Origin of the sequence: Gracilibacillus oryzae, from assembly GCF_009498735.1 — a bacterium.
Lineage (GTDB): Bacteria > Bacillota > Bacilli > Bacillales > Amphibacillaceae > Gracilibacillus > Gracilibacillus oryzae.
In genome coordinates this window covers 150,290-207,960 of sequence record NZ_ML762424.1, presented here as the reverse complement: position 1 = coordinate 207,960, position 57,671 = coordinate 150,290, and the positions used below count along the sequence as shown (strand labels likewise).

Sequence of the window (57,671 nt, the reverse complement as noted above, 5' to 3'; positions counted from 1 at the left end):
GGCAGCTATTATTCACTTCATTGGCGGAATTCATGAGATTTATTTCCCATATGTATTAATGCGTCCATTACTAATAGTGGCGGTTATCTTAGGTGGTATGAGTGGCGTCTTTACTCTATCGATACTAGGTGGAGGATTAACAGGTGTAGCTTCACCAGGTAGTATTTTAGCTATTGCTGCGATGACACCAGGTGACTTAAGTGTGTATATCGCTAACTTTGCAGCAATATTGGTAGCTACGATTGTTTCATTTGCAGTGGCAGCAATTGTCCTGAAATCAAGTAAACAAAGTGATGAAAATATTGAAGAAGCAACAGCAAAAATGCAGGAAATGAAAGGCAAGAAAAGTTCAGTTGCAGGTAACCTTTCAGCCAATTCTGGTACGGTTCCAGAAAATGTAGAGAAAATTGTTTTCGCATGTGATGCCGGAATGGGATCAAGTGCAATGGGGGCTTCTCTTCTCAAGAAAAAGGTGAAAGAAGCTGGTTTAAATGATATTTCTGTTACGAATACAGCCATCAGTAATTTACCAAGTGATGCTCAAATTGTTATTACACAAGAAGAGTTAACACCACGTGCAAAAGGCAAATTGCCTAATGCTTATCATATTTCTGTTGATAACTTCCTATCAAGCCCAGAATATGACAAGCTGATTGATACATTACAAAATGGTGTCTCAGAAGAATTAAATGAAATGGTAGAAGAAACAGAAGCAGAAACAGATGTAACAGAGGAACCAAAAGAAGATGACGGCTTGTTACTGGAAGAAAATATTTTCCTTAACCAGGAGTTTGCTTCAAAAGAAGAAGCCATTCGGTTTGCAGGTGAAGTATTGGTAAAAGCAGGTTATGTTGAAGAAAGTTATATTGACGCGATGGTGGAACGTGATAATATGACATCAACATACATGGGGAATCATGTTGCCATTCCGCATGGAACAGAACAGGCGAAAAAAGCTGTATTACGATCAGGCTTTACTGTGCTGCAAGTCCCTAATGGGGTGGATTTTGATGGTCAGACAGCGAAATTAATCTTTGGTATTGCTGGAAAAGATGGTACCCACCTCGACATTCTTTCTGGAATAGCTGTCGTTTGTTCGGAAGAGGAAAATGTGGAACAAATGGTCCAGGCGAAATCAGCAAAAGAATTGCTTGAGCTTATTAACAGTAAATAAAGAGAGACTTTGAGTAGAAAGGCAGAAATCACTGTCTTTCTATTCTGTTATATTCGCTTTTTACAGCTGAAGCTGCCGTAAAAGTGGACCATAGGCGCAATTTACATATCTCCATAATGAAATGAGTGAATGGCATGTTTATTACGTCAAGGGAGAAATCCATTATTGATTCGATAATAAAAACTTCCGGCAAGCATACACCACAATCCCTGGCCAGCTATCTTCATGTAAGTGTAAGAACTGTTCAGCGAGATCTGAAGACTGTTGATAATATTCTCAAACCTTTTGAATTAAAGCTTGACCGTACACCGAATGACGGCTTAATCATAAATGGTACCAATGAACGGATATATAAACTAATCCAGCAGTTGGCACAAGTTCACCCAACAGATGAGACAGCTGAAGAAAAAAAGCTGCAATTGCTGATTATCTTATTAAGTGAAGGAAATTATTCAAAAACCCAGATACTAGCAAAAGAATTAGGAGTTAGTGTAACAACACTGGGAACTTACCTTGATGATCTGGCACATTGGCTGGAGAAATTCTCGATCCAATTAACTAGAAAAAGAGGTGTCGGTGTATGCTTAACCGGTGGAGAAGCAAATATCCGCCATGGATTTGCTGCATTTTTATTGTTTTATTTTCACGAAGAATTATTGGATAATCTATACAAAATCCAAGGTGGAAGAAATAACCGTGATTTGGTGCTGGGCTATTTTTTATCAGATAATCTTAAAATGATTGATAATAAAGTTCACCAATTAACTGAAAAAGGAAAAATCAAATTAGCGGATAATGATTATCTGGCACTTATTGTTCATATAGCGATTACATTGCAGCGTGTGCATTCGAACTTTCTTTTGGAAGATGAAGATGAACTATTTGATGATGATGCTACAAGTTCCTATCGTTTAATGGATCATTTATGTGAAGAGTTGACAGATGAACTATCCATTCCGCTTGGAAAAAAAGATATTTATCTTCTGACAGCTATTTTAAAAGGATCCAAATTAAAAAACACGGATGCGGTAGAATATGACAGCATCATGCTCTCACAAATAATGAAAAGTGTTATTCAGGATGTATCTAATCAAATCCATGTAGATCTAACTCATGATTTTTCACTATTTCAAGGTTTGCTTGCCCATATGGAACCGGCTATTTTTCGACTAAAACACAGAATGGGGTTATTTAATCCATTAACAGCCGAAATTAAGAAGAAATACCCTGTGTTATTTATGGCTGTCCGCAATAGTCTGGAAAGTGAGTTCGTAAAGGTAAATTTTCCTGATGATGAGGTTGCTTTTATTGTCCTGCATTTTGGATCTGCATTATTAGTAAATGAAGAAACAGCGGAAATTGAAGCCGTCATTGTCTGTCCAACAGGAATAGGAACATCCAAAATGCTGGCAAGCCGTATCCAGAAGGAATTTGTAGAGATTAATTCCATTACCATTAAGTCAATCAAAGAGTTGGAAAAATCGAATCTGGATCAGTTTGATCTTATCATTTCAACAGTAAGACTTCCATTTGATGATATCCATTATATTATTGTTTCGCCTTTATTGAATGATAAAGATATTCAAATGATCCGCAGCTTTTTGCAGCATAATATCGAAAAAATAATCGGCAAACATGTCTTTGGCTCAGGAAGAAGCAAAGGAGTTAGACAAGAACCTTCTGATCTTCACAATGTTTTAAAGGAAATAAAGGATGTACAGACTAGTATAGAATCAATTATGAATCATTTTCATTTATATCAAAAAACGAATTCAGATTATAAACAAGTGTTAAAAGAACTGGTCATCCAGCTGGAGAAAGAAACAGTCATAACAGATGCAGCGAGAGTATTGGATAAGCTGGAAGAAAGAGAAGCGTTGGGCGGATTAGGAATTCCGGATACTAATATCGGACTTTATCATTGCCGGGACTCCAGTGTGAAGCAGCTGATCTTTCAAATAGGACATCTCGAGCATCCTTCGTTGATTAAAGGAATGGATGGCAGGGAAATGAAAATGAAAAACCTGTTATTAATGCTGTCACCTGAGGAGCTTAGCGGAAAACAACAGGAAATCTTAAGTTTAATCAGTACAAGTATAATTGAAAATGAAATGACAATGATGATCTATTCATCTTCAAACGAGAGAATGGTAAAGCGGAAATTAGAAGAACTTTTTTCCGATTATCTAAAAAATAAATGGGTAAAGGAATGATGATAATGAAACAAACAGTTCACTTTGGTGCAGGTAATATAGGCAGAGGATTTATCGGTGCATTATTTTCAGAGTCTGGCTATCATGTCACATTTGTGGATATTGCGGAACAAATCATTAATAAACTAAATGAGCAAAAGTCTTATCACGTTAAATTAGCAACAGATAAGCAGGAAACTACTGCTATTCACAATGTTTCAGGACTGAATAATATGACACAGGAAAATGAAGTGATCGAAACAATTGGCAATGCCACATATTTGACTACTGCAATTGGACCGAACATTTTACCGCGAATTGCTCCGCTTATTGCAAGAGGAATATCAGAACGCGTATATCAAACAGATGAGAAGCTGTATGTAATCGCATGTGAAAATCAGATTGGTGCAACGGACATTTTAAAGAAACATATTCTGGAAAATATTGATGAAGACACAAAAGAAAGACTGGATGGGAGAGTATATTTCTTTAACTCAGCTGTTGACCGGATTGTGCCGATTCAGGAAGATCATGATTCACTTGATGTTTTAGTAGAGCCATATTATGAATGGGTTGTGGAAACAAATGAAGATATTCCGGCTGTAGAAGGTATGACAATTGTCGATGAATTGGCACCATTTATTGAAAGAAAGCTGTTTACCGTTAACACAGGGCATGCTGTCATTGCCTATCTTGGCTATCTTGATGGAAAGTCAACAATTGATAAAACATTAGCAGATGAAAATATTGCCAAACAAGTTGAAGATACATTAAAAGAAACAGGAAATTATTTAGTGAAGCAATATGACCTGGACAAAGAAGATCATTTTGAATATATTGAAAAAATTATTGGCCGATTTAAAAATCCATACTTAAATGATGGGGTGACAAGGGTAGGACGTGCGCCAATCCGTAAGCTAGGTTCTGAAGACAGATTGGTCCGCCCGGCAACAGAAGCACAGAAAGCTAGTCTGCCATTCACCAATTTGGCGAAAGCTATTGCTGCTGCATTATTGTTTGATTTTCAAGAGGACGAAGAAGCGGTCAAGCTTCAAACAATGGTTAAAGATACGGGGATTGCTAAAACGCTGCATGAAGTGAGCCAATTACCAGAAGACAGTGAGATAACGAAAGAAGTTATGAGACAATATGAAGAGTTAAAATAATGTTTAGAGACAGAGATGGTGTGAACAATACACTGTCTCTGTTTTTTTATTGAAGCGGGAAGTTGTATTGGCAGATGGGATAGGTAAAAGCAGTTATCCTATCAAAACTGTAAAAGGCAAGGGCAGATTTGATAGGTAGAAGCAGTTATCCTATCAAAACTGGTAAGAGTAGGGCAGATATGATAGGTAGAAGCGGTTATCCTATCAAAACTGTAAAAGGCAAGGGCAGATATGATAGGTAGAAGCGGTTATCCTATCAAAACTGTTAAAGAGTAGGGCAGATATGATAGGTAGAAGCGGTTATCCTATCAAAACTGTTAAAGAGTAGGGCAGATATGATAGGTAGAAGCAGTTATCCTATCAAAACTGTAAAAGGTAAAGGCAGATATGATAGGTAAAAGCAGTTATCCTATCAAAACTTTTAAAGACAAAGGCAGATATGATAGGTAAAAGCAGTTATCCTATCAAAACTGTAAAAGGCAAGGGCAGATATGATAGGTAGAAGCTGAAATCTCATCAGATCCTCCAAATAAATGGATGCAAGCAGTCAATTATACTTCATTCCCATTCTCCATTATAATGGAAGGGAGGAAGGTGATGGAATTGTCTCAGACAATGGAAGCACCAAAAGGAAAGAAACGCCTTGGTTTAGCAATCTTACTAGCTTTACTGGGCACATTAGGTCCATTTAATATTGATATGTACTTGCCGAGTTTTCCAATGATTGCTGAAGACTTTGGGGTACGGGCATCACTTGTTCAATTAAGTCTTACAGCTTGTTTGGTCGGGTTAGCTGTAGGGCAATTGATAATCGGGCCGATTAGTGATGCGAAAGGCAGACGAAAACCGCTCATTATATCGATTTCTTTTTTCGCAGTGGCATCCATAATCTGTGCGTTTGCACCAAATATTTATGTATTAATTATTGCGCGCTTTCTGCAAGGGTTTACGGGATCTGCAGGAATTGTCCTGTCACGGGCAGTTGTCAGAGATACATTCAGCGGTAAAGACTTAACTCAATTTTTCTCTTTATTAATGGTTATCAATGCAACAGCACCAATGATTGCTCCTATAAGTGGCGGGGCTGTTCTGTTATTACCTTTTGCAACATGGCATACGATTTTCCTTCTGTTAGCAGTATTTGGGATGTTTCTCGTCCTGATGGTTGTTTTTCGATTAAAGGAATCTCTTCCAGTTGAACACAGGCAACCAAGCTCGATTGGAAAAACTCTTAAGACAATGGGGAAAATACTTACTGACCGTTCCTTTATCGGTTATGCGATTGTGGTCTGTTTTGTCCAAGGGGGAACGTTTGCCTACGTTTCTGGGACACCCTTCGTCTACCAGGAGATTTATGATGTTTCACCACAAGTATTTAGTTTTCTGTTCGGAATAAATGGACTTGCGATTATATCCGGAAGCTTTTTAGTAGGTAAATTAAGCGGAAAGATCGAAGAACGGACAATGCTGCGTACAGGGGTCATCATTTCGTTATGTGCCAACACATTATTGCTTGTTATGACTATAATAAAAGGACCACTTGCCATGATTGTAATCCCAATTTTTATACATATGTTTACAATTGGAATTATATTAACAAGTTCTTTTTCTTTAGCGATGACGAAACAAGCGAAACGGGCTGGGAGTGCAAGTGCCATTCTGGGCATGTCACCTTTATTAATGGGCTCCATTATTGCTCCAATTGTTGGGATTGATGAGACGAGTGCCATTCCGATGGGAGCAGCATTATTTACCACTTCGTTAATTGGATTTATCGCATTTTTTACCTTAACGAAAAAGACAGATTGATAGAATTTAACTTAAAATTTGATAGACATGCTCGTAATCGAGGTTTACGAGCATGTCACATTTTTCCCCTCAACCTTCATATACTTTTATCCATTCTTCAACGGTTTGTTTCGAGACAAGCTCTCCTATCAATTGATACGGTATTTTTTTAGGGTTAGTAAAACGAATACAACTTTTTCCCATATTTAATTTTGTACTCATGTGATTTGGATACTCTGTTTGAAACCATTGCAGCAAGTTGCTGTCCGCATATAAGCCCATATGGTAAACAGCCAGATGATTTTTTTGTGCTGCTATACTAAGAAACGGTAAAGGGGTGTCCTTTTTGCAGTGATAACCATCTGGATAAGTCGATAATGGTACAACATAGGAAGGCATTCCATATTGCATTTCCTGTTCAAAACCCTCCGGTATCTTCTCGTCTATTACCTTTTTTAACTCAATAAATGATGACTGCCACTTTTCATCTATTTGATCAATATAATTTTCTATTGTCAGCATAATTACCCTCCTTGAATCCGTTTTCCTCTATCATATCACATTTTACCCTATCAAACTCAGTCAATCGCAGACCTCGTTAATGGCAACTTGTTCGTATGAGACAAAAACCTTGTTGTTATGCAGATATATAGATGAAACGCTTAAATATTAACAAAAAATATAAAGAAATCATTTGTAAATATTTCATTTACTATTATAATAGTTGTAAGTACATGTTTTATCATTTTTAATTTTATTTGTAAGTTGTACTTATATAATGGATAGAAATGAGGGGGAACTATGAGTAAAGAAGCAAGTAATACTTTTAAAGACAAAATTATTGCACATTATTATTTTGATGATGCTGACAATGTTGGAAAAGATTATTCGGATAACGGTAACGAAGCAATTGCGGAAGGGAACGACAAACCGGTAATAGAAACAATAGCCGGCAGAAAAGCTGTAACATTTGCAGGTGGAAAGAATGGTAATTCTTATATCAGACTTCCTTCAGGTTTATTGAATAATGTTACGGATCATACGGGAATTACTGTCAGCAGCTGGGTTTATTTAAGAAAAGGTGAAAATGTGTGGGAGCGCTTTTTTGATTTAGGTAAAGGACCAGAAGGACCATATATATTCTTAACACGAAATTTACGTGGTGTCTGTTTCTCGGAGTCAGAATTAATAGCAGATGCCGGGAAAACTTTTGGGTCTGGAGAATGGATCCATATTGCAATGTCTGTAAGCGGTACAGAAGGCGGTACATTAAGCAGCGCTGGCCCTGTTATTTATGCAAATGGAGAAGTAGTGGCAGACGGTTCTATCAGTCAGACTTCAAGTGGTACGTATAAGAAACTGCGGAACTGGTTTGAAACATTCTCAAATGAAGAGAATTACAGCAATAATTATATAGGAAGATCTCAACATGTGGCAGATCCTGATTTTCATGGTTCTTTGGCGGATTTTCGCATTTATGAATCCGCTTTATCGGAAGATGATGTCATTGAAGTAATGTGTGAATCACTAACAGACGAACAAATTGTCCAACTCGCGAAGGATAAATATCTTTCCTTTCCAATAACAGTAGTATCAAAGGATGTACCTTTACCTTCTTCTCTAATGGGTGGCAAGGTAAATGTAACCTGGAAATCAAGTGATCCAGCTTCTTTATCGGACGATGGCAAAGTTGGAAAAGTAGAGGCTCCTAAAGGTGTAACACTCACTGCTTATCTAAAAAAAGAAGAGCAGACAACAGAGAAACAATTTACGGTAACGGTTCTTCCAAACGGTGTTCCTTCTCATCATGTAACGATTCATGGAAGTAAGGAAGTATTGGATGTAAGTGACATCATGTATGGCCTGTTCTATGAAGATATTAACAATGCAGCCGATGGAGGAATTTATGCGGAGCTTGTTCAGAATCGTTCATTTGAATCTTTTGAGTTTGATACCTATTCACATGAATCAGGTGTTTGCGGGTGTTCGACAGGCAGAAACCATGTACCATTACACGCATGGTTTGGTGATGTTGATCAAGTAACCGTAAACAATACAGGAGGATTAGACGAATTTTTCGGTGTGAATGATAAAGATGTCAATTCGCATTACCTTACAGTTCCAGATGGTGCCCGTATCATCAATAAAGGCTTTACTGATTCCAACCATCATTGTGCAATGTCTGTAAAAGATGGTGATCTGTATGATTTTACAATATGGGCTAAAGCAGAAGATGCATCAAGCATATCTATCCAGCTGCAAGATGAGAATGGCAAGCCGTTAAGTGACGACATAATGGTGGAAATAGATGGCGGGAGCACTTGGAAAAAGTATGGAGTGGATCGAGAGTGTGTATTAACAGCTTCTGTTACATCACTTGGTCAGCTTGTCTTAACGTTTAATGGAGAGATCTCTATTGATATGGTTTCTTTAATGCCGAGAGATGTATGGGGAGCAGAAGAGGAAGAACGTTCAGCTTCAGCTCATGCAAATTATAAAGGAAATCCAAACTATCGCTTGCGCAAAGATCTAGTCAATGCATTGGGTGATCTGCATCCAAAATTCCTTCGTTTTCCTGGTGGATGTATTTCTGAAGGATCGTTTATTTGGGAAAATGTATACGAATGGAAAGACTCTGTAGGTGCTGTTGAATTACGGAAAGAAAACTTTAATGTTTGGGGTTATATGATGACAATGGGGCTTGGCTATATGGAATATTTCCAGTTAGCAGAGGACTTAAATGCTACACCTCTTCCTGTTATGGCTTGTGGGGTATTATGTCAGGCTCGATCCAATTATGTTAATCCAGCTGGTGGTGAGTTAAGAGATTATTATGTGAAGAGCTTTACTGATTTAATCGATTTTGCGATTAGTACAGATTTTGAGAGTAATGAGTGGGCAAAGTTAAGAAAAGAAATGGGACATGAAGCACCATTCGATTTACACTATTTAGGTATTGGTAATGAAAACTGGGGCAATGAATTTTTTGCAAACTTCGAATATTTCAAAGCTGAAATTGATCACTATATGGATGTACATTATCCAGGATATGAACTTCACATTATTTCAACGGTTGGAGCTCAGGCTGATGATGATGCGTACCAGGAAGGCTGGAAATTCCTGAGCGGTAATATGACAGGGTCAGCAACTGTTCAATTTACTGATGGCAAGAAAACAATGGACGAAACAGTCTCATGGTATGAAAAACAGCCGAATTATATGGATACAATCGCAGATGAGCACTATTACCGCTCAAATGAATATTTGCTAAACAATGTCGACAGATACAATTATTATTACAGGGCATATCACGCTGATGGCAGTTTGGATGAAAGAGAATCATCCAAAGTATTTGTTGGAGAATTTGCTTCAACAGACAAAAATACTTTAGCAGGTGCTGTTGCAGAAGCTGCAATTATGACAGGCTATGAAAATAATGCGGATGTCGTAAGGTTAGTTGCCTATGCACCATTATTTAATAAAGTGCTGACAGATGGAACGTATCGCTGGACACCTGACTTAATCTGGTTTGATGATGAAGATGTCTGGTTTACACCAAATTATTATGTGCAACAGCTTTTTGCAAAATATCTTGGCACAAAAGTGTTAAATACATCATTCTCAGCATATCAAAATGGAAACTTAACAGAACTTGCACCACACGGCGGGATTGAAATTGCTACAGCAGATGCAGAGATTCATGTAAAGCATGTAAAAGTAATGGATAATACGAGTGGGAATGTGTTATTTGAACAAGACTTTACAGAAGAATTGGATACTAAGTGGCAAGTGATTCCAGGCTCAAAGGGCTATGAGACTGATCCAGAAAAAGGCTTGGTGTTAAAAGCTCAAAATGGAGGCTTAAATGGCCTTTATCTCATGAATAATGAGTGGACAAATTATAAAGTGGAAGTTGAAGCAACGAAAGTATCTGGAAATGACGGATTTTATGTTGGGGTAGGATTAACAGATATTTCACCTGAGAAAAAAGATGTGCTAGAGTACGCGATTGGGTACAATGGTAATGCAACAGGAGTAAAGGTGCACAAACAAGGTATAGAAGGCTATATGCTAGGTGACTATTCATCAAGTACTGCTGCAGGTAACTTGCGAGCAAGCTGCTACGAGGAACTAGTCCTTGATCAGCCATATACGATTTCGGTTAATTATGGCGGAGTTGCTGGTGATCGATTGATTTGCTCTTATACTGATGGCAATTTTACAAGCAAAGTGTTAGATTACAAATTAGAAGCATACAATCGAGAAATCTTCCATTCCGTAACAAAAGATGATAAGCATGTTTATGTGAAACTGGTAAATGCAGACCCATTTGAGAAAACTACTGAAATCTCATTCAAAGACTTAAATGTTGCTCCTCAAGGGAAAATGATTATCGTAACTGGAGATGAATCCATCGTCGATACACCAAATGTTAATAAAAAGAATGCAGAGCAAGTTGTTCCAACAGAAACAGTAATAAAATTAGATGAAGATCGTTCTGTTGTAGCATTATCCGCTAATTCAGTAAATGTTATTGTTTTAGATATAAAGTAAATAGCAGAGACCATGTGTGAACAGCATACATGGTCTCTTTTTTTAGTGGAAATTATTTGGAATAATGGTAAAACATTGATACAGAAAAAATGTGATTTCGATAATAATGAATGGAATATTATGTTAGTATAGAAGTGGTACATAAGTGGATAAATGAGGAAGAGAGGTGAGTGTGTGACAGATCTATCCAGATATAAACGGCAAAAAATTGTGAAAGAAGAAATGCAGGACTTATTAAAAGCAGGGTTTATCGATCAGAAAGAGTATGAGAGATTTCTCGATTCGTATAATCAATACATAAAGCATGATGAGGAAAAAAGGCAAACCATTCATACAGGTGAGCTTCATACTGTATCTATTCCTAAAGAGAAAAAACCGAAGGAAACCAAAACAAAGGTTAAGAAGATAAAAGAACAAAGTCCAGCTCCTGTTGCTGCCAGTCAGCCAAAAGTAAAAACAGCAGAGCAGATTAGAGAAAGAAACATTACCTGGCTGCTAGTATTAGGGGTGACCTTCTTATTAATCAGCGGTTTAGTTGTTGCAACAAGTACATGGGAGCAAATGGGTGCCTTACTCAAAGTGATAACATTGCTAGGTGTTTCTGTTTTCTTCTTAATTCTAAGTGCGGTTTCCAGCTCCATTCTAAAAATTAATAAAACAGCTTTTGCCTTTCTGACGTTAGGGAGTTTGTTATTACCAATTGCGGTCATAGCAATAGGATATTTTGGCCTTCTAGGAGATTATTTAACACTGACAGGTGAAGGAAGATTTGTGCTTGGCATGATTTGTACAATACTGCCACTTCCGTTATATGCGAGAAATGCAGTAAAAAATCAATCAAAATTATTTGTATGGATATTCTACCTATTTTTAACCTTTTTTATTGGATTTAGTATTGCAGCAACAAAGGTTCCAGTTGATGTGTACTATTTTCTCATTATGTTATATAACGGTCTTCTATTACTTGGGTATCATCGCTTACAAAATTATCAGAAGATTAGAATCTTTATCAAGGAACTTCCGGGTTATGCTCAATTGAATCTAGTTATCTCAACAATATTAATGCTATTTGTGTTTGATCAGAAGTTATTCTACAGCTTTAATATTCTGTTAACAGCATTTCTTTATATATCAATGATCTTTATCTATAACACAAAAAAAGGATACCATTTTATGTTTACGGTATTATTTGCATATGGTATCTATCAGCTGACTGAAAATTCTTGGCTGCATTCGATTGATTTATTTGTGTATAGTCTGATTGGGGCAGGATATCTTGGTTTTGCTTATCTCATAAAAAGAGATGATTACTTAGTAAGAGTATTTCATTATACGAGTGCCTTTATGTCCGTGGCGGCTTTTATTTATATCAGCTTCCAGGGGATTATACTAAGAGCTCAGGAAGACTCATGGGTTTTATTGCTTGCATATTTTACAATTGTATTGACGTATATTTATCTTGCCAATATTACAAAAAACAGGATCTTTCCCTGGCTGGCATCTGTTTTTCTCATTGTGTCAGGTTTTCAAATATGGGAGTTAGTTTTCGAACCTGTCAATCTGAGTTTTCCGTTGTTTATGTTTCTATATGCAAGTCTGTTGTTTACAGGAATTGGGCTGCGAACAAACGTAAAGTATTTAAATCCAATCAATAGAAGTACCTATTATATTTCTATTATTGCTATGATTTTTTCCATTTTCATTGGATTGTTGGCAGAGTCTTACATCCAGGTTTGCTTCATGTTTGTATTATTTGGCTGCTTAGCTTTACTGGAGTTCTTTTCACAAGGGGAACAATTTAAAAAGACGGCTGCATGGACTAATGCAGTAAGCTGGTGGTTCGCGCTGTATATGTTATATCCTGCAATAATAGAGCAATCTTTCTTATATCAGATATACTTCGATGCTCCTTTTCATCTGGCTGTAGCTGGAATAATTATGTTAGCAATAAGTCTTGTTTGGAAAAAAACCGCTAGAAAAATGTTAGAAAATGCATCATTTTATATTGGCCAAATCAGTTACTTGCTAGCTTTGTTCTCATTGATGGACATTTATTCGATTGATACGGTATTTGTAAGGCCGGCAATTTTATTTGTTGGCATCGGTGCAGCGGTATGGTTAGTAAGACATACCGGGATTACCTATTTATGGTCGATTGTCTCCGTAATGACGCTAGCTTTTTATATGTCACTAATCAGTACTTTATCACTTGATGGGTTTGTATCCATTGCCTGGTTTATGCAGACAGCACCAGTTTTACTTTTAGTGATTGAGAGATTTGCAGGAAAATATGCAGAAAGTATCAAACCTCATTTCTTTTGGCTTTCTATCATCGTACAATCATTTTTGATATTGCTGATTCTGCTTGATCAGCTGATGGTACAATTATTAAATCCAATTATTATACTGATTCCATTGGCTGTGTATTTATACAGTACATTCGGGAAAAAGCTGGAATGGCAAGTGAAAATACTGCTATATGCTGCCATGACGATGATTCCCATACTGCTAAGTGGATATGCCATTTATTATGATGATCTTCTTGATATCGGTTTTGGCTATCGCTTAATCATATCGAGTGTATTTTTTGCAATCATATGGAAGTTCGTACCACTTTTAGTCTGGAAGAAGAGAATGGAATGGTATATGATTCCATTTTCCTTAACTAGTTTAGTTACCGTAATTGCCATTGAGCCAATCAATACATTGTTGGAATTAGTTATTGTAATTTGTTTTCTCATTTTAAATCTCTATTTCCTGCATGTGCGCAAATGGCTGACTGTTGTGTTATTTCCATTATTATTGACGATTCTGTTATGGGAACAGCAAGAAGTTGTTTATACTGATATAAACTTATTTTTTATTAGTATTGTATGTTTTTTCATTTTGCTTATTGCAGGGAAGTTGTTATATCGCCAGTTTTATCAGAAGGTCTCTGACCATTGGCTGGTTGATTGGTATTCAGCTGTTGCTTTCGTTTATGCTGCTTATTTGTTAAAATACTCAACAGGATTTCCAAGTGTATGGATTCAAATCATTCCATATCTATTACTTGCTGTCTGGCTGTTTCTTCATATAAAACGAATAGATCACAGCTTCTTGAAGAAAGTTTTCGTCACCTTAGGAGCGATCAGTCTTTTACCAGCATATTATCATGTTTTATTTGAATATAAGTCGCATATTCCTGAACTTTTCGAAGCTGAATTCATTGTCATGCCAATCATTATTTTGTCGATCCTATTATCAAGAAGAACTTGGAGAGAATATCAGAGGATAATGGCAAATGTCCAAACAGTGATACTTGTCTTTATCACTGTCTACTTAATTGCCGATGCAATTCAAAGCAATACTGTCTGGGATGCACTAATTGTAGGCACCCTTTCGATTGTGTCATTACTTGCAGGAATGAAATTTCAGATCAGATCCTATTTATTTATTGGCCTTGGTACATTATTATTTAATGTAATATACCAGACGAAACCTTACTGGGGTAACATGCCATGGTGGGGATACCTGTTAATAGCAGGGCTTACACTAATAATAATAGCGAGCTACAATGAATGGAAAAAACAACGCAAGGCAGATAATAAATTAGCAAAGAAAATAAAAAACATGCTGGCACAATTAAAAGAATGGGAATAAGTACGAAGGACAGTTGCACTGACTTATGCATGAAGCAATTTTGTTTATATTTCTGGAAGAAGGCAGTGTAATAAAAAAAGTGAAACATAAAAAGAAAAGTAATCGTATGAATAGCAGGGAGGTAGTTCTATGTTTAAAAAAATTATCAAAACCATATCACATGAAATGAAAAAGCGTGGCAGCAGCAGCAGGAGACACCGCTATCACCATTACAGCTCAAGTAAAAGAAAAAAACACCGCTATTATGGAAGCAGCAGTAGTGGACGGCGACGCCACCATCCATACTCAGGCTCTCATCGATATAAGCGACGCGGATTCTTTGGAAGCAGCAGTGGCAGTTAATAAGAAATGACATTAATCGCGTGATGGACATCTGTTATAATTTCATGCACATTGCTGTAGGGTTGTTCAATCTGCAGTAGTTTTTTGAGGATACCTGTTGTCTGATTATGCAAGTGTAACTCTTCCGTCCAAGGTCGATTCTTTTTAGACTTAGCATCATAAGTGGAATATAAAATGAACAAAAGAAAGTCACCTAAGTCAAAAAAATCATCTTGGACGATCTCTTTTTTATGGATGTTATCAAGACATTGAGATAGACCAAAATCAATTAAATAAATTTGATTGTCACTCAGCATAACATTCGGAATTCTGATATCACAATGTGCAATACCTTGCTTGTGTGTATAGGCCACTATTTCAAGTAATTGTCTGAAAAATAATAAGGCCTCTGCTTCGTTAAATACTTTCTTCTTACTGAATAATAAATCTTCTAAGTTATCTCCTTCTATAAATTCCATTGAAAAAAAGTGATTTCCTTCATATGTAAATGTTTCGATTAAATAAGGGATACTCGGGTGGTCAAATAATTGAAGGGCAGCAGTTTCCTGTTTATACATCTTTTCATTTTCTTTTTTCTTACTTTTTCGCATTTGCTTCACAACACATTTAGAACCGGACTCCAACTCTATACATAAATAAGCAATACCATAACTGCCATCCCCTAATACTTTTTCGATTTTGTAACGTTCAGCTAATATAGATTGAGAGGGATAGGTTTTATCCATTATTTTTTGACATATTCTTTTCATTAACCAATATATAAGTTCCATAAGTACCTCTTATTCTTAAATTCGAAGATTATAAAATTATTGTACCAGAAAAACAAAGAAATTATGTAGTGAATCTATCACGGTGATAAATGTCTCTAATTTTCCACTTCAAGTTTCGCTTAACTCTACGAATCTATACAAAACTCGATAAAGAGCCAAATCACTTGAATTGAATTTGCCTAGCAATTATAGTAAACGTATACATGAAGTTAGAATATTTTAATAAAGGGTATGAGTAACTGAAGGATAAGTTTCGCTAACGATCCATGGGGGGAAAAACTTCCATTGAGCAAAGTCTCACTTTATAAAAACATGATTGGCGAGGTGTTAGCATGAAAAAACTATCAATATTATTTGTTTTTGCAGGTATCATTTTATTATGTGTCGGCGGGTATAGATATTTTACAATTCAAGCAGCAGAGGACCAGGCAATGAATGAAGCACAGAACATATTAACCGAAGCTAAGGAAGCTAACCAAGCAAATCAAACAAGCCAATCAGCCAAAAGCGATGAATCTGTAGAGCCTGTTAAGCAAGAGAAGAACAGCTTTCAACCAGAAACCGGAGATGTAGTAGGGGTTCTGGAAATCCCAGAATTAAATGCAGAATTACCCATTATCGAAGGTACAGATCCTGATGAGTTAGAGAAAGGTGTTGGCCATTATAAAAGTTCCGCTTATCCTGAGCAAAGTGACCAGGTTGTCTTATCAGGACATCGGGATACAGTATTTCGCAATCTGGGGGAGCTTAAGAATGGAGATACTTTTATTGTTAAATTGTCATATGGTGATTTTGAATATGAAATGGTAAGCTCGAAGATTGTGGATGCAGATGACACCACTGTTATTAAATCAACTGCCCCGAGAGAAGAGTTAGTGATCACAACTTGTTATCCTTTTTCCTACATAGGAAATGCAGCAGAACGATATATTATTTATGCAAAACCTGTTTATTAAAAACGTATTGATTCAATGCGTTTTTTTTATTTTCTGCATTATTAGCATTAGTTCTTCCATTTGTTAAGAATTTGTTAAGGAATAACGGTTAATATATAAATCGGACTAGGTATATTGTATTATTAAAACGACAATATTCGAAAAAATATTACCTTTATCGTGCGAATATTGATATAATCATCATGAAATATCTTGATGCATTACAGCACAAATCATCTGAGAAGATTGCATCATTCAGATATTATCTGGAGGAGATGAAAGTCTATATGAATAACAACTATAATATAGTTTTAGTCACAATCTCCATTCTTATTGCGATTGTGGCATCATATTCGGCATTGAGCATTGCCGCTAAGATTTCTAATAGCATGGGGAGAAGCAAAATTTTCTGGTTAGTAGCAGGATCGATTGTTATGGGGGCTGGTGTATGGTCCATGCATTTTATTGGGATGCTGGCCCATCATTCACATGGATTGGTCGAATACAATGTACCCATAACGATTTTATCAATGATTGCGAGTATTGTTTCCTCTTTTCTTGCATTTTATATTACTATGCCTAAAGCAATTCACTGGTTCAAAATTGCATTAGGCGGGATAGTCATGGGAAGTGGGATTGTGGCGATGCACTATCTCGGAATGGAAGCCATGATAATGGATGCGGAAATGGTATATGATCTCAATTTGGTAGCTTTATCTGTTATTATTGCTCTTTTTACATCATATGCGGCATTGTTTTTATTTACCAAATTCAGAAATCACCCATCAACAAGTTTATTAAAATGGCTGTCAGCTGTCATTATGGGGATTGCCATTTCGGGTATGCATTATACTGGAATGAATGCAACCACATTCCATATGGCAGAAGGGCATATGTCACATCAGCAGCACCTTGATCTCTTCCTGGTGTTTGGGGTTGTTACTACAATCTTTGTCATCATTATCGTTTCATGGGCAGCAATGTTTTTTGACCGCTATGTTTTAGAGAAATTGGCATATCAGGATAATATTACTGGTTTAGCGAACAGAAATGAAATGACACGCCACTTTAGGAAGATGTCAGGTGAAGTTATTGGTGTTTTATATTTGGATTTAGATCAATTTAAAGCAATTAATGACACATTAGGTCATGAAATTGGAGATTTGTTATTAAAGGAAGTTGGCGGGATATTAAGGGAATTTGAAACTCAGCAAATACATGCCTATCGGATTGGCGGGGATGAATTCTTATTTATTATCGACCATTCTGATATTCAGGAGATGGAGAGGATTGCTGATGAAATATTAGGGGAAATCAAGCAGCCATTCCAGATTGTCAACAATGAATTATATGTGACAGGAAGTATCGGAATAGCTGTTGATCCTGTTATGGAATCAGACCACTCGCGGTTATTGAGAGCTGCTGATACAGCAATGTATACAGCTAAAAGGAATGGGAAGAACCGGTATTGTATTTATACCGAAGAAATGGGAGTCAAGGAAGTCAGGAGAATGGAATTAGAGAAAGACTTACAACGAGCACTTGAGGATGAGCAGTTTTTTCTGGAATATCAACCGAAATGGAATGTGAAAACAGATAGCTTATATGGCTTCGAAGCCTTAGTACGGTGGGAGCATCCCAGATTAGGATTAGTTTCCCCTGGTGAATTTATCCCTATTACTGAAGAAAATGGATTTATTGTCCCTCTTACAAAATGGACATTAGAAAAAGCTTGTCAGCAATGCCAGATGTGGCAACAGCAAGGGATTAATCAGCCTGTTTCTGTTAACCTGTCACCAAGACTATTTCAAACAGATACATTATCCAGACTTGTCGAAGGAGTCTTAGATGAGTTCGAATTAGAACCAAGTTACTTGGAACTGGAAATTACAGAATCCATGATGCTGCATGATGTAGAAGATATCGTGAAACAGCTTACAGAGCTTCGGCAGCTTGGTGTCAGAATATCGATGGATGATTTTGGAACAGGATATTCTTCTATCGGCTTGCTAGATACACTGCCAATCAATACTGTTAAATTGGACAGGATTTTTACGAAAGATATCGACAAACCAAGTAAACAAGCTATCATCCAGGCGATACTAATATTGGCTGAATCTCTTGGTTTAGATGTTATAGCAGAAGGAGTGGAATTAAAGCAGGATATTGAACACTTAACGAAATTAGGTTGTTTTGTTATGCAGGGTTTTTATTACAGTAAGCCAATTAAGTTTGAGAGTATTGAAGATTGGACAATTCAAATGGGATCTAACTAAGTATATTGAAGATACATTACTGCTAAAAGCATAAAAAAGGCAGATTTATTAACAAATTATTTTGAATTCAAACTAATTTCACTAAATACGCATAAATAAAGGGTTAAGGGGAATTATCAATATCAATCAGCGATGTTAAACCATGAAGCGGAATAACCTAGATAATTTGAAAAAAATTGTATTAGGAGCAACAGAGTGAAAAAAGGGGGGCTTTTTTACCATTAGGAAATCTAATGGTCAGGGCGCCCTCTTTCTTCATGTCCTGTTCCTGAGAGAAATCGTGATACAGCGTAAAAGGTTAATAAGGTGTGACAGGTTTATATCCTGCTTTAAAATCTTACCTAACTAATATATAATAGTATTTGTGTATTTCAATCTAATAATCTTAGTGATAAAATAATAAGTAGTTTTTGTGATACGGAATCGATGTATTTTCTATCTTTTCTGCAAATTTTAACAGTGTAAGGAAGGTAAAAATGACTAGCAATCATACAAGTACAGACGTTATTTTAATTGGTGCAGGTATCATGAGTGCAACATTGGGATCTATGTTGAAAGAACTAGATCCAGACATGAATATTACAATGTTTGAAAAACTCGATAGCTCCGGAGTAGAAAGCTCGAATGAATGGAATAATGCAGGGACAGGACATGCTGCATTATGTGAGCTGAATTATACTACAGAAAGACCGGATGGTTCTATCGATATTACGAAAGCGGTTAAAGTAAATGAACAGTTTCAAGTATCAAAACAGTTCTGGTCTCACCTTGTCAACAGGAAGTTGATTTCCAATCCGCGTGATTTTATTATGCCATTGCCTCATATGAGCTTTGTCCAAGGTGAGAAAAATGTCACGTTTCTAAAAAAGCGTTTTGAAGCGCTTACTGCCACTCCATTATTTCAAGGAATGGAATATTCCGATAATCCTGACAAGTTAAAAGAGTGGATCCCTGTAATGATGGAAAACCGCAAGAATGATGAGCCAATTGCCGCAACAAAGATAGATTCTGGAACAGATGTTAATTTCGGTGCTCTGACTCGCAAATTGTTCAATCATTTGGAACAGAATAATGCAAAAATGAAATTCAAACACAGTGTGGTTGGATTAAAGCGAAATAGTGAAGGTGCTTGGGAAGTAAAGGTGCGTAACCTTGATAATGGCACTGTCGAAACGCACACAGCTAAGTTTGTTTTTATTGGTGCAGGTGGCGGAAGTCTGCATTTACTGCAAAAAACCGGAATCCCAGAAGGAAGACGCATGGGCGGGTTTCCTGTAAGTGGTTTGTTTATGGTTTGTAAAAATCCTGAAGTTATCAGAAAGCACCATGCCAAAGTTTACGGAAAAGCCAAAGTCGGTGCACCGCCAATGTCTGTGCCACACCTTGACACACGCTTTATTGACAATGAAAAATCTTTACTGTTTGGTCCGTTTGCAGGCTTTTCGCCAAAGTTTCTAAAAACGGGTTCTGTCTTTGACTTAATTAACTCCGTTAAACCAAATAACCTGTTAACAAGGCTGTCTGCAGGCGCAAAAAACATGGCATTAACAAAATACTTGATTCAGCAGGTTATGTTGTCAAAAGAGCAGAGAATGGAAGAATTGCGTGAATTTATACCTGATGCCAAGAGTGAAGATTGGGATTTGCTTGTTGCAGGCCAGCGTGTTCAGGTAATTAAGGATACAGAGGCAGGCAGAGGAACATTGCAATTTGGTACAGAAGTAGTAAGTGCTGCAGATGGTTCGATCGCTGCATTGCTTGGCGCGTCACCAGGTGCCTCTACAGCAGTTTCTGTTATGCTGGAAGTGCTTGAAAGATGTTTCCCTGAGCAGATCAACGAATGGGAACCAAAAATTAAAGAAATGATCCCATCCTATGGGAAGAAATTGTTAGACCATCCAGAACTAATTCGCGAAATTCATATGACAACAGACAAAGCGTTAGGCTTTAAAGATGATAATATAGCAAAATCACAATAGAAATTAATAATAAGAAAGCATCATCCAAATAGAGGGTGGTGCTTTTTCGCTGAAGGACCAACTATGTGCAGTAGTCAGGGAACTAATATGCCCAATTTCTTTCTAGACATTCACCCATTTTGCACCTGTCTGAATATACTGGTACAAAAATATGAGGTGAGCAACTTGAATAAACTTTATAAAGATCATGAAATCGAGCGGAAACCAGATTCTTGTTGGGAAAAATCAGTGTTAGCAGAATTTCATCAGAAAATGACAGATAGAGATCATCTCTTTCCTTGTATACCTGCCACTATCGGCCATTCTTTACATCAGTTTCGCTATGCATTTCTTGGAGATCCGACAAAGCATGAAACCATCAAGGAATTTTCAGGATTGCTGGATCAGTTTTCAGATCAATTTAAAGAACTTGGCGATTATACGTCATTGGTTGTTTTTTACAAAATATCAGAAGAAATGAAAAAGAAATATACTGTAGAACAATTCGAACAACTGTTTTGGCAGCAATTAAATGGGCTTTCAGTCGAAGATGAATATGAATGGCCAGAAGAGATTCCCCAACATCCAGGTGAACCGAGCTGGGAATTTTGCTATCGAGGAGAAAGGTACTTTATTTATTGTGCAACACCCGCTCATGAAAAAAGAAACAGCCGTCATTTTGATACCATTATGTTAGCTCTGACTCCCAGATGGATCTTTCAGACTTTTAATGAAACAGCCCATGCTGAAAAAATAAAGAATCAAGTGCGAAAGCGGATAACAGAATATGACGATATTTCTATTCATCCGGAATTAAAAACATATGGATCTGCGGATAATTTTGAATGGAAGCAATATTTCTTGCGAGATGATAATACCACATTATCTCAATGTCCTTTTCATAAGGGAAAAGAGGCTGAGTAAATGCTCAGCCTCTTTCAACTCCTGCCAGCGGTTTGCTTTTAACCATCACACTGCCAAAGATATAAGCAATCAATGCCAATACAATTGAAGTTACAACGGTATGCATGCCAAAAGGTTCTGGATAAAAACTGTGGAATAAAATATAGGAAAGAATTCCGACAATCATTGATGCAAGGGCGCCATTTCTGTTCCCTTTTTCCCAATATAATCCTAATACAATTGGCCAGATAAAGGCAGCTTCTAACCCGCCAATAGCAAATAAATTGAGCCAAATAATCAGATCAGGCGGATTGACTGCGATCAGATAGACAATGATTCCTAACCCCGCTGTAATGGTCATACTGATTTTTTTGACTTTTTCCTTTGCAGCTTCTGGGTTGATGTAATTAATATAAATGTCTTTTACAATCGTGGAACTGACAAGCAGTAATAAGGAATCGACTGTTGACATAATGGCAGCTAAAGGGGCTGCTAATACGATACCTGCCACCCATGCAGGGAGAACATTCAGTGCGATTTCCGGCATTACTTTATCCCCGATCTCAATTCCTGGAATAATCGCTCTTGCGAATGCTCCAATAATATGCATATTAAGCATAATCACTCCAACCACAATTGTCCCGATTATTAAGGCTAAATGAAAGGATTTTGTATCCTTATACGACATTGCCCTGACAGCAATCTGCGGTAATGCAACAACCCCGACACCTACCAAAATCCAATAAGAAGAAACATAGGCTGGCGTTAATGTGCCATCAGCGCCAAAGGGGGTAATCAAATTTGGATTAACATTCTGCAGATCAGTGATAATAGCAGGAATCCCGCCTCCTGCAATAATCACAGCAATAAGCAATACTAATGTCCCGATAAACATAATACTGCCTTGAATAGCATCCGTTAAGGTAACTGCACGAAATCCGCCGAAAGTAACATAAACTAAAACTGTTAGAACAAATATAAATAATGCCGTATTATAGGATAAGCCTGTCAATGATTCAATCAGTCGTCCACCACCGATCCATTGGGCAGCCATCGCTGAAAATAAAAAAATTACAATACTAATCGAAGAGAGGATAACAACTGCTTTTGATTGATATCGTTCTTTCAAAAAATCAACCATGGTAACAGCGTTATACTTTTTGGTCATGATTGCAAACTTTTTACCAAGGATCATTAACGTGAAATACCCTGTTGCTACCTGGGTAACGGACAGTAACACCCATCCTAAGCCTTCATTATAGGCAACTCCCGGACCTCCAATAAAGCTGCTTGCACTTCCATATGTAGCAGTCATTGTCATGGCTAGGACAAACCCGCCTAAACTTCTTCCGCCTAAATAGTAATCTTGAATAAATGATGTACTCTCACTTTGTTTCCGGCTTGCCATCAATCCAATAAGAAAGATAATAGCGACAGAGCCAAATAACGAAACTGCTGCTTGCCAATTCATCTCTTTTCTAACTCCTCATCATCAAAAGGTACATTTACAAAAAATTTCTTCACAATAAAAAATACGAGCACTGCCATAATGAGAACACCGATAATACAACTGTAAAAAAACCATGCGGGAAAACCGAAAATATAATGATATTCGGAGACATCCGCACTCCCTAGACCATATGCAAAACCAAACCACCAGATAAAATTAAATAAGACCAAACCTATACCGATCAGAGCTTCTCTATTTGCAATGCTAAACCGGTAATCTTTTTGTTGTGACAAAATAGAAACCTCCTTGTCTGGTTTGAATAGTAACTAAATTATACATTATTTATTGCGGCTTGCGAGTGAAAAGCATTAGCAAATGTGGTAGTTTTTCTTATAATTTGGCATTTCAAAAATTTTAAATGATAAAAAAAGAAGAGGAATTGGCAAATACCAACACTCTTCTGGTTTGTGATTGTTGTAAGGAACCTATGAAATAATCTTTCCAGGTGCTGGCGCTGTTGGAAAAGGGGATAAGAAAGACTTTAACAGATAATGATAGATCGCCTGCTCCACTGTTATATCCTGATTAAGCAGTCCCTGATTCCCGAATAGCACATTGAATTCCAATATATAATATTTTCCTTCACTGACAAGAATATCGAATCCGGCATGATTTATATTTAACGTTTTGGCAACCTTAGTAATTAACGTTAATGCATCTTCAGGGATAAAGTTATAGCAAACTTCGCCACCCTGCGCGATATTATGCAGAAATTCTCCTTCTTGGCCAATTCTCCAATAAGCAGCATGAATCTCATCTCCAACAAAACATACACGTAAATCTTTCCCGTCATTCGGCAAGTATTCCTGAACGTAAAGGATTTCATTTTTCTTCGCATATTGGAGGAATTGTTCCTCTGTTTCGATCAGAAATACACCTTTTCCCATGGAGTTTTTTGCTTCCTTCGCTACAAAGGGGTAGGGAAATGTCTCAAGTACCTTTATCAGGTTGCTGGTAGTATTCGCTAAAATTTCTGTATAAGGAACATTTTGCTTTGCAACAGACCATAAAGCGCGAGTCATTTCAATTTTATTTGTTCCGATCTGGATTGTTTCAATGCTTGGAAATATTTTTTTCTTTAATCCATACACAAGCGTAGTTACCTGCCATGTTTCCGGAAAAAGAATGAGATCTGCTTCACGAATCGCATCAATTTCCTGAAACATAAGCTCTGGCTTTATATATTGAATCCCGGGTATTCCAATTGTCCGAAAAGGGTTAAACGAAATTAATTTCATTTTTTCATTTCTCATTTCTCCATATGATTAATATAACAATATAATATTAGCATGATTTCAAAAAAATACTAGATTTGTTTGAAATATTTTACTTTGAAAGCAGGTACTTTTTCAATATAAATTCATATGCTAGATATTATCCAGGCTTTTAGAGAAAGCTTGAAAAAGAGTTCAACTTAGAAAGGACAGGGAAGATGTATCATAATAACAATGGCTATAAAAATTCGAATTGGTATAATGCAGGTTATTATGGGATTAATCCACAAAGTCAGACACGCCAAAATTCTATGATAATGGATTACGGCCAACAGCCTTTTGTTGTCAATATTAATAATATAACCAAACAAAACAGAACATTTCGCACGGCAGTATGGACAGGAGATCATTTGCAGCTTACCTTAATGTCGATAGCCGTGGGTGAAGACATTGGATTAGAAATGCATCCTGATGTGGATCAGTTTTTGAGAATAGAACAAGGGCAAGGAATTGTCTATATGGGCCAGAATAAAAACAACCTTAACTTTGCGAGATATGTAAGTGATGATACGGCAATTATTATCCCTGCTGGAACATGGCATAATGTAGTAAACACTGGAAATATTCCATTAAAATTATATTCTATTTATGCACCGCCGAATCATCCTTTCGGTACTGTTCATCAAACAAAAGGGGATGCGATGGCATCTGAAGAAAATCATGTGAATTGGCAAAATTATTATAATATGCAGACTTACTGGTGATAATAAAATCCCCGAAGTATTATTGCTCCGGGGATTTTAGATTTGGTTTATTTTTCATAGGGATCAATTGTCTGAATCGTCCCATCTTCGTTATAGGTTAACTCAGTAAATTTAACAGAGCGCTTATGATTCACACCATCTGACATTTCGCAATCATGATAGAACAGGTACCACTTTCCTTCAAATTCCGCAATGGAATGATGTGTTGTCCAGCCAATCACAGGTTTTAGTATAGTTCCTTTGAATGTAAATGGTCCTTGAGGATTGTCACTTACAGCATAAACGATTTTGTGGGTAGTGCCTGTTGAATAGGACAGATAATATTGACCATTGTATTTATGCACCCATGCTCCCTCAAAAAATCTTCGGTCTTCATCTCCTGCAAGAATCGGGTCACCGTTTTCATCTACAATCGATATTTCTTTTGGCTTCTGTTTGAATGAAAGCATATCATCACTTAATTCAGCTACTTGGGGTCCTAAAGCAGGTTCTTCAGGTTTTGGCTCTTTACCATCAGGGTTAAAGCTGCCTGTCTGCCATTTCTCCAGCTGGCCGCCCCAAAGCCCGCCAAAATATACATATGCTTTCTTGTCTTCATCAACAAGGACAGCAGGGTCAATACTGAAACTGCCGGGAATATAATCGGCTTCAGGGGCAAATGGCCCTTCTGGTTTATCACTTGTCGCAACACCGATACGGAATATATTATCATGGTCTCTAGCAGGAAAAACCAAATAATACTTTCCGTTTTTATAAGCAGCATCTGGTGCCCAAAGCTGTTTACTTGCCCAAGGAATATCTTTTACATGCAGAACCTGCCCATGATCGACACATGGAGCGCTTACATTTTCCAATGACAGCACATGATAATCTTCCATTTTATATTGATCGCCATTATCGTTAGAAGGTTCATTATGGTCAAGATCGTGTGATGGATAAATATATAGTTTCCCATCAAAAACATGTGCAGATGGATCTGCTGTATAAATATGAGTGACTAAAGGCGTGTTGGATTTTGTTTGATTATTCATTTTATCCCCTCCATAATTATCTGATATAATACTAGTATACTAGATCAAACTGACTTTGTATAGTGAAAAAACAAAGTGGGTAGAGGGAAAGTTATAATGTATCTATCCAAGTTATTTAATTAATTATTCATGTAATTCTGAAAATTGGCTTTTTTAATTTAAGTGAAAAAAAATCTTGTCAACTGTCCCGAACGTGTTACAATGTATAAATAACTTTTCATATTTCACTCGTATAATAGCAGGGATATGGCCTGCAAGTTTCTACCAGATTACCGTAAATGATCTGACTATGGGTGAGCAATGGGATGAATAGAATGCAAATAAGTTCTTTCATATGCCCAAGGATCATTGCTCTCTCGTAAAGGTGAGTGATTGGATCTTTGGGCTTTTTTGTTGTTTATTAACATCTAGAGAATATATTTTGGGGGGACCAATCATGGAAAAACTGCAGAATAAGATTTTACAAGAAGGGATAGCTCTTTCAGACAGTGTGTTGAAAGTTGATAGATTTCTAAACCATCAAATTGACCCGCAATTAATGCAGGAAATTGGCAAAGAATTTGCAAATAGATTTGAACAAGAAGGTATAACAAAAATCGTAACATTGGAATCTTCAGGTATTGCACCAGCTGTTATGGCAGGATTAATGCTCAATGTTCCGGTAATTTTCGCACGTAAGAAAAAATCACTGACTTTAACGGATGGATTAATCACTTCCAAAGTTTACTCCTATACAAAACAGGAAACAAATGAAATTTCTGTTTCGAATAAATTCTTGGAGAAAGCAGAGAAAGTATTAATTATTGATGACTTCCTGGCAAACGGCCAAGCTGCATTAGCACTTACCGATATTGTAGAGAAGGCGGAAGCAACAGTTGCAGGAATAGGAATCGTGATTGAGAAGGCATTTCAGGATGGCGGCGAAATCCTGAAAAAGAAAGGCTATCGTGTAGAATCACTTGCACGGATTCAATCATTAGCAGATGGAAAAATAGAGTTTGTTAAAGAGAAGGAGCAAGTACGATGAAATTAACAAAAGGACGTATAGCATCACTGGGTTTTCAACATGTTTTAGCAATGTATGCAGGTGCCGTCGTTGTTCCTTTAATTGTCGGTGCAGGGATTGGGCTTACGAATGAGCAACTGACATATCTTATTTCCATCGATATTCTAATGTGCGGGATCGCTAGTATTCTGCAAGTCTGGAAGAATCGATTCTCCGGGATCGGCTTACCTGTTGTATTAGGCTGTACCTTTACTGCAGTTGGTCCAATTATCGCAATTGGGAATGAATATGGAATAACTTCCATATATGGCTCCATTCTCGTGTCAGGTCTCGTTGTTGTATTAATCGCTAAATTTTTCAGTAAGTTAATAAAGTTCTTTCCACCTGTTGTAACAGGTTCAGTAGTCACTATCATTGGGATAACACTAATACCTGTTGCGATGAATGACTTAGCAGGCGGAGAAGGAAGTGCAGATTTCGGAAGTTTGACTAACCTTGCTCTGGGTTTCGGCACGCTTCTGATCATTTTGTTAATCTTCCGTTTTGGAAAAGGGTTTATTCAATCAATTGCAATTTTAATTGGTATATTAGCAGGAACAATTGTTGCTTATTTTATGGGAATTGTAGATTTTAGCCCTGTTGCTGAAAGCTCTTGGCTGCATTTACCGACACCATTTCATTTCGGAACACCAGAGTTTCATCTGACTCCAATTTTAACAATGATCCTGGTCGCTATTGTCAGTCTTGTAGAATCAACAGGTGTGTATTTTGCTTTAAGTGATATTTGTGATAAAAAACTGGAAGATAAAGATTTAGAAAAAGGTTACCGGGCAGAAGGTTTGGCAATCATTTTCGGTGGTATCTTTAATTCATTCCCATATACTACTTTTTCACAGAATGTTGGGCTCATTCAGTTATCAGGCATAAGAACAAATAATGTGATCTATACTGCTGGTGTGATGCTAGTCTTACTGGGCCTTGTTCCTAAAATAGGTGCACTGACACTTGTCATTCCTAAGGCAGTGTTAGGCGGAGCGATGATTGCAATGTTCGGTATGGTAATTTCATATGGTATCAAGATGTTAAGCAAGGTGGATTTTTCTTCACAAGAAAACTTGTTAATCGTTGCCTGCTCTGTAGGTATGGGGCTTGGCGTAACGGTTGTACCGGAAATTTTTGCTAAACTGCCGCAAAGTATAAACATATTGACAGACAGTGGTATCGTAATTGGAAGTCTAACGGCTATCTGTTTGAATATAGTATTTCATATCCGGAAACAGGAACAAGTAACAATACCAGAAGCAAAGAAAACAGCTTAAAATAAATAAAATTGTAATGACAGAATTCTTTAGGGAGTAAAGGATTCTGTCTTTTTTTAATTAGGAATGTATAAAATTAATACATTGACTGTTTGAATACAAATGTATACAATTAGTTACAAAGGAGTTGATAGAAATGAAGGATATGGAGACAAATCATGCAAAAGATGTTAGCCGCAAGAAACATAAAGGAAAAGGAAGGCATCGAGGGGCACAAACCTTTCGCAGGGGGCGGGCATTGGATTTTCGTGAAAGATTATACATAAAAAGAGACACGTTAAAAAAACAATTAGAGGCATCAGAGTACAAGGAGATCAGACAAATTATTATAGGAGAATTAAAAGCAGTTGAATTAATTATTGAAGAATTTACAAAACAATTTGAATTACATGAGCTGGAGAACGTTTCTGACAGGAAAGAAGAAGATCCTGCCGGTGAATAGCAGAAGGAGTTAAAATTATGTGGGGATTAAGATCATATATAAAACCTTACTGGAAATTTTTAATTTTCGCCCCAATATTTATGTTAATGGAAGTATTTTTCGATCTGCTTCAGCCCAGGTTAGCGGCTTATATTATAGATTTTGGGGTAGTAGAGCGTGATATGGAAACAATTCAACAAACAGGATTGTTGATGGTATTAGTAGCACTTTTATCTTTAGTCAGTGGTGTTGCCTGTAATCTTTTTGCAAGTCGTGCTTCACAGAATTTTGGGGCAGATATAAGAGAGGCGTTATATGCTAAAATACAGCGTTTTTCCTTTGAGGATATCCATTCGTTTCAAACAGGATCACTTATTACCAGGGTGACAAACGATGTTGTTCAAGCCCAGAATCTGGTTCAAATTATTTTACAGCGTCTTGTTCGTTCTCCAAGTTTATTAATCGGCAGTGTTATTATGGCTTTATCAATCAATGTAAAACTTGGATTGATTTTGTTAGGAACACTGCTTTTACTATTGATCGTTCTAGTATTTTTCATTCGTTTCTCTTTTCCGTTATTTTCCAAGGTGCAAACTCAACTGGACAGCGTAAATACAAGAATCCAGGATAATTTAGCTGGAATAAGAGTAGTGAAAGCTTTTGTAAGAGCTCATTTTGAAACAAAGCGTTTTAAAAAAGTGAACAAAGACTATACACAAAAATCAATTAAAGCAGCCCGGTTTATGGCAATAAATGGCCCTGTTGTGACATTAATTATGAATATGTGTTTGATTATCATTCTTTTATACGGGGGTAACTTAACTGGAAGAAATGATTTACAAGTGGGGGATTTGGTTGCCTTTATTAATTATGTTACACAAGCGCTTTCATCATTGGTAATGGTAAGCGGATTGCTAATGTCACTATCTCAGGCCAAGGTTTCTTCGAATCGTATCAATGAAGTATTAACCACAGAACCAAAAATGATCATGAAAGAATTAGATAGCATTCCATCTTTTTCAGCAGCGCATATTCGCTTTGAAGAGGTTTCTTTTGCTTACAATAATGTAACAAAAAAAGAGGATATGACGCTAAAAGATATTAATTTTGAAGCATTTCATGGGGAAACCATTGCGATAATTGGAGCAACAGGGGCGGGAAAGTCCACCTTTGTTCAATTAATCCCAAGATTATATGATGTCAGCTCAGGGGCAATTTTAATTGACGGCAAGAACATTAAAGACCTGCCGCTACTCCAGTTACGTCAGAATATTGGTATTGTGCTGCAGGACGCTTTTTTATTTAGTGGAACGATAAGAGACAACATCAGCTTTGGAAAAGCGGGGTCAGATCAAGAAGAGATTGAAACTGCTGCCAAAATCGCTCAAGCTCATGATTTCATTATGAAACTGCCGAACGGTTATGATACAAAAGTCGGGCAAAAAGGAATTAATTTATCTGGTGGGCAGAAACAAAGAATATCTATTGCCAGAACATTATTAATGAGGCCGCCTGTTTTAATTCTGGATGATAGTACAAGTGCATTAGATTTAGGGACAGAAAAACTACTTCGTGAAGCCTTACAAGATATTATGCAGGAATGCATTACGTTTATTATTGCACAGCGTATTTCATCAGTGAAGACTGCAGATAAAATCCTTGTGATAGAGGAAGGAACAATTGTCGGTGCTGGTACACATCAAGACTTATTAAAAAGCAATGAAGTATATCATTCTATTTATGCATCGCAATATGGAAATGAGGAGGCTGCATATGTCCAACATTAAAAATAAAGCTTCTGCTAACTTATCCCAGATAGGACTAAATCAGGGACCTGGATCGCGACCTGGTGAAATTGCAAAGGTACGATCCAAAAATGTAAAAGAGACAATACGAAGAATCTGGAGTTACTTAAAGGTTCAACGATTACATTTACTTATTGTTTTTATCAGTACCATTCTTAGTACTTGTTTCACGTTACTGAGTCCATACTTAATTGGTAAAACCATCGATAATTATATTGTTGTCCAGCAATTTGATGGGGTATTAAAAATGGGCGGGATTCTGTTTATTGTCTATGTTTCAGGGGCGCTTTTTACATGGATTCAACAATTTTTTGCGGCTAGTTTATCACAGCATACAGTCCGTGATATGAGACAGGATCTGTTCGAAAAATATCAAGGTTTGCCAATCAAATTTTTTGACAAAAGCACCCATGGAGATCTGATGAGCAGAACAACGAATGATATTGCGAATGTTTCCAATACCTTAAATCAAACAGTCGTTCAACTTATTTCCAGTATTTTCATGCTTGCAGGAAGTGTAGTGATGATGTTAAGCCTGAGTATCAGAATGACACTTATTACGATATTCATTGTACCAACTGTAGCATATATAACGAAGAAAATAACGACATACACCAAAAAATATTTTTCTGAACAGCAAAGTCATTTAGGAAGTGTAAATGGATTTGTCCAGGAGAACATTACAGGTTTAAAAGTAACGAAAGCTTTTGGGAGAGAAGCTGTATCACTGGATGAATTTCGTGTAATTAATGAGAAATTGAGGGCTGTTGGTGTGAAAGCACAAAGTTTATCGGGTTCGATGGGACCCATTATGAATACAATGCGTAATCTCAGTTTTGTTGTTATTGCTGTATTTGGCGGGATTTTTGCTTATCATGAAATCATTACGATTGGTATCATTGTCAGCTTTCTGAACTATTCCAACCAATTTAGCCAGCCGATCAATCAACTTGCTAATCAATATAATCTGCTTCAGTCTGCTATAGCGGGAGCCGAGCGTGTTTTTGAAGTCTTAGATCAGCCATCTGAAGAAAACATCGAAAAGAAGACAGATGTCGACAAGAAGATCAAAGGGGAAGTCAACTTTGACAAGGTGTACTTTCATTATGAAACAGATGTTGCTGTGCTGAAAAACCTCTCCTTGCATGCTAAGCCTGGAGAAATGGTTGCATTAGTTGGTCCGACTGGAGCTGGAAAAACAACGATTATTAATCTATTGACACGTTTTTATGAAATTCAGTCAGGGAAGATACTAATTGATGGAAAAGATATACGACAGATGGATAAAGATTATTTAAGACAACAGATCGGGTTAGTATTACAAGATGCGTATGTTTTTTCAGGTACTATTATGGATAATATTCGTTATGGCCGTTTAGATGCAACAGATCAGGAGGTGGAAGAGGCTGCAAAGCTTGCCAATGCTCACAGCTTTATTCAGAAACTGCCTAAAGGGTATGAGACGTATATTACTTCTGACGGAAGTATCAGCCAGGGGCAAAGACAGCTCTTAACAATTGCCCGTGCTGTTCTTGCAAATCCGTCTATCCTCATTTTAGACGAAGCAACCAGCAGTGTTGATACGAGGACAGAACGCCATATTCAAGAAGCAATGAAATCCTTGATGAAAGGGAGAACAAGTTTTGTTATTGCACATCGCCTGAGCACCATTCAGGAAGCTGATACGATCCTTGTTCTGGATAATGGCGAGATTATTGAGAGTGGTTCACACAAGGAATTAGTAATAAAGAATGGATTTTATCAGAAATTATATGAGAATCAGTTAGCATAAGACATTTGCCTATAAATCAGAGATCTTCCTTTGTATAAGCTTTACTAGGTATCATCATTTCTTTGGAGACCGTTTTTGCAAGGTCCTCACGACAATGTTGGTGAGGACCTTGTTGTGTTAAAAAGGTTTGATCACTGGTCGAGAATTAGTTTCACTTGAACAAGATCCTGCACTGAACCATCCATTGCACTTCTTGTATAAACTTCCAGAATGCCTTCTGAAGATGTTGGTGATTGATCAAATAGCAAGTTATCCTCAAAAGAGCTATAGGCAGGCGCTCCATATGCAGTCATTGTTCCTGTATCCCTAATCACTTCGACGCCATTACTGTCATATAGACGGTACAAGACAGTAGCTTCATATGCTCTTGCATACCCTGTGAGACGCTGGTTATTTTGCACTGTTGTTCCAGGGAAAGGTGAAGTTACGACAATATTAGTAGAACTAGGAAGTGGAATAATTAAACGGTAGCCTTCACGGATAAGGTCAGGAGAAAAGGAGGCTCGATTGCTGTTGGCTAATATAATCTGCTGTATAGCGATGCCTGATCTGCTTGAAATAGAAACGATACTGTCATTTGTTTCTACTTGATAAATATAAGCAGGTATTATAATTTGTTGATTAGGATAAATAAAGCCGGGATTTTGAATATTATCATTTATTCCTGCTAATAATTCAGGTGAAGTGGCATAACGAGAAGCGATAGACCAAATCGTATCACCAGTGGATATGACATATAATGTTTTAGCCTGATACGCATTGCGGACAGGTATTAACAAAGCCTGATTGACCATAATCATTTGTGCTTCCGTAAAAGGGGGATACAAAGCATTGACTTGTGTCATAATTGCCGGGTCACTATCATATCTGTTGGCAAGGTAAGATAAAGATTCGCCAGGCAGCACAATGTGAATCACATGCGTTCCTGATTGAACAGGCATTTTCTTCCCTCCATTCCAATAACTCATTCTAAAAAAAACAGATTGATACATCATATTATTTAAACTAACTTTTTATGTTTGGTTACAGAAAAACAAGTGACACAAAAGTTATGCAGCCAAGAAAGCGTCATAGCGTCAATATATTTATCGACGCTAATGTTTTCATTCACTTCTTCTATTTCAATCAATCAGCAAAGAGTTAATTCCCTGTTTGGCGAACGAATTAATCATAATTGCCAATTCTTTTGGCGTTTTGTCCATCCCGTTTGCCAGCCAGCTTTTTATTACATATATACTTCCACTGACAATAAAAGTACTTAAATACTGGGCTGTATCCTGATGAAGCGGTTGACCAAAGAATCCATTATCAATGATATTTTTTTTGGCAACAACCATTACTTTTTTTAAAAAAGCAGCATCACCATTTTCCCCTAATAATGTCTGACATACTTCTTTGTTTTCTACAATATATTCCATTAACTTCTCTGTTACTTCCAGTGATTCTTCTTCCTTGGTCAAGTTGCAATCATTCAGATACTTATTCATATCTGCAATAATTTCTTCTTCCATTTTATATAATAAATCGTATTGATCCGAATAGTGAGAATAAAATGTAGAACGATTGATGTCTGCCAGCTGACATATTTCTTTGACGGTAATACTTGATAATTGTTTTTGATTTAATAATTTTAAGAAACTATCTTTCAATACCATCTTTGTATATTTTTTTCGTCGATCCATGGATAAACACACCTTTTAAATATTGAGATTTTGTTAACTAACCAACAGATTAAATCAAAATGTTGCACATGTAACACAATTTATAAAACTGTTTGTTGAATAAACAACACTGTGTTTTTATAATAATATAGTGGATTGTTTAGGAATGCAAGAGAGGATGAAGGATGATAGTTAACTCAATTTTAAAACATAAGAAATCAGTGGTCATTATTTTTATGATCATTGCTGTAATCAGCACGATCACACAATTTTTTGTCTCCGTTAATTATAATATGGTTGATTATCTGCCTGAGGAGGCTCCATCAACGATTGCAATGGAGGTAATGGATCAGGAATTCGAAGGATCAACTCAAAATGTTCGTGTAATGCTGGAAGATGTCACTATCCAGGAAGCTCTGGAATATAAAGATCAGCTTGCTTCTGTTGATGGTGTATCAAATGTAATGTGGCTTGATGATGCCATTGATGTTAAGACACCGATTGAAATGGCTGATCAGGATACTGTCGAGACATATTATAAAGATAATAATGCCCTGATTACATTAAGCATCCGTGAAGGTGAAGAAGTAGAAATCACCAATGAAATTTATGATATTATCGGGGAAAATAATGCGATGTCAGGAGAAGCATTAAACACAGCAACATCCCAAACAATGGCTGGGAAAGAATCGATGTATGCTGCTGCATTTCTTGTGCCTATCATTATTATCATTTTAGTAGTTTCCACTAATTCCTGGATTGAACCTGTATTTTTCTTAACAGCAATTGGTGTGTCTGTTCTGATAAATTTAGGAACAAATATCTTTATTGGAGAAGTATCTTTTGTTACACAGTCTGTTGCACCGATTTTGCAGTTGGCCGTCTCACTGGATTATGCGATATTCCTGCTGCATAGTTTCTCTGATTATCGGGAGAAAGTGTCAGATCCGAAGGAAGCAATGAAGTTAGCAATGAAGAAGTCCTTCCCGGCTATTGCGGCTAGTGCTTCTACTACTTTCTTTGGCTTTATAGCCCTGACTTTTATGAACTTCGAGATTGGATCAGACTTAGGAATCAATTTAGTGAAAGGTATTGTGTTAAGTTTTATAAGTGTCATGGTATTCTTGCCGGCATTAACGCTTTGGTTATATAAATGGATGGATAAAACTCAGCATAAACCGATTATTCCTAAATTTAAAAATGTCGGAAAAAGAATTGTTAAATTAAGGATCCCTAGTATCCTTATTGTTTTGGTTATTATTGTTCCAGCCTTTTTGGCACAGAGCAATACCAATTTTATCTATGGAATCGGTGAACAGCCTGAGCAGACAAGAGCAGGAAGTGACTTAATAAAAATTGAGGAAACGTTTGGTAAATCAACTCCGGTTGTTTTATTAGTGCCTAAAGGCGATGTTGCTCAGGAAGAAGAACTTGTGCAGAGTCTGGAGAATGTTGATAATGTCACAAGTGTGCTTGCCTATACAAATACGGTTAGTCCTGTCATACCGCCAGAGTACTTAGAGGAATCAATAACAGAGCAATTTTATTCGGAAAACTACAGCAGGATCATTATCTATGGAAATACGGATACAGAAGGAGAAAGAGCTTTTACACTGGTAGAAGAAGTGAACCAGTTGGCGGAAGACTATTATGGAGATTCCAGCTATTTAGTTGGTGAAAGTGTTACGTTATATGATATCAAGCATACGGTTGAACAAGATAATAAAGTAGTTAATCTGTTAACAGTCATATCGATTGCAATTGTATTACTGGTAACATTCCGTTCCTTGTCTATTCCAATTGTACTACTGTTAACAATACAAGCAGCTGTTTGGATTAATTTAGCAGTTCCATATTTCACAAACTCTTCCCTTGTTTATGTAGGGTATTTAATTATCAGTACAGTCCAACTTGCAGCAACAGTAGATTACGCGATTCTCTTAATGGAAGGTTATAAAGAAAATCGCCAGCAAATGTCTGCATTACGTGCTATCAAACAGACATTAGATGAGAAGCTTTTCTCCATAGCCGTATCTGCTTCGATATTGTCAAGTGTAGGATTTATATTATGGATCACATCATCAAATCCTGTTGTATCATCGATTGGATTGTTACTGGGGAGAGGTGCATTGCTTGCCTTTATCATGGTAGTTATTTTCCTTCCGGCGATGTTGCTGGTATTTGATAAAGTGATTAAGAAAACAACATGGAAAGCAAATTATTATAAGGAGAATTGATTTTATGAGAAGTAAAACTATATTTGTTGTACTGCTGACTATCGTTCTCATTTTTCCTTCATTATTTCTGAATGCTGCATTAAATGAAGATGCGGCGAAAGATAGTGGTGGAAATGCAGCTAACGGGGAGTATAAAAGTAAAGACGAAGTTATCTATGCAACACTATCAGCAACAGGCGAAAAAGAAGCATTGTATGTTGTTAACCGTTTCGAGGTCACAGAGCCTGGACAAATTATTGATTACGGTCCGTACAAGAATGTCAAAAACTTAACAGATACAGAAGAAATGGAACAGACAGATCAGAAAGTCAGTTTCGAGGCTAGTGAAGGAGAATTCTATTATCAGGGAAACTTGGAAAATCAGTCATTACCTTGGGATGTATCTATAACCTATACACTTGACGGAAAGCAAACAGAACCACAAGACTTGCTTGGTCAAGATGGAAAGCTGGAGATCACGATCAATACAACCAAAAATGAGAATGTTGATCCTGTTTTCTATCAAAATTATTTATTGCAAGTTTCGCTGACACTTGATCCAACGATTTATAATAATATTAGTGCACCGAATGCAACGATCGCAAATGCAGGAAAGAATAAACAAATATCTTATACTGTCATGCCGGAAAATAATGGAAACCTAACTCTGTCTGCAGATGTAACAGATTTTGAATTAAATGGAATTGAAATCTCTGCTGTTCCTTCTTCAATGTCAATTGAAACTCCGGATGTAGGAGAAATGACGGGAGAGATCGAAACATTATCTGATGCAGTAAATGAGATTAATTCAGGTGTAGCTCAATTAGAAGATGGCATTAAGGAATTGAATACCGGTGTTGCCGGGCTTGCTGATGGCTCGCAACAATACAGCAATGGAATCAGTGAAGTAAATCAGTCATCAACGGAATTAGTTAATGCCTCTAATTCTATTAAAGATGCCCTGACTAAAATGAACCAGTCCTTAAAAGGCGAATCAGGTGAAATGGACTTATCACAACTAACCCAATTGCCTGAAGGGTTGAGTGAAATAGGCAGTGGATTGAACGAGACTGCTGCTGGATTAATGACATTACAAAAAAACTATGTCAGTGCATTTAATGCTCTAAATCAAGCAATGGAACAAATACCTGAAAATAATATTACAGAAGAACAAATGAATGCATTATATAACAGTGGCGCAAATAGTGATGTAGTTGATCAATTAATAGAAACATATAAAGCAGCCTTGACTGTAAAACAGACGTATGAAAATGTGAAAGAAGGATTTCTTGCAGTGGAAGAAACGTTGAATTCAGTTAATGGGACTCTTACCACAATGTCCGGTTCAATAAATACCATGGCAGAAAATATATCTAATTCATTGGCAAAAATGGATACAGCCGGCTCACTAGAACAATTACAAGCTGGTATTGCCGGTTTATCTGAAAATTATCAGCAATTTCATGGCGGATTAGTTAACTATACAAATGGCATTAGTCAATTGGCGAATAATTACAGTGAACTTAATGGGGGAATTGCAGAACTGTCCAATGGTACAAGTGAGTTAGCAAATGGTGCTGGAGAGCTGCACAATGGTACCTCTGAATTAGCGGATGCTACCAGTGATATGCCAGAACAAATTCAAACAGAAGTAGACCAGATGATGGATGAATATGATAAATCAGATTTTGATCCAGTATCCTTTGTTTCAGATAAAAATGATAAAGTTAAAACAGTACAATTTGTGATTAAAACAGAAAGTATTGTGAAAGAAGAAGAGAAAACTGAAGAAGTCGAAGAAGAGGAAGAACAAGGTTTCTGGTCCCGTTTAGTTAATTTATTTTCATAGCAGGTAGAGCCCGGCATATATTTTATGCCGGGTTTTTATTTCTTCATATGCTAGGTCCTTTTTCCTGTTGCTGAATTTTTACAGCGGTTAAAATATAAACGATTGAACTAGAAAATAATTGCCAATTAGCATGAAGTAATTCAAAAAAAGTATGCTTACATCCTAAACCCTTATCAAATCAAGGATTTAAGAATGCAAAAAGTTATTATATACATGCTGCTAAGAGAATTGGTAGTCTAATATTGAGACAACAATTCAAAATCCGCTTGTCAACAAATGAACACGCTTACATAAGAAAAGAGGAGGTGTGATAAATTGTTTGATTTGTGTCTCGATAATGATGAAGGAGTGGTGTTATTTTGAAAATCTCTAACTATGTAAAAAGAAGTTTCTTTGCGACCGTCATCGTCGTTTTAGTACTCAGTCATTTTTCTTTCCTTCCTATTGCTGCATTAGAGGGTGTGCCGGAAAGTGAAGAGTTTAAAGGTATTTATCAGACGGATTTTGGTGATTCAGGTTCACTGACACCGGAAAACTGGGGCTTTACAACATCAGGTGCAACACTTTCCATTAATGAAGAAGAAATAGATGGAAACAACACTCCAAAAATGGATTTTTCCGTTGTTGATCAATCAGGAGGACGTCTGGCAACAAAGACATTTGATACACCAGTAATGGGATCAAAGTTGATGGTCGAATTTGATTGGTATCCTGGAAACCATAATGATAAAGGTACACATGCAAATGAAAATGGCGGGGAATTTAGAATCCTTGACGGGGCAGGAAATACCGTATTCACATTAAATCATACAAAAAATGAAGTCATTAAGTATTTCCCGGGGAATAAAGAAGCTGCTGAAACAGGCTTCCAAGATCCTAATGCCTGGTATAATATCAAGGTCGCTTTTGATTTAATAAAAAATGAAGCAGTACTAACTCTTGAAAATAAAGCAACAGGAGAAAGTGAGACACACCATACCTCTTTAAGTGATGTGTCATTCGATGGAACCATCACTGCAATTCGATTAGCAGGCATCCGTACATCAGGAAATAACCATACATGGACAACGTATTTGGATAATATTGGTATTTATCATGTGCCGATTGCTGAGAATGTCATTACAACTATCCCTTCACTGCCTTATCATCGTGTTTATGTTGGCGATGCAACAGAAAATTTGGAAACAATCGGCTTGCCTAAAACAGTACCAGTAGGTTTAGCTAGTAATGAAACGGTTGAGGTAACTGTGGAAGAATGGCATACGGTTGATAAAGATTGGGATCCAAATCAAGCAGGAGTTTATGAGTTTGAGGGAACATTAGCAGAAAACAGTCAGATTGAAAATTTATTTGAACGAACAGCAACTATTTATGTGTATAACCGTCTGACACCACCGGAAACGAATCGTGACACAGAGTGGCTGGACAGAGGAGTAATCGCACTAAAGGCAGATGATGGAATCTTTGTATCGTGGCGTTTATTAGCAGATGAGTATGATAAAGATGTTACATTTAATTTATATCGAAACGGTAATAAATTAAACAGCAAGCCTTTATCAGTTACAAATTATACCGACAGTGAAGGAGAAGCAGGTGCGGTATATACAGTAGAAACACTGGTAAACGGTAAGAAAACAGAAAGCAAGGAAGTAATTGCAGCATCAGAAAATTACTTATCATTACCATTGCAAAAACCAGCTGACGGTACAACAGCTACAGGAGATTATACTTACAGTGCGAATGATGCCAGTGTTGGTGATCTGGATGGTGATGGAGAATATGAAATCATCATTTTATGGCGACCATCCAATGCAATGACAGCATTAGAAGATGTGATAACAGGACCAACTATTTTTGATGCATATGAATTGGATGGAACATTAATGTGGCGAATGAATATGGGTATGAACTTAACTTCCGGACCGCAATATCATCAATTTGTGGTAGCAGATATGAACGCTGACGGGAAATCAGAATTCTTGATCAAAACAGCTGACGCAACAACAGTTTATGGTGCAACAGATGGTAAATATGACCCTGATAAAGTAATCAGTGTGATAGGTAATCCCGAAGATAATGGACGCTGGATTAACGAAGGTGGTCATGTTGTAGATGGACCGGAATATGTTTCTGTGTTTAATGGGGACACTGGTGAAGTAATTGACACAATCGATTTTGCCTTTCCTGTGGAGAAGGAAAAAGGAGATCATGGTATTTCATGGGGTGATAACTTCTATAATAGAGCTGACCGCTTCTTGTCAGGAGTAGCTTATGTGAATGGGAAAACTCCTAGTGCAATTTATGGGCGTGGATATTATGCCAGAACAGGATTTGTTTCCTATAGCTTAAATGACGGCAAATTAGTGGAAGATTGGGTTTTTGATACAGACGATGCTGGCCGTGGAGAAGGATTAGGCAACCATAATTTAGCAACAGGTGATGTGGATAATGACGGTTTTGATGAAATCATTGCAGGGTCATTAACGTTGGATCATGACGGAACCATTCTCTATGCAATGGATGGAGAAATGGGCCGGGAACAAGGTTCACATGGAGATGCTTTACATGTTGGGGCATTTGATCCAGCTCGTGAAGGATTGCAAATATTTGGTGTGCATGAAGCGACTTCTGTAGCATCCTTACAATATCGTGATGGTGCGACAGGGGAAACAATCAAATCGTTTTACGCATATAAAGATGCTGGCCGAGGAGTAGCTGCAAACATCGCTTCCAATCCAGGCTATGAATATTGGGGCACCGGTGGAGGAACAGTAGAAACTGGTGGTGGTGTTTATAATGTACAGGGTGATATTATAACAGATAGTTTTAGAGATATTGGACTTCCAGTTAACTTTGTAACATATTGGGATGGTGATTTATACCATGAGTTACTTGATGGAACGACCATCTCTAAATATGATGAGAAAACAAATGAAGTAACAGTATTGGAAAGCTTCGAAGGTGTTGTAAGCAATAATGGGACAAAAGCAAACCCTAGTTTACAGGCAGATATTTTAGGTGACTGGCGTGAGGAAGCAATCTATCCGACAGAAGACAGTTCAGAATTACGTATTTTCAGTACAACGATCCCGACAGAATACAGATTGCCGACATTAATGCATGATACTGTTTATCGAATGGGAATTGCATGGCAGAATACAACTTACAATCAGCCGCCACATATCAGCTATTATCTCGGTGAAGATATGAGAGAAGATGTAATAAATGGTGATTTGGAATTTCCGAAGGTTGATTACACTATTAATGTTAATGCAATCAAACATGAATTGCAGCTGGCATCTACTGATAAAAAACTTTCAGTACTTTTCAATAAGCTGGATCAGGCACAACACCATCATGATAAAGGAAAAGCCAAACAGGCAGTAAAACAGTTGGATGATTTTATCAAACATCTAGCAAAAAGTAATCTGGATTCAGATCTGCAAGCGGAACTCCATAATGATGTGTTAAAGCTAAAAGACCTTTGGAATGAGTAGGCCAAAAAATATCACAATTAAAATGAACGGTAATTAATTCAATCAAAAAAACCGAACGAAGTCGAATGGAAAATGATTCGACTCATCGTTCGGTTTTTTGCTGATAAAAGTGGCTCAAGGTGTTATAAAATTCTCTGTGTAATATGGTCTGGAATCATCCCCAAATGCTACACCTACTGCTAGTGATTGATAGTCATTCTGGAGAATATTCTTCCTGTGTCCCAGTGAGTTCATCAAGCCTTCATGTGCAAAAATACTGCTGGACTGGCCGGCTGCCAGATTCTCCCCAGCCATTCGGTAAACGATCCCATCTGCAGTTAAGCGGTCAAATGGAGACTGACCTTCTAAGTTGGTGTGGGAAAAGTAACCATTAACAGCCATGTCCTCACTATGATCACGAGCTGTTTCTTTAACTGTTTCCTCCCATGTCAGCACAGATTTTCCATGAACAACTCTTGCTGCATTGGTGAGATCAAATAATTGGTATTCAAACCCCTTCTTTAACTGCTCACTAGGTACAGCAAAGAAAGCCTCTTTATTATCTTCTAAGTCTGCTGAAATAATTTGAATAGCCGTTATCGTATCATTTTCATGTAGATCATAGAAAATCGTCACATAGTTCTGATCCATCAGAAAAGTATCATATTCTTCATTATTCTGGGTTTGATAATAAGTAAATCCTTTTCGAATACCCTCCACAGGCTCACCTAAGACGGTATTTACTGTATTTTTGTCACTCCCTATTTTCAGCCCGTTTGTTGAGCTTAATAAATCCTGATTTGTGTATATACCCGCTGCTTGTTGATTGTTATCATAGGCAACCATGACAAAATTGTGGTAATTTTCATGATAAGTAAACCATTCTGTTCCATATTCATTAAGAGAAGAGCTCTGTGCACTTCCTAATTGATTTTCCACTTCTGTTTTCGAATCTCCTATTTCTATATTATAGATGGAAAAAGTTTGCGAAGAAGGTGCATTTAACTCTGGTTTTTCCACATCGGGTATATTCTGTTCTTCGGAGTTTTCCACTTTCCCTCTTAATAATTGAATCTCTTGACTAATGGTGTCAATGATTGCATGAATTTTTGGATGTTCTGTTATGGATTCAACATCTTCTGTTAATTGATCCTTTACACCAGAAATTCCTGATTGTTCAAATTCTTTACCATAAAAAAAGTACAAGCCTAAGAAAACTATTATTAACATTGAGATAAACTTTAACTTACCCAAGCGCTCACTCCCATTTCCGTCCGTACCTATTTCTTCCCTTACCGTTATTTTACCCAAAATATAATCCTTTGAATCTCAGTTAAATGGATTGTGCTGCAAAATAGGAGGGAATTCAAGTAGTTTTCCTTCATATATAAGTTCTAATTGATCACAACTCCTGAAATCATCTGGTGTTATCATGACAGACAGTTTATCCCATAGCTTTATTCCTGAGCGATTGAGGATTTCAGCAACAAACTGTGAACAGAAATAAGAGTTGCTGAATTCGATTGGCTCTTTTACAGAGACACCAAGTACGCCTAAGATATTATATAAATATTTGTTATTATTTTTAATAAAGACATTTAGAACACGCCTCATCTTTGCCTTTTGTCTTTCACTGACCTCTAATTTATAGATAACGCAAATGGTATCAGGGTATCTTCTGAAAGTTCCTGTCCAAATGTCTTCTTTTACAAAACCGCCATGAAGCGGATTTTTTGGATTCTTTCTCCCGAAGCTGTACAACTCTTTCAGTTCAGGATCAAAAGAAATAGAGGCATGATTATACGGTGCTTTCGTATATTTTTTGATCATCGTTGTAAACAATGTCCCGGTATCTGAGAGCATAATATAGACATAACCCATACAGATTGATTCCCCCTTGTATCATTCTCATCTTTTTATTATATAAGTGTTATTGTAAAATAAACAAGGCAGGGATAAAAGAGGGGGATGCTATGAAAGAAACCATTTGGACTTTATCTATTATTCTAATAGCTATAATCATTGTAACAATATTATATAAAATTGCTAAAAATAAGCAGCCAAATAAAGACTTTTCCGGTATACAATATCGTGTCAAGGTTTGGTGGGGCATGTATGTCGTTTTTTTCTTTGCCACATTATTCAGTACGAAACTATCGTTGCTTTCCATTATGCTACTGTCTTATTTTGCGTTAAATGAGTATTTTTCCATGATGAAAACAAGAAAGTCTGATCGCAGATTGTTTTTATGGGCATATTTAATGATTCCTGTTCAATATTTTTGGATCTACATCGGCTGGTATGGCATGTTTATTGTCTTTATCCCTGTTTATGTCTTTTTATTTTTGCCATTACCGCGGATTATCAGAAAAGGTACTGTAGGCTTTCTTCGTTCTGTCAGCTTTACTCAGTGGGGAATGATGTTAATGGTATTTGGTTTAAGCCACTTAGCATATTATCAATTTGCCTCACCAGAGCATGGATCCTATTTAGTCTTATTTTTGATTATCTTAACACAAGCTAATGACGTGATCCAATATCTGATCTCATTATACTGGGGAAAAAGGAAAGTTGTTCCATCTGCGAATCCTTATATTACGTGGGAAGGGTTTATTGGTGGTATGTTGATGACAACCATTATTTCCTTTTTGCTTTACCCATATTTGACACCATTTGCATTAAATTTCGGTATATTGTCTGGGATCATTGTAAGTCTGGCAGGGTTTGCCGGAAGTTTGACTATTTCTGTATTAAAACGGGATCTATTAATTGGAAACAAGGAAAAGCAGGAGTTATTGAAGGGTCGTTATTTATCCAGAATTGATAGTTTGACTTATACCTCTCCAATCTTTTTCCATATCATTCGTTATTATTTTGACTTTATGTAAAAGATGAAAAGCGAACTGGCTTTTCCTGCCAGTTCGCTTATAATGCTTCGCTCAGCTCTCTTGTCTGTAATTTTTCAGCAACTTCTTCTAAAGCTTCCTCAGAATTTCTTCCTTCTGCCACGAAATGTATTTCTGAATTTTCTTCAATCATTAAGGAAAACGTTACTAATTCAGAAAGGTGTTTTGTATTAACCATCTCGTGGTTATGTAGCAAATATATATTCCCATTGAACGTTTTTTCATATAAGTTAATTGCCAAGACTTCATTTATTGATAATTTGTTATCTAAAATAATTTTCTTTGATTTAAATTCTTTCATTTGAATAACCTCCGTGTAGTTTAATATGTTTTTTGGTGTTAGTTATCTATACACCTTTTCCTGCCTTATCAAACATTTTGTCAGGTTAAAAAATGATGACAATTGTAACCAATTTGAAAAAAAACACTTTCCGTATAGATCTGCTCTCTATTCTGTTTACACATTGTATATTAATGAATAAGTTCTAAACATAGTATTATGTGGGATGCAAAGATAGGGGGGAAGTGAGAGCGCTGTTCGTTTGACAAGGTAAACAAGTTGTAATTTATGCTACATTTGACTTCTTTTTATTTACATTTCAAACTTTTTTAAAGTAAGATTAGGGTTAAAAGTACATAAAGGGGGAAAGTTTATGAAATTAATAGCAACAGATTTAGATGGTACATTATTAAATCAAAATCACGAAATTAGTGAAGAGAACAAAAAAGCTTTACAGCTGGCTAAGGAAAGTGGTGTAGAAGTAGTTGTGGCAACAGGGAGATCCTATTCAGCTGCAAAATTTCCGCTTATGAATGCTGGATTGGATTTTCCAATTATTTGCTTGAATGGTGCGAAAATATATGATAAGGATGACCAGCTAATAAGGTCTGCACCACTTGATAAACAGACTTGCCGCAAAATACAACAGGTTTGTCAGCAAAATAATATGTATTTTGAAGTATTTACAAATAAAGCTACATACTCAGAAAGCAGGGAGAAATTTTTAGAGGTAATGATTGATATTATGGAATCAGCCTATCCTGGTTCGTCCCGCGAAGACCTGAAAGTACAGGCAGCCAACCGTTTTCAGCAAGAGAGAATTGAAACGATCCATGATTTTGATGCATTATTCGATCGTGAAGATATTGAAGTGTATAAGATTCTGGCATTTTCTTTACTCGATAATACGCTTGATCAAGTGAAAAGCACACTGGAAAATGAGCAATACCTTACAATAACCTCCTCAGGTTTATCCAATCTGGAATTCAATCATCCTGATGCGCAAAAAGGAATTGCGGTAAAAACCTTTGCAAAAAAATATGACATCAAGATGGAAAATGTTATGGCAATAGGAGATAATTTTAACGATGTTTCCATGATTGAAGCTGCGGGATTTGGAGTGGCAATGGGGAATGCGAATGAAAAAATTAAAACCTTGGCTGACTATACTACAAAAGCCAATCATGAAGATGGAGTTGCTTTTGCAGTGAGAGAATTTCTCAACAAATAAAAAAAATCTGAGCTGATATAAACGCATACATTTATATCAGCTCAGAACTTACCCGAAAACGGTAACATCCTTTCTGATAAAAAGATTATAGCACTTCATAAAAACGTTTTCAAGTACTATTTGCTTTTTTACACGGCAGGAAAGCATAAAATTTCTGTAAGGGCGTTTTGCTTGAGGTAGTAGAAAGTTTGAAGTTCCAAGTATAAGAAAAACGAACCCATTTTCTAATACTTCATGGTTGTTCATCACAGATGGTCAAAGATTATGAAGGAGGAGAAAGTACATGGATATGGCAATGATGAAACATGCATTAGAGTTAGCTTATGAAAATGTCGAAAATAGAAATGGCGGGCCTTTCGCAGCGATCATAGTTAAAGATGGAATAGTAGTAGGGAAAGGAACGAATATTGTTACAACATCTAATGATCCGACTGCACATGCAGAAATTTCAGCTATTAGGGATGCTTGTGCTAATTTAGATGATTATCAGTTAACAGATTGTGAAATATATACAACATGTGAGCCTTGTCCGATGTGTCTTGGTGCTATATACTGGGCTAGACCAAAGGCTGTATTTTATTATAACACTCGTGAAGAGGCAGCAGAGATTGGCTTTGATGACCAATTTATATATGACCAGATTGGCTTAACAATGGAAAAGAGAAGCATGATAATGAAGAAGATAGAGGTGGATTCAGGAAGACAGCCATTTGAACTGTGGCGGACAACTGCTGATAAGGTAGAATACTAAAAAACAGAGAGCTTATTCTCTGTTTTTTTTTTTGATTATTGATTATGGTTACTTGTGTCATATACAGTTGATTACTTTAGGTAATGTTTTACTGGGTGATTCTGATTAAAACAATTCAAATATTATAGGGAGAATGTGATAATATGAAAGGTAAAGTTAGTTAAGTATACTGATGAGAGGAATGGACGTTTTGAAATATCGATCCATTATAAAACACGTTTTCCCCATATTGATATTCCTTGGGTTACTTATAACCATTAGATTATTATGGCTAGGGGCCCTTGATATAAACAATTCGTATGAAGCAAAAGAGGGAAAGATATCATTTTCTGAGGAACTGTTAGATGTTGATCAGGCAATCGCTCTAAAGGGCAAGTGGCGTTACTATCCTGACCAATTAACAGTTGCAAGAGAACAGCTGGAGGAAAGCCCGACAGAGATGGATTATCAAAGCTTTCCTGAACATTGGATCAATAGGAAGAGCGGGTCCTTTCACTATGCTACATATCAATTAGAAATAGATCTGGAAGAGGATTCAGTCAATCAGCTTTACAGTATCCATATGCCAAGAATGCCAACAGCGGCAAAGGTCTATGTTAATGGGGAATTAATGAGAGAAGTAGGGAATGTAACCTCTAACCCAGAGGTATTTCAATCGAAAACATTGCCTGTTGTTATCCCATTCTATGTTGATCAGTCTCCAGTAACAATCACCGTACAAGTGAGTCATAATGAAATTCCCATTCAATTTAATACAGCACCAATAATGTTTGGTAAAGCGGATATTATTAATAAATACATAGATTCAGCAAAATACAGTAAATTCTCTGTGTTGGTTTTGTTCGGGCTACTCGCACTGCTTTCCTTTATTATTTATTTCATCCGATTTAAAGATAAGATATTAGTCTACTTTTTCTTTTTATTTGTCAGTGCAGCCTTGATGATTTTATTTGATGAAGATACAGTCCTGTTTTTAGACTTGTCCTTGAATTATGCCGATTCTTTAAGAATCAGGATTACCGTTTATACTTGCATTTCTATCTTTTTGCTGCTTTTCTCTAAAGAACTATTACCTGATTATGCGCTGAACAGACTGGTCACAGTTCATACCATCTTATTTTCGCTGTATATTTTATTTGTTATCATAACACCTGAGTATGTTTTCGTTCCTTTTACTTCAGTATTATCCTATATACTTTTATCTACAGTTTCGATTTTGATCATACAGTTTATCCGAGCAATACTAGATAAAGTTAATGATATGTTATATCTAATATTTTGTACAATTGTTGTTTCAAGCAATATATTATGGGCAAATCTAAAATACAACTCTGAATTGTTCTTTGACTTCTATCCATTCGATTTAATTATAACCATTACCTGCTTTATTATTTTTTGGATGAAACGCTTTTTTCGCTATGTGATAGAAACGGAAAGGTTAACAAAAGAATTACAGAAATCAATGAAGAGTAAGGATGATTTCTTTGCAAATACTTCCCATGAATTAAGGAGTCCATTACACAGCATAATTAATATCGCAGACTATGTGCTGCATAATAAAAACAACAAAATTACACAGTCAGATCAAAAAGATATGCAATTATTACTGACTGTTGGAAAAAGAATGTCTTTATTGATAGACGATTTATTAGATTTATCACAAATAAGAGAAAAGAATATAAAACTAGTTAAAAATAACATATCTCTACAACCATTGATTAGTAGTGTAATCAAAATGGTCGAATATTTAACCGAAGGGAAAAATATTCGGATAATAAATTATGTTCCTTCAGACTTAATCATTATTTCAGGTGATGAGAACAGGATTATCCAGATTTTATTAAATATCTTGCATAATGCCGTGAAATTCACAGAAAAGGGAACAGTGACTGTGGAAACAGAAATAGTTGATGGCTATGTAAAAGTTATTGTTACTGACCAAGGGAGAGGAATTGACAATAAATCATTACAAAGGATTTTCCAGCCATATGAACAAGCTGAAGATAATGCAAATGGTATAACAGGCGGTATAGGTCTTGGCTTAACAATTACAAGGGAATTAATAAGACTGCATGGGGGAGATATTCATCTATCTTCTATTATCGGGGAAGGAACTGTTGTTTCTTTTACCTTGCCACTCGGGGAAAAACAGGTTATTGCGCAAGAGACAGATCTGTCAATAGTCTCGAATAACAATAGTGATATTCATGCTGTTGCAAAAAAGAAAAATTATTCTGCAAGGATTTTAGTTGTTGATGACGAAAAAATTAATTATGAGGTAATCTCGAGAATATTGATCAATGAAAATTACCAGCTATTTTATGCAAACAATGGAAGAGAGGCTTTGGAGTTTCTCCATAATAATCAAGTCCATTTAGTAATAAGTGATGTGATGATGCCGCAAATGACGGGATATCAATTAGCTGAAGAAATAAGAAGAAAGTATGATTTGTCTGAATTACCAATCTTATTGCTGACCGCAAGAGCAAAAAGCGCTGATTTAGAAATTGGCTTTAAAGTTGGTGCTAATGATTATTTGGTAAAACCGGTAGATCCTCTGGAACTGAAGGCAAGAGTAAAAGTACTTGCTGAATTGAAGAATGCTGTAACAAATCAATTGAAATTAGAGGCAGCATGGCTTAGAGCGCAAATAAATCCTCATTTCCTATTTAATACGATAAACTCTATTCTGGCGTTAAATGATGAGGATCCGGATAAAATGGAAGAAGTATTAGAAAGTTTTATCTATTATTTACAAACTAGTTTCGACTTTCAGAATTTAAATGAAGTGGTGCCTATAGCTTTAGAAATAGATTTAGTAAAAGCCTATCTCCTGATTGAGAAAGTAAGGTTTGTTGATAAAATCAATGTAGTATGGAAGATCCAGGAAGATATTCCGGTTCAAGTCCCGCCTTTATCCATTCAAACAATTGTCGAAAATGCTATCAATCATGGCATATTAAAAAAAGCAGACGGAGGTACAGTGGTAATTGAAGCAGAGAAAAATGAAAAAGATGTCACAATCCTGATTAAAGATAATGGTAATGGCATGCCAAATGAAGTGATTCAAATGATTAAAGAACAGCAGCCCGATCAGAGATACGGGATAGGACTGTTAAATACAGATAAAAGATTGCGACAATTCTTTGGGAGTGGACTGGTTATAACCACTAGCAGGAATGCAGGAACAACTATTTCCTTCTCCGTTCCCTATACAAAAGACTAATAGTCATGGGTTAATGTGATTGATTATAGTAATTATTTAGTGAAGATTTCTCTGTAGAAATAATAGGTGCATTTACAGAGGCCACAGAAGCGATCGAAAAAATAAAGCTTACTTCACCTGACATTATCTTTCTGGATATTAATATGCCAGGGATTAATGGGTTGGAAGTATCTACTAAAATACAAGAATACAATTCCAATATTCATATTGTTTTTATAACAGGGTATGACCAATATGCAATTGAAGCTTTTGAACTATTTGCATTAGATTACATTCTAAAACCCGTCCAAAAAAATAGATTGTTAAAAACACTGGATCGTTTGTCAAAGCTAACCCTGAACCAAGAAATGATAACAAACAAAGATGGCAGCATTTTGCTGAATTGTTTTGACGAAATCACATTCGTATGTAATAGTGAGGAACTTCCTGTTAAATGGAGAACAAAAAAAGCATTGGAATTGTTTGCCTATCTTCTCCATCACCGCAATAGGTTTGTTTCAAAAGACTCTCTAATTGAAATGTTCTGGTCAGATTTTGATCCGGAAAAGACAAACCAGCAATTGTATACAACAATCTATCATATAAGAAATTCATTAAAGAAAGCCAATATTAATGGAATTGAAATAAAAAGCACTTCACGGATGGAGAATGGTTATATTCTTGAACTAGATGAGAGAGTTCACTTTCTAGTCGACAATTGGGCTGATAGCATCCAGTCACTTGACCAAATTACAGGAGAGAACCATAAGTATTACATGGACCTGTTTCATCAATACACTGGTGACTTATTTGGTTCTTATCAATTTAATTGGGCTGCTGCCGAGGTAGATATCTATCGACAGCATTTGCTGCAATTAACAGAAAAGCTTAGTGAATATTATGTAAGAAATAAACAATGTAATAAAGCTGTAGATTTATATCAGCAGGTCCAAGTCCTCTGTCCACAATTAGAAATTAGTTATTTTCAGCTTATGAAACTTTACGACAAGATGAAGTTGTTCCAAGAAATTGAGGATCAATTTAATAAACTTGTGGACATGATGGAGGAAGAATACGATTTGCCACCATCAATCGAAATATATGATTGGTATCAAAATTACAGAAAACATTTGCAACGGTATTCTTGATCAGGATAAAGAGCTTTTTTCTTTGTTACTGCTTTAGCTTTTCTAAACTAATGACAATAAGTTATATTTAACAGGAAAGACAGCCTGCACTTTTTCTATAAAAAATGCAGACTGTCTTTTTTTCTTTAAAAATCTTGACAATTTTTCCAGTGTCTTTTATGATTTAATTGAACAGTGGTTAATAAAAAGGAGAATGAAGATGGCAGCAAGAAGAGCAGTTGAAAAGGAACTAACACAGCAAATGATTATCGATGTGGCACATGAACTGTTCGTAGAAGAAGGATATCAGAATGTTTCCATGAGGAAAATAGCCAAAAGCTTAGGGTACAGTCATGGTGCAATTTATTATCATTTTACGAGTAAAGCAGATCTGTTTACAGCAATGGTGGATCAGGATTTTGCCATGATAAATAAAGAAATTGATAAATTAGATCAGCTGGAGCTAAGTAACAAAGAAAAATTACGTGAATTATTGTTAGGTTATATTCAGTTTGGTGTTACTTACAAGAATCACTACGAAGTAATGTTTCTGATCAGAGATAAGGAAATTAACAGTTATGATATGGAAAGCCCGATCAAAAGTTATCAAAAGTTCGCAGCCAAAATTGCAGAGTTTACAAATAATCAGTTACCCGTACCCGTTATATGGTCAGTATTTCTTATGTTACATGGGTTTGTTGCCCAATATTGCCGGACAGATCAATCATTTGAAAATATCAAAAGCATGGCGGATATCCACGTTGATTTAATTTTGCGGTCAATTACAAAAGATTAATTTTTTTGCCCATTAATTAACCGATGGTCAAATAAAGGAGGGTATTTTTATGAAAGTATTAGTATTAGGAGCAAGTGGCGGGATGGGTAGTGCAATTGTCAATGAATTAACAAGCAGAGAAATGGAAGTAGTTGCTTTTGCCAGAACGAAAGCAAAGCTGTATCAATTATACGGAAACAACAGTTTAGTGAATATTGTTGCTGGCGATATGCTGAATGGAATGGAAGTCATCAAGGCAGCGGAAGGTACGGATCTTATCATTCACAGTGTCAATGTGCCATATGCAGAATGGGCAGAAAAACTGCCTAAAATAATGCAGCATACATTGAATGCAGCCAAAAAACATAAGACCAGGCTTGCCATCGTTGATAACATATATGGATATGGAAAAAATAGTGGAAAGAAAATAAAGGAAGACCAGCCTAAGCAAGCTCATACAAGAAAAGGGCAAATTAGGCTGGAACTTGAGCAAATGGTGAAAGATTCTGGTGTTTCCTATGTTATTGCACATTTTCCGGATTTCTACGGCCCTCATGCCGGAAATGCGATACTGAATTATTATCTCCAATCTGTAGCGGAAAAGAAGCGTTCGATGTTTGTAGGAGATCCGAACATTTTGCGTGAATATATTTATACTCCAGATGGGGCAAAAGCATTGGTTAATTTAGCAATTCATGAGACTGCATACGGACGGAACTGGAACATACCTGCAACAGACGTGATTTCAGGTAAACAAATTTTTGAGATTACAGACAAACTAACAAACCAAAATGGAAAACCAGTGATTGTGAATAAATTGATGATCCAGCTGCTTGGCTTGTTTGACAAAAATATGAGAGAAGTTGTGGAAATGTTTTATTTGACCAAAGAGCCTGTCGTGTTAGATGGAGAATTATATGAACGGGAGATTGGTCCAATACCGAAAACATCCTATGAAGAAGGACTAAAAGAAACTTTGAGAAGTTTAGCGGAAACTAGAGAACAGGAGGAGACAGTAAATGGTCCTGTTTGATTTCTTTCGTATTGCACACATTATTGCAGGTTTTACAGCATTGGTTATTTTCTGGATAACGGTCATTGTTAAAAAAGGCGGCCCTCTGCATAAGAGGATTGGCTGGCTTTATGTTTATTCCATGGCAATTGTAGCGATCTCCGCGTTTTATATGGGATTTTTTCGAATTTTCATTGATAAAAGTAGTGATACAGGAGTTATTTCTTTTTCCTGGTTTTTAGTTTATATTGCGGTTTTGAGTTCAGCAACGGTATGGTATGGCTTAAGAGTGTTACGCTATAAGAGGAGAACAACAAGGAATGTTCGGCTAGATGTATTAGGGTTTCCAGTTCTGCTATTCCTTAGTTCTATTGGCATAAGTGTCTATGGTTTTATAATCAACATGTCGTTACTTTCTTATTTTCCGCTTGTTGGTCTGTTTCTATCAGGAAGTCAACTAATTTACTGGCTGCGAAAGCCGGCAATAAAGGGCCATTGGTATATTGAGCATTTAATCGGGATGCTCAGTTGTTCTATTTCAACAATAACAGCTTTTCTTGTGTTCGGTGCACCAAGGTTGTTGAATATTGACTCTGTCAGCGTAATTCTTTGGTTTACACCCACCATTTTGTTAACACCAGTAATTATTGGCTTCTCCGTTTATTATGGGAACAAATTTAATAAAGTACGAGTTTGACAGCGGGGAGATTTCAGACGGTCAAAAAAATTTATAATAATTAATTTTATTTTCTCCCTATTCGTGTAAAATAGAATTATTAAAGATATTGGAAGGGAGCCTGAACAAAATGATTACAAATATGTATCCATATTTAGCAATGGACGGTAATGCTCAAGAAGCCATCCATTTCTATGAAAAAGTCCTGAATGCAAAAGTTCTGAATATTCAAACATTTGGTCAAATGCCGCCTAATCCTGACATGCCCATTCCCGAAGATGCGGAAAATCGTGTTTTGAACGCTCATCTAAAAATTGGAGAAGTTGATTTGATGTTATCAGATACTTTTCCTGGACAGCCATTACAGCTCGGAATGCAAACATCGATTGCCTTGATTCTGGATGATGTGGAACAGACCAAACAGATATTTGACCAGTTAAGTGATGGCGGTAACGTTAGTATGCCAATCCAGGAAACGTTTTGGAGCCCGGCATATGGGAGTGTTACAGATAAATTCGGCATATCATGGCAAGTATCAGCAGATGCAGCGAAATAGATAATACCTTATTACTGGACTGATATCGGGTTTCTGAATCAGCCTTGTTGTGCTATAATATTACTTGTATGAAATTAAATAAAAGTCTGCAAATCTTGCAGGAGAGGTTCTAGCTGCACCCTCTATAAAAAACTAAGGATAATCGTACCTCTACCTTAGGTATGATTTTTTTTTTTTGATCGGGTGTAATCCAACCTCTTTTCAATATGAAAGGGGATTTTTTTATGAAGAAAAATAATCGGGCAGTTGTGGTATTCAGCGGGGGACAGGATAGTACTACTTGTTTATTCTGGGCATTAGACAGATTTGATCATGTTGAGTTAGTAACTTTTGATTATAATCAACGTCATCATCAAGAAATAGATGTTGCAAAGGAAATTGCCAAACAGCAAGGGTTAAAGCATCATATTCTCGATATGTCTCTATTAAACCAGTTAGCTCCCAATGCACTGACAAGACAGGAAATTGATGTGGAACATGGTGAAGATGATGAGCTTCCATCAACTTTTGTCCCGGGTCGTAATCTATTATTCTTGTCATTTGCAGCTATTCTGGCAAAACAAATTGATGCCAAACATATTATTACAGGAGTATGTGAGACTGATTTCAGCGGTTATCCGGACTGCCGGGATATTTTTATCAAATCGCTTAATGTTACCTTAAATTTATCTATGGATGATGACTTTGTTATTCACACTCCATTAATGTGGTTAGACAAAGCACAGACATGGGAGTTAGCTGATAATCTTGGTGTTTTCGAATATGTAAAGGAAAAAACGTTAACCTGCTATAATGGTCTGCGTGGAAGTGGATGCGGCGAATGTCCGGCATGTGTGCTGAGACAAAAAGGGTTAGAGAAATATATGGGGACAAGATAGGGGGATGTATGAATGTACGGTTTTCATATTGTAGACAAATTACAGAAAATCGATCAGGATATCAAAAAAAACGAGTTGAAATATCACAAAAAACGTGCCTTAGTCAGCAAGGAATTTACCTTTGATGCGGCTCACCACCTGCATTGCTATGATGGCAAGTGTAAAAATCTGCATGGACATACATATAAAGTAATCTTTGGGATCAGCGGCTATGTTAATGAAATTGGGATTGTAATTGACTTTGGTGACATAAAGAAACTATGGAAGGAACAGATAGAAGTCTTCCTTGACCATCGTTATCTAAATGAAACATTACCAAAAATGAATACAACAGCTGAGAATATGGTTGTATGGATTTTTGAAAAGATGGAAACTGCATTACAACTAGCTCCGAATAAATGCCGTGTCGAGTTTGTTACATTATATGAGACACCGACAAGCTATGCAGAGGCAAGGCGGGAGTGGATGATAAGTGAATAGGAAAATTCCTGTCTTGGAGATTTTTGGCCCTACAATTCAAGGTGAAGGAATGGTTTTGGGCAGAAAAACAATGTTTGTACGGACGGCTGGTTGTGATTATAGCTGTGCATGGTGTGATTCAGCCTTTACATGGGATGGAAGTGCAAAAGAGGAAATTCGCATGATGGAAAGTGAAGCGGTATTAACTGAACTGAAAACTATCGGTGGAGAGAATTTTGATCATGTAACAATATCTGGAGGGAATCCTGCATTATTAGCATCAATTGGAGAATTGATTGATCTTTTGCATTCTCAAGATATGGAAGTCGCCTTGGAAACGCAGGGGAGCCGCTGGCAGGACTGGTTTGTGAAGATTGATGATCTTACAATATCCCCTAAGCCACCAAGCTCTCAAATGAATACAAACTGGGATATGCTGGACAGTATTATTGCGCGTTTACAAAAGAATCACATTAGTTTAAAAGTTGTTGTATTTGATGAAAAGGATATGAAATATGCAGAAAAGGTCCATCAACGCTATCCTGACACTCCATTCTTTATCCAAGTAGGGAATGAAGATTTACAAGAGGACCAACCTGATCAATTAGCCTTAACATTGTTGAAGAGATATCAATGGTTAATAGAGAAAGTAATGGCATCAGAAGCATTAAACCATGTACGCGTTCTGCCTCAGGTTCATGCACTTGTATGGGGAAATAAACGAGGAGTTTAGATAATTTTAAAACTGCAAGCACTCTCGAAATGCTTGCAGTTCTCTTTAGTTATCCTTCGGTATAAACTGAGAGAAAATTGTCTCCTTTTGCTGCTTATACACTTCTTCACCTGCAATTTCATTAATGATGCGAATATTGCGATCCACAGCCAACCCTAAATTAGTTGAACCGGTACCGTGAGAATGATCTAAATTTGTCAGTGTGTAGAAATGATGGGAGCGATTAGTTTCAGCAAAGACAAGTTTAAAATTTTTATCAACTTGAAATCTTTTTTCATCTTCCCATACTATTTTTTTCTCAAAACGCTTATAAAACCATTCTGGTATATTTGGTTTATAACCTGTTGCCATAATCAGCTTATCCGTTGTGAACGTGAAAGAATCTTCTTTCTGCCATTGTTGAGCACTGACAGTTAAAGTATCTTTATCTTTCCTGACAGCATTAATTTCCGTTAATGGCTGTATCGTAACAGGCAATTGCTCATTATTTACAGAACGGTGATATAACAATTCATGAATACTATGCAATGTTTCCCCGTCTATTCCTTTGCGAAGCTGACCAAGATGATCAAGCGAACCAACTCTTGACTGGAAATCTAACTGATGAAAATAATCAACATAGTCTGGTGAAAATACTTCCTGTCCTAATTTGGAGTTATCCAATTGCAGGAACCCGGGTGAGCGTGTGTACCAAGTTAAATGAAAAGTATAATGTTCCTGTAATTTTAATAAATCATAGAAAATCTCTGAAGCACTTTGTCCAGATCCAACTACCGTTATGTTGTTCGCTTTCAGTGTGTGTGTTTTATGATAAATGTACTGGCTTGAGTGAAAAACATCTTCAATTTCCACGTTATTACCAGTATCAACTGGCATAATCGGCGTTTGGCCTGTACCCATTGCGATATGTTTTGTAAAATAAGATTTCTGCTCATTTAATCCCCAATGGTTGACAACAACTTCATAGTGATCATGGTGGTCGATCACATCCATTACTTCTGATTGAAAATGACAGCTTGGCAATTGATCTGCTGCCCATTTCAGATAGGCAGCATACTCTGCTCGCGGCATTTCAAATTTATGAAAGAAAAAGAATTTATATAAACGATTATGTGCATGTAAGTAATTTAAAAACGTATATTTACTTTTAGGGTTTGCAAATGTTACTAAATCAGCGAGAAAAGAAACTTGAAGGTCTGTTCCGCTTATCAGCATACCCGGATGCCAGGCAAATTCGCCCTCTTGATCAAAAAATATCGTGTCTAAATTTCCCTGTTCCTCCGTTAGTGCGGCAAGACCAAGATTGTATGGTCCGATT

At 36.6% G+C, this 57,671-nt stretch carries 44 protein-coding genes and 2 riboswitches (2 of these 46 running past the window's edge); of the genes, 32 read left to right on the top strand and 12 right to left on the bottom strand.

Annotation, left to right across the window (positions count from 1 at the left end):
• The 4 genes from F9U64_RS00910 to F9U64_RS00895 form a co-directional block, all read left to right on the top strand.
• A protein-coding gene (locus F9U64_RS00910) for a PTS mannitol transporter subunit IICBA (protein WP_153400895.1) crosses the window boundary here: on the top strand, positions 1–1,174 show its 3' portion. Its footprint begins 737 nt before the window's first position; the window shows 1,174 of its 1,911 coding nt (coding positions 738–1,911); its start codon lies off the left edge, out of view; it ends in the stop codon at positions 1,172–1,174.
• A gap of 134 nt (positions 1,175–1,308) precedes the next feature.
• Positions 1,309–3,387, top strand: coding sequence for a BglG family transcription antiterminator (locus F9U64_RS00905; protein ID WP_153400894.1), 2,079 nt, complete (start codon positions 1,309–1,311; stop codon positions 3,385–3,387).
• 5 nt (positions 3,388–3,392) lie between these two features.
• Positions 3,393–4,532, top strand: a complete 1,140-nt coding sequence (locus tag F9U64_RS00900; protein WP_153400893.1) for a mannitol-1-phosphate 5-dehydrogenase — start codon at positions 3,393–3,395, stop codon at positions 4,530–4,532.
• Between the two features lie 597 nt (positions 4,533–5,129).
• Entirely contained in the window at positions 5,130–6,341 is a 1,212-nt protein-coding gene (locus F9U64_RS00895; RefSeq protein ID WP_228275537.1) for a multidrug effflux MFS transporter, read from the top strand.
• Positions 6,342–6,410: 69 nt separating this feature from the next.
• On the opposite strand, the gene F9U64_RS00890 is transcribed toward F9U64_RS00895, so the two are convergent.
• A complete protein-coding gene (locus tag F9U64_RS00890) occupies positions 6,411–6,842 on the bottom strand; it encodes a DUF1801 domain-containing protein (protein ID WP_153400892.1) in 432 nt (143 codons plus the stop codon).
• A 279-nt stretch (positions 6,843–7,121) separates the two neighbouring features.
• Between F9U64_RS00890 and F9U64_RS00885 the strand changes: the two genes are divergently transcribed.
• From F9U64_RS00885 to F9U64_RS00875, 3 genes are all read left to right on the top strand, one after another.
• A complete protein-coding gene (locus tag F9U64_RS00885; RefSeq protein ID WP_153400891.1) occupies positions 7,122–10,874 on the top strand; it encodes an alpha-L-arabinofuranosidase C-terminal domain-containing protein in 3,753 nt (1,250 codons plus the stop codon).
• A gap of 174 nt (positions 10,875–11,048) precedes the next feature.
• Positions 11,049–14,516, top strand: a complete 3,468-nt coding sequence (locus tag F9U64_RS00880; RefSeq protein WP_153400890.1) for a hypothetical protein — start codon at positions 11,049–11,051, stop codon at positions 14,514–14,516.
• A 175-nt stretch (positions 14,517–14,691) separates the two neighbouring features.
• Positions 14,692–14,868 (top strand): hypothetical protein, encoded by a 177-nt coding sequence (locus F9U64_RS00875; RefSeq protein WP_153400889.1) that lies wholly within the window; start codon positions 14,692–14,694, stop codon positions 14,866–14,868.
• On the opposite strand, the gene F9U64_RS00870 is transcribed toward F9U64_RS00875, so the two are convergent.
• Complete coding sequence (locus F9U64_RS00870; RefSeq protein WP_153400888.1) at positions 14,855–15,628, bottom strand: protein kinase domain-containing protein; 774 nt, start codon at positions 15,626–15,628, stop codon at positions 14,855–14,857. The two genes, F9U64_RS00875 and F9U64_RS00870, sit on opposite strands and share 14 nt — an antisense overlap.
• 332 nt (positions 15,629–15,960) lie before the next feature.
• Here F9U64_RS00870 and F9U64_RS00865 point away from each other — a divergent pair, with 332 nt between their 5' ends.
• From F9U64_RS00865 to F9U64_RS00850, 4 genes are all read left to right on the top strand, one after another.
• Complete coding sequence (locus F9U64_RS00865) at positions 15,961–16,584, top strand: class D sortase (protein ID WP_153400887.1); 624 nt, start codon at positions 15,961–15,963, stop codon at positions 16,582–16,584.
• 182 nt (positions 16,585–16,766) lie between these two features.
• The gene (locus tag F9U64_RS00860; RefSeq protein ID WP_323125809.1) at positions 16,767–18,839 is read left to right on the top strand and encodes an EAL domain-containing protein; all 2,073 of its coding nucleotides are present in this window, start codon (positions 16,767–16,769) and stop codon (positions 18,837–18,839) included.
• 437 nt (positions 18,840–19,276) lie between these two features.
• Positions 19,277–20,818, top strand: coding sequence for a malate:quinone oxidoreductase (locus F9U64_RS00855; RefSeq protein WP_228275567.1), 1,542 nt, complete (start codon positions 19,277–19,279; stop codon positions 20,816–20,818).
• Positions 20,819–20,974: 156 nt separating this feature from the next.
• The gene (locus F9U64_RS00850; protein ID WP_407647264.1) at positions 20,975–21,721 is read left to right on the top strand and encodes a YqcI/YcgG family protein; all 747 of its coding nucleotides are present in this window, start codon (positions 20,975–20,977) and stop codon (positions 21,719–21,721) included.
• 4 nt (positions 21,722–21,725) lie between these two features.
• On the opposite strand, the gene panF is transcribed toward F9U64_RS00850, so the two are convergent.
• From panF to F9U64_RS00835, 3 genes are all read right to left on the bottom strand, one after another.
• Complete coding sequence (gene panF / locus F9U64_RS00845) at positions 21,726–23,171, bottom strand: sodium/pantothenate symporter (protein WP_153400883.1); 1,446 nt, start codon at positions 23,169–23,171, stop codon at positions 21,726–21,728.
• Entirely contained in the window at positions 23,168–23,443 is a 276-nt protein-coding gene (locus F9U64_RS00840; RefSeq protein ID WP_194287240.1) for a YhdT family protein, read from the bottom strand. The genes panF and F9U64_RS00840 overlap by 4 nt, the downstream gene beginning before the upstream one ends.
• 192 nt (positions 23,444–23,635) lie before the next feature.
• The gene (locus F9U64_RS00835) at positions 23,636–24,463 is read right to left on the bottom strand and encodes an ATP-grasp domain-containing protein (RefSeq protein WP_323125808.1); all 828 of its coding nucleotides are present in this window, start codon (positions 24,461–24,463) and stop codon (positions 23,636–23,638) included.
• A gap of 179 nt (positions 24,464–24,642) precedes the next feature.
• On the opposite strand from F9U64_RS00835, the gene F9U64_RS00830 reads away from it, so the two are divergent.
• A complete protein-coding gene (locus F9U64_RS00830) occupies positions 24,643–25,188 on the top strand; it encodes a cupin domain-containing protein (RefSeq protein ID WP_153400880.1) in 546 nt (181 codons plus the stop codon).
• Between the two features lie 47 nt (positions 25,189–25,235).
• On the opposite strand, the gene F9U64_RS00825 is transcribed toward F9U64_RS00830, so the two are convergent.
• On the bottom strand, positions 25,236–26,219 hold the full coding sequence (locus F9U64_RS00825) for a glycoside hydrolase family 43 protein (protein WP_153400879.1): 984 nt from the start codon (positions 26,217–26,219) through the stop codon (positions 25,236–25,238).
• 208 nt (positions 26,220–26,427) lie between these two features.
• Positions 26,428–26,529, top strand: a riboswitch (purine riboswitch).
• A 126-nt stretch (positions 26,530–26,655) separates the two neighbouring features.
• Between F9U64_RS00825 and F9U64_RS00820 the strand changes: the two genes are divergently transcribed.
• The 5 genes from F9U64_RS00820 to F9U64_RS00800 all read left to right on the top strand — a co-directional run bounded on the left by F9U64_RS00820 (position 26,656) and on the right by F9U64_RS00800 (position 32,562).
• Positions 26,656–27,246, top strand: coding sequence for a xanthine phosphoribosyltransferase (locus F9U64_RS00820; RefSeq protein ID WP_153400878.1), 591 nt, complete (start codon positions 26,656–26,658; stop codon positions 27,244–27,246).
• Positions 27,243–28,544 (top strand): nucleobase:cation symporter-2 family protein, encoded by a 1,302-nt coding sequence (locus tag F9U64_RS00815; protein WP_153400877.1) that lies wholly within the window; start codon positions 27,243–27,245, stop codon positions 28,542–28,544. Before F9U64_RS00820 ends, F9U64_RS00815 begins: the two co-directional genes overlap by 4 nt.
• 136 nt (positions 28,545–28,680) lie before the next feature.
• Entirely contained in the window at positions 28,681–28,986 is a 306-nt protein-coding gene (locus F9U64_RS00810) for a 2-keto-3-deoxygluconate kinase (protein WP_228275536.1), read from the top strand.
• A gap of 17 nt (positions 28,987–29,003) precedes the next feature.
• Positions 29,004–30,752 (top strand): ABC transporter ATP-binding protein, encoded by a 1,749-nt coding sequence (locus F9U64_RS00805; protein WP_153400876.1) that lies wholly within the window; start codon positions 29,004–29,006, stop codon positions 30,750–30,752.
• Positions 30,739–32,562, top strand: coding sequence for an ABC transporter ATP-binding protein (locus F9U64_RS00800; RefSeq protein ID WP_153400875.1), 1,824 nt, complete (start codon positions 30,739–30,741; stop codon positions 32,560–32,562). The genes F9U64_RS00805 and F9U64_RS00800 overlap by 14 nt, the downstream gene beginning before the upstream one ends.
• Positions 32,563–32,693: 131 nt before the next feature.
• Here F9U64_RS00800 and F9U64_RS00795 read toward each other — a convergent pair whose 3' ends face one another.
• Together F9U64_RS00795 and F9U64_RS00790 are read right to left on the bottom strand one after the other, a co-directional pair.
• On the bottom strand, positions 32,694–33,503 hold the full coding sequence (locus F9U64_RS00795; RefSeq protein ID WP_194287239.1) for a LysM peptidoglycan-binding domain-containing protein: 810 nt from the start codon (positions 33,501–33,503) through the stop codon (positions 32,694–32,696).
• A 180-nt stretch (positions 33,504–33,683) separates the two neighbouring features.
• A complete protein-coding gene (locus F9U64_RS00790; RefSeq protein ID WP_228275535.1) occupies positions 33,684–34,244 on the bottom strand; it encodes a TetR/AcrR family transcriptional regulator in 561 nt (186 codons plus the stop codon).
• Between the two features lie 164 nt (positions 34,245–34,408).
• Between F9U64_RS00790 and F9U64_RS00785 the strand changes: the two genes are divergently transcribed.
• The 3 genes from F9U64_RS00785 (at position 34,409) to F9U64_RS00775 (ending at position 41,785) form a co-directional block, all read left to right on the top strand.
• The gene (locus F9U64_RS00785) at positions 34,409–36,460 is read left to right on the top strand and encodes an efflux RND transporter permease subunit (RefSeq protein WP_153400872.1); all 2,052 of its coding nucleotides are present in this window, start codon (positions 34,409–34,411) and stop codon (positions 36,458–36,460) included.
• A gap of 4 nt (positions 36,461–36,464) precedes the next feature.
• On the top strand, positions 36,465–38,288 hold the full coding sequence (locus F9U64_RS00780) for a coiled-coil domain-containing protein (RefSeq protein WP_153400871.1): 1,824 nt from the start codon (positions 36,465–36,467) through the stop codon (positions 38,286–38,288).
• A 359-nt stretch (positions 38,289–38,647) separates the two neighbouring features.
• Positions 38,648–41,785 (top strand): rhamnogalacturonan lyase, encoded by a 3,138-nt coding sequence (locus F9U64_RS00775; protein ID WP_153400870.1) that lies wholly within the window; start codon positions 38,648–38,650, stop codon positions 41,783–41,785.
• 114 nt (positions 41,786–41,899) lie between these two features.
• On the opposite strand, the gene F9U64_RS00770 is transcribed toward F9U64_RS00775, so the two are convergent.
• Positions 41,900–43,075, bottom strand: a complete 1,176-nt coding sequence (locus F9U64_RS00770; RefSeq protein WP_228275534.1) for a CAP domain-containing protein — start codon at positions 43,073–43,075, stop codon at positions 41,900–41,902.
• 18 nt (positions 43,076–43,093) lie between these two features.
• Positions 43,094–43,645, bottom strand: coding sequence for a C40 family peptidase (locus F9U64_RS00765; protein ID WP_153400869.1), 552 nt, complete (start codon positions 43,643–43,645; stop codon positions 43,094–43,096).
• Positions 43,646–43,737: 92 nt separating this feature from the next.
• Here F9U64_RS00765 and F9U64_RS00760 point away from each other — a divergent pair, with 92 nt between their 5' ends.
• Positions 43,738–44,652: a phosphatidate cytidylyltransferase gene (locus F9U64_RS00760; protein WP_153400868.1), complete on the top strand. Its 915-nt coding sequence runs from the start codon at positions 43,738–43,740 to the stop codon at positions 44,650–44,652.
• Positions 44,653–44,689: 37 nt separating this feature from the next.
• Here F9U64_RS00760 and F9U64_RS00755 read toward each other — a convergent pair whose 3' ends face one another.
• Complete coding sequence (locus F9U64_RS00755) at positions 44,690–44,971, bottom strand: HPr family phosphocarrier protein (protein ID WP_153400867.1); 282 nt, start codon at positions 44,969–44,971, stop codon at positions 44,690–44,692.
• A 352-nt stretch (positions 44,972–45,323) separates the two neighbouring features.
• On the opposite strand from F9U64_RS00755, the gene F9U64_RS00750 reads away from it, so the two are divergent.
• From F9U64_RS00750 to queE, 11 genes are all read left to right on the top strand, one after another.
• Complete coding sequence (locus F9U64_RS00750) at positions 45,324–46,181, top strand: Cof-type HAD-IIB family hydrolase (protein WP_153400866.1); 858 nt, start codon at positions 45,324–45,326, stop codon at positions 46,179–46,181.
• A gap of 283 nt (positions 46,182–46,464) precedes the next feature.
• Positions 46,465–46,932, top strand: coding sequence for a nucleoside deaminase (locus tag F9U64_RS00745; RefSeq protein WP_153400865.1), 468 nt, complete (start codon positions 46,465–46,467; stop codon positions 46,930–46,932).
• Positions 46,933–47,122: 190 nt separating this feature from the next.
• Positions 47,123–50,158, top strand: a complete 3,036-nt coding sequence (locus F9U64_RS00740; protein ID WP_194287238.1) for a hybrid sensor histidine kinase/response regulator — start codon at positions 47,123–47,125, stop codon at positions 50,156–50,158.
• A gap of 59 nt (positions 50,159–50,217) precedes the next feature.
• The gene (locus F9U64_RS00735; protein WP_228275566.1) at positions 50,218–51,285 is read left to right on the top strand and encodes a response regulator; all 1,068 of its coding nucleotides are present in this window, start codon (positions 50,218–50,220) and stop codon (positions 51,283–51,285) included.
• 199 nt (positions 51,286–51,484) lie between these two features.
• Positions 51,485–52,060, top strand: a complete 576-nt coding sequence (locus tag F9U64_RS00730; protein WP_153400862.1) for a TetR/AcrR family transcriptional regulator — start codon at positions 51,485–51,487, stop codon at positions 52,058–52,060.
• 49 nt (positions 52,061–52,109) lie between these two features.
• Positions 52,110–53,072 (top strand): NAD(P)H-binding protein, encoded by a 963-nt coding sequence (locus F9U64_RS00725; RefSeq protein ID WP_153400861.1) that lies wholly within the window; start codon positions 52,110–52,112, stop codon positions 53,070–53,072.
• A complete protein-coding gene (locus F9U64_RS00720) occupies positions 53,059–53,748 on the top strand; it encodes a DUF2306 domain-containing protein (protein WP_153400860.1) in 690 nt (229 codons plus the stop codon). Before F9U64_RS00725 ends, F9U64_RS00720 begins: the two co-directional genes overlap by 14 nt.
• Before the next feature lie 109 nt (positions 53,749–53,857).
• Positions 53,858–54,283, top strand: a complete 426-nt coding sequence (locus F9U64_RS00715) for a VOC family protein (RefSeq protein WP_153400859.1) — start codon at positions 53,858–53,860, stop codon at positions 54,281–54,283.
• A 97-nt stretch (positions 54,284–54,380) separates the two neighbouring features.
• Positions 54,381–54,425, top strand: a riboswitch (PreQ1 riboswitch).
• An 82-nt stretch (positions 54,426–54,507) separates the two neighbouring features.
• Positions 54,508–55,161, top strand: a complete 654-nt coding sequence (queC, locus tag F9U64_RS00710; RefSeq protein WP_153400858.1) for a 7-cyano-7-deazaguanine synthase QueC — start codon at positions 54,508–54,510, stop codon at positions 55,159–55,161.
• Positions 55,162–55,173: 12 nt separating this feature from the next.
• The gene (gene queD / locus F9U64_RS00705) at positions 55,174–55,641 is read left to right on the top strand and encodes a 6-carboxytetrahydropterin synthase QueD (protein WP_153400857.1); all 468 of its coding nucleotides are present in this window, start codon (positions 55,174–55,176) and stop codon (positions 55,639–55,641) included.
• Positions 55,634–56,353, top strand: coding sequence for a 7-carboxy-7-deazaguanine synthase QueE (gene queE, locus F9U64_RS00700; RefSeq protein ID WP_153400856.1), 720 nt, complete (start codon positions 55,634–55,636; stop codon positions 56,351–56,353). The genes queD and queE overlap by 8 nt, the downstream gene beginning before the upstream one ends.
• Positions 56,354–56,398: 45 nt before the next feature.
• Here queE and F9U64_RS00695 read toward each other — a convergent pair whose 3' ends face one another.
• Positions 56,399–57,671, bottom strand: the 3' portion of a protein-coding gene (locus tag F9U64_RS00695; protein WP_153400855.1) for a lysine N(6)-hydroxylase/L-ornithine N(5)-oxygenase family protein. 32 nt of this gene lie beyond the right edge of the window; only the last 1,273 of its 1,305 coding nucleotides appear in the window; its start codon lies off the right edge, out of view; the stop codon is at positions 56,399–56,401.

Excerpts from the sequence above, each read along its gene's own strand:
- F9U64_RS00870 (WP_153400888.1), bottom strand. The coding sequence starts at position 15,628 with ATGGAACTTATATATTGGTTAATGAAAAGAATATGTCAAAAAATAATG.
- F9U64_RS00755 (WP_153400867.1), bottom strand. The coding sequence starts at position 44,971 with ATGAAAGAATTTAAATCAAAGAAAATTATTTTAGATAACAAATTATCA.
- F9U64_RS00820 (WP_153400878.1), top strand. The coding sequence starts at position 26,656 with ATGGAAAAACTGCAGAATAAGATTTTACAAGAAGGGATAGCTCTTTCA.
- F9U64_RS00785 (WP_153400872.1), top strand. The coding sequence starts at position 34,409 with ATGATAGTTAACTCAATTTTAAAACATAAGAAATCAGTGGTCATTATT.
- F9U64_RS00760 (WP_153400868.1), top strand. The coding sequence starts at position 43,738 with ATGAAAGAAACCATTTGGACTTTATCTATTATTCTAATAGCTATAATC.
- F9U64_RS00885 (WP_153400891.1), top strand. The coding sequence starts at position 7,122 with ATGAGTAAAGAAGCAAGTAATACTTTTAAAGACAAAATTATTGCACAT.
- F9U64_RS00895 (WP_228275537.1), top strand. The coding sequence starts at position 5,130 with ATGGAATTGTCTCAGACAATGGAAGCACCAAAAGGAAAGAAACGCCTT.
- F9U64_RS00830 (WP_153400880.1), top strand. The coding sequence starts at position 24,643 with ATGTATCATAATAACAATGGCTATAAAAATTCGAATTGGTATAATGCA.
- queD (WP_153400857.1), top strand. The coding sequence starts at position 55,174 with ATGTACGGTTTTCATATTGTAGACAAATTACAGAAAATCGATCAGGAT.
- F9U64_RS00720 (WP_153400860.1), top strand. The coding sequence starts at position 53,059 with ATGGTCCTGTTTGATTTCTTTCGTATTGCACACATTATTGCAGGTTTT.
- F9U64_RS00765 (WP_153400869.1), bottom strand. The coding sequence starts at position 43,645 with ATGGGTTATGTCTATATTATGCTCTCAGATACCGGGACATTGTTTACA.
- F9U64_RS00800 (WP_153400875.1), top strand. The coding sequence starts at position 30,739 with ATGTCCAACATTAAAAATAAAGCTTCTGCTAACTTATCCCAGATAGGA.
- F9U64_RS00745 (WP_153400865.1), top strand. The coding sequence starts at position 46,465 with ATGGATATGGCAATGATGAAACATGCATTAGAGTTAGCTTATGAAAAT.
- F9U64_RS00890 (WP_153400892.1), bottom strand. The coding sequence starts at position 6,842 with ATGCTGACAATAGAAAATTATATTGATCAAATAGATGAAAAGTGGCAG.
- F9U64_RS00750 (WP_153400866.1), top strand. The coding sequence starts at position 45,324 with ATGAAATTAATAGCAACAGATTTAGATGGTACATTATTAAATCAAAAT.
- F9U64_RS00905 (WP_153400894.1), top strand. The coding sequence starts at position 1,309 with ATGTTTATTACGTCAAGGGAGAAATCCATTATTGATTCGATAATAAAA.
- F9U64_RS00825 (WP_153400879.1), bottom strand. The coding sequence starts at position 26,219 with ATGAATAATCAAACAAAATCCAACACGCCTTTAGTCACTCATATTTAT.
- F9U64_RS00815 (WP_153400877.1), top strand. The coding sequence starts at position 27,243 with ATGAAATTAACAAAAGGACGTATAGCATCACTGGGTTTTCAACATGTT.
- F9U64_RS00900 (WP_153400893.1), top strand. The coding sequence starts at position 3,393 with ATGAAACAAACAGTTCACTTTGGTGCAGGTAATATAGGCAGAGGATTT.
- F9U64_RS00865 (WP_153400887.1), top strand. The coding sequence starts at position 15,961 with ATGAAAAAACTATCAATATTATTTGTTTTTGCAGGTATCATTTTATTA.
- F9U64_RS00780 (WP_153400871.1), top strand. The coding sequence starts at position 36,465 with ATGAGAAGTAAAACTATATTTGTTGTACTGCTGACTATCGTTCTCATT.
- F9U64_RS00860 (WP_323125809.1), top strand. The coding sequence starts at position 16,767 with ATGAAATATCTTGATGCATTACAGCACAAATCATCTGAGAAGATTGCA.
- F9U64_RS00790 (WP_228275535.1), bottom strand. The coding sequence starts at position 34,244 with ATGGATCGACGAAAAAAATATACAAAGATGGTATTGAAAGATAGTTTC.
- F9U64_RS00805 (WP_153400876.1), top strand. The coding sequence starts at position 29,004 with ATGTGGGGATTAAGATCATATATAAAACCTTACTGGAAATTTTTAATT.
- F9U64_RS00730 (WP_153400862.1), top strand. The coding sequence starts at position 51,485 with ATGGCAGCAAGAAGAGCAGTTGAAAAGGAACTAACACAGCAAATGATT.
- queC (WP_153400858.1), top strand. The coding sequence starts at position 54,508 with ATGAAGAAAAATAATCGGGCAGTTGTGGTATTCAGCGGGGGACAGGAT.
- F9U64_RS00725 (WP_153400861.1), top strand. The coding sequence starts at position 52,110 with ATGAAAGTATTAGTATTAGGAGCAAGTGGCGGGATGGGTAGTGCAATT.
- F9U64_RS00835 (WP_323125808.1), bottom strand. The coding sequence starts at position 24,463 with ATGAGAAATGAAAAAATGAAATTAATTTCGTTTAACCCTTTTCGGACA.
- panF (WP_153400883.1), bottom strand. The coding sequence starts at position 23,171 with ATGAATTGGCAAGCAGCAGTTTCGTTATTTGGCTCTGTCGCTATTATC.
- F9U64_RS00795 (WP_194287239.1), bottom strand. The coding sequence starts at position 33,503 with ATGCCTGTTCAATCAGGAACGCATGTGATTCACATTGTGCTGCCTGGC.
- F9U64_RS00715 (WP_153400859.1), top strand. The coding sequence starts at position 53,858 with ATGATTACAAATATGTATCCATATTTAGCAATGGACGGTAATGCTCAA.
- F9U64_RS00810 (WP_228275536.1), top strand. The coding sequence starts at position 28,681 with ATGAAGGATATGGAGACAAATCATGCAAAAGATGTTAGCCGCAAGAAA.